This window comes from Frigoribacterium sp. PhB24 (genome assembly GCF_003755185.1).
In the GTDB taxonomy this organism is placed as follows: domain Bacteria; phylum Actinomycetota; class Actinomycetes; order Actinomycetales; family Microbacteriaceae; genus Frigoribacterium.
Genome location: NZ_RKIC01000010.1, coordinates 284,271 through 339,149 on the forward strand (window position 1 = coordinate 284,271; position 54,879 = coordinate 339,149).

A 54,879-nucleotide genomic window follows, 5' to 3' on the forward strand; every position below is an offset into this window, starting at 1 on the left:
GGGGGACCCATCCGCCACGCTGATTCCGTCGTGCATGATCACGACGCGCTCGAACCAGTGCTCCGCGGCGAGGATGTCGTGGGTGGCGACGAGTACCGCTGTTCCTTCCGCTCGGAGCGCATCGATAAATGCCCGAATGGTTCGCACCGCGTGCGGGTCGAGGCCCCGGAAGGGTTCGTCCATAACAAGGAGGCCAGGTGAATGGGCCGCAGCGCCCACAACTTGAAGCTTCTTTTTAGTGCCGTGAGACATGTCAGCGATGAACTTGGACAAATGCGGCTCGAGTCCCAAGGCGTCGATCAAGGCATCGTCAAGCCCGGAGCGGCCGACCCGCCGGAGTCGTCGGAGGTGAGCCAGGTACTCCGCCCCGGTCAGCGAGAGGGGGATCGGGAGTTCGTCTGGGACAAACCCCAGATCCTTCTTCGCTTCGGCCGTCTGATGCGGGTTGCCTTGGATGAAGACCGTTCCCGCATCGAACTGGTGAAGGCCGACGATGCCATGAACGAGAGTTGACTTACCGCTCCCATTCGGGCCGAGGAGGGCCAGGAGATCCCCGGGGTCGACCGTGAGGTCGACCCCGAAGACTCCGGCGCCGCCTGCGTAGCGCTTCGTGCACTGTTGCGCAGAGAGCGCAGGACCGGTGCGAGACATCGTTACCTGATGCAGGCGAACTTGACGTTTGCCGAGGCGGGGTTGTTCCAGTTGACGTTGATGACGCCGCCGAACCCCCGGTACCCCCTTCCGAGGCAGATGCCCGTGAGGTAGGCGATGAAACCGAGACCGAGCACGATGGCGGCCGCGACGGCGACCACGATGACCGGGTTGCGGCTCGTGGCGACCCGATGCACCACGGCGTCGCGTACCTGTGCGGCGGCGACAGTGGCGCGCACCGGTGCCTCGAGAAGAATGTTCGACATGTAGTTCTCCTTGCTCATCTTCGAACCGCCCGTCTGGACGTCAGTGAAGGCTACATAACGCAGAATACTAAACACAACGGCAATGCAGTGATGCTCCACACATCGGGCCAGATGCATGCCCGGTTCTCTAGCGGTCTTGAGGGCCGGATGGGTGCGTCGCGGACCTGACCGACTCGTTCGCGCCCGAGCTCGCCGCGTCGCCCAGCACCTGGCGAGACGTGCGGGTCGAGCGGCCGCGGTGGGGCTCGGCCGAGTTGTTCGACGCCGAGCTGCGGTCGGTGCACCTGGTCGGCGGCAAGATCGACTTCCTCAACCTGCGGGGGGCTCGTCTCACCGACGTCGTGATCGAGGGCTGCACGATCGGCGAGCTCGACCTCGGCGGCGTGCAGGCCCTGCGGGTCGCGCTGGTCGACTGCCGCATCGGCACGCTCGACGTGACCCGCGCCTCCTTGTCGCACACCGACCTCCGCACGAGCGACTTCTCGCGCATCGACGGCTTCGAGGGCCTGCGGGGCGCGACGATCGACGAGCTGCAGCTCGCGACCTTCGCCCCGACGATGGCCGCCCACCTGGGGCTCGTCGTCGGCTGAGCCGTGCCGTGCCGGCGGGTGGGAACCGCAGCACGGGGTGGGCCTTGCGCCACGATGTGGGCACCGCGCCACGAGGCGGGCACAGCACCACGATGTGGGCACAGCGCCACGATGTGGGCACAGCGCCACGATGTGGGCACAGCGCCACGTCATCTCGTGGCGGCGTGCACATCTCGTGGCGTCGTCCGCGTCGCGTCGCGCTACGCCGTCGCCGAACACGACGGCGGCGGCCCGGGCGGCGGTGCTATCGTCGCCGACAGAGCAACGCGCTCCGGGGTCAGTGAAAATCTGAGCCGGCGGTCACAGTCCGCGACCCGTGTCGTCACCGAGAGGTGGGGGCCCGGTTGAACCGGTGGAACTCCGGTACCGACGGTCATAGTCCGGATGAGAGGTGCGCGGGCCCGGTCGTCCGTCCGCGGGCCCCGGGCCGATGCCGACCGTCGCGTCGCGCACCCCCGGAGAGCCCTCGGCACAGCCAGGCAGACCGGAGGACGACATGACCACGCAGGCAGCGAACACGCCCCGTACACGACCCGCGGGGGCGCGACGCCCGCGCGGCACGACGGCCACGGCGGTGCGCTGATGTTCACCGGACTCGTCGAAGAACTCGGACGCGTCGAGCGCGTCGACGACCAGGGCGACAGCGTCCGTCTGACCGTCCGGGGCCCGGCCGTCCTGGCCGACGCCGCGCACGGCGACTCGATCTCGGTCAGCGGCGTCTGCCTGACCGTCGTCGTGCAACAGGGCGACACCTTCACGGCCGACGTGATGCGCCAGACCCTCGCCATGAGCACCGTGGGCTCGTTCGGGGCGGGCACGGCCGTCAACCTCGAGCGCGCCGCGCGGGTCGGCGACCGCCTCGGCGGCCACATCGTGCAGGGCCACGTCGACGGCACGGCCACGGTCGTCGAGATCGAAGAGGGTGACGCCTGGCGTCGGGTCCGGTTCGACCTCGCCGACGACCTCGCGCCCCTGCTCGTCGACAAGGGGTCGGTGACGCTCGACGGCGTGAGCCTCACGGTCAGCGCGATCAGCGACCCCGGCGAGGCACCGGGGTGGTTCGAAGTCAGCCTGATCCCCGAGACGCTCGCCGTGACCACCCTCGGGCGCAAGGCCGTCGGCGACCGGGTCAACGTCGAGACGGACGTGCTCGCCCGTCACGTCCGCCGCATGCTGCGGTTGGACGCGCTCGACGCCGCCGCGACGGGTCGCCCGTGACCGGGGCGGCACCGGCCGAGGAGGCGCGGGTTGACTCGCGCCTCGCTCCGATCGAGCTCGCCCTCGAGCACCTCCGACGGGGTCGGCCGGTCGTGGTGGTCGACGACGAGTCCCGCGAGAACGAGGGCGACGTCGTCCTGTCGGCCGAGCTGGCCTCGTCCGAATGGATCGCCTGGACGGTACGGGTGTCGTCCGGCTTCGTCTGCGCGCCGATGACGAACGAGGTCGCCGACCGACTCGACCTGCCGCCGATGGTCGCCCACAACGAGGACGCCCGCGGCACGGCGTACACGGTGAGCGTCGACGCGGCTGCCGGTGTGACGACGGGCATCAGCGCGTCCGACCGGGCGACGACCCTGCGCACGCTCGCGTCGCCGACCAGCGTGCGCGACGACCTGCACCGCCCCGGGCACGTCCTGCCGCTGCGGGCCCGCGACGGCGGCGTGCGAGAGCGCGACGGCCACACCGAGGCCTCCGTCGACCTCATGAAGGCCGCCGGGCTCCGACCCGTCGCGGTCATCAGCGAGATCGTCGGCGACGACGGCGAGATGATGCGCCTGCGCGAACTGCTCGACTTCGGCGCGCGCGAGGGTGTGCCGGTCGTCACGATCGCCGACCTCGTCGCCTGGTTGGGCGACCGCGACCTCGACGAACCCGACCCCACACCGGTTGCACCGCCCACGGACACCACGACCACCACCACCACCCGCACCCCCGAAGGAGACCCCGCATGAGCGGAGCAGGCGCCCCCACCGAACTCGACGTCGACGGCACCGGAGTCCGCGTGACGATCGTCGCCGGCACCTGGCACGAGACGATCACCGACGGGCTGCTGGCCGGTGCGCTGGCGACCGTCGAGCGTCTCGGCGCCACCGCCACCGTCGTGCGCGTGCCCGGCAGCTTCGAGCTCCCGGTGGTGGCGAAGGCCGCGCTCGAGGCCGGGGCCGACGCCGTCGTCGCGCTCGGCGTCATCATCCGGGGTGGCACGCCGCACTTCGAGTACGTGTCCGATGCCGCGACCTCCGGCCTGTTGCGGGTGACCCTCGACACGGGCAAGCCGGTCGGGTTCGGCGTGCTCACCCTCGACGACGAGCAGCAGGGCCTCGACCGGGCCGGCCTGCCCGGCTCGAAGGAGGACAAGGGTGCCGAGGCGGCACACGCCGCCGTCGCGACGGCCGTGCAGCTGCGCGACATCGCCCGCGCAGGCACCGCCCGGGTCGCCGGCTTCTAGGACCTGCGCGGCGCTGGTCCCTCGACCCGTGCCTCCCCGGGTCCCGGACCGCGCCTCCTGCCGGGCGGCCGGTGTCGCGACGTGCACACCGGGGCAGGGGGCCGAGCGGCTAGGCGAAGACCTCGGACAGGAACGCCTCGAGCTGCTGCCACGAGCGGCGGTCGGCCCGGGCGTCGTACTGCGCACCGTGGTCGGGGGAGTCCGTGCCGGGGACGGCGAAGGCGTGCATGACGCCGCTGTAACTGAGCACCTGCCAGTCGGGGGCCTCGGCGGCGCGCATCTCGTCCTCGAACGCGACGACCGCCTCGTCGGGCACCACCGGGTCGGCCGCACCCGTCATCACCAGCAGAGGGGCGGTCACGGCGCCCTTCTCGGCGGGCATCCCGGTGCCGAGTCCGCCGTGGAACGACACGACGCCGGCGACGTCGACGCCCGCGCGGGCCACCTCGAGGGCGCCCGAGCCGCCGAAGCAGTAGCCCATCACGGCGATCCGCGACGGGTCGACTCCCGGCTCGGCCCGCAGGCGTTCGAGGTTCGCCAGCAGGCGCGAGCGGAACAGGGCGACGTCGCCGTAGTACTTGCCCGCCTCGCCCGCGGCCTCCTGTGGCGACGGGCGGACGCCCTGCCCGTAGACGTCACCGGCGAGCGCCACGTAACCGAGCCGGGCGAGCATCTGGGCGCGCACCTTGACGTGGTCGACGACGCCGAACCAGTCGTGCAGCACGAGCACGCCGGGCACGAGGTCGGACGAGGAGGCGCGGGTCGGTGTCGCGAGGAATCCCTCGAGATCGACGTCGGTCGCCGCGTAGACCACGTCCGACGTCGCGACGCCGCCCGGGTCGGGCACGCTGTTGAGGACGCGCTGCAGGTCGGGGGAGAGTGCGGGAGCGGGTTCGGTCGTGGTCACACGGGGACGCTACTCCCGGCCGGGCGACGGAGCCGCGCAGGCTCAGCCCGGGGCGACGATCCGGGCCACGGCCTGACGCACGACCTCGCACCGACGTTGCTGCGGGCCGGTGTGCAGGTTGGTCGCCTCGGGCGTGACGAACCAGGCGAGGACGACGCCGAAGACCATGGTCAGCAGTTCGTCGGCGTCCCATTCGGACGAGATGTCGCCTGCGGCCTGGGCCGCGTGCACGGAGTCGCGCCTGGCCTCGAGCTGCTTGTGGTCGAGCACGCCGGGGCTCGGCAGGGCCACGCCCTCGATCTGACCCCAGAGCAGCAGCCGGGCGTCGTCTGGATTCGAGGCCAGGTGGTCGTAGAGCGAGCTCGCCCAGGCGGGCAGGTCGTGGGCGTCGAAGGGGACGACGGCGACCCAGCGGCCGATGCTCTCGCCGAGAGCGGCGTCGAACAGGTCGCGTTTGGTCGAGAAGTGGGCGTAGAGCCGCTCTTTGCTCGCCTCGGCGTCCCGGGCGATCGTGTCGACTCGGGCGCCGGCGAGGCCACGGGCCGCGAACTCCGTCCGCGCTGCCTCGAGCAGCCGTTCCCGGGGCGGGGTTGGTCGTCGTGCCATGCCCAGAGCATAGGGGCTCGACCCCACCGGACCGCCCGGTTCGGACCGAGGACTTCGCGTACCGTACCGAACGGTTCGTTTACCGTACCGGCCGGTTCGCGCGACGTCCCGCCGGCACCGTCGGGCGACTCAGAGGGTGCGGGCGTCCACCGACTCGACGCCGGCCGCCGCCGCGACGCCGGCGTTGGTGATGCGTCCGGCGACCGCGTTGACACCGCGGGCCAGCGAGGGGTCGGCGGCGACGGCGTCTCGCCACCCCCGGTCGGCGAGGGCGAGGGCGTAGGGCATGGTCGCGTTGGTCAGGGCCCGGGTGGACGTCTGGGGGACGGCACCCGGCATGTTGGCCACGCAGTAGTAGACGCTGTCATGGACGGCGAAGGTCGGGTCGTCGTGCGTGGTCGCGTGGGAGCCCTCGAAGCAACCGCCCTGGTCGATGGCGATGTCGACGAGCACCGACCCGGGGCGCATCGACGCCACCATGTCGTCGGTGACGAGCTTGGGGGCCTGGGCGCCGGGGATCAGCACCGAGCCGATCACCAGGTCGGCGGCCGCCACCTGCGCGCCGATCTCGTAGGCCGTCGACGCACGGGTCTGCACCCGACCGCCGAACTGCACCTCGAGAGCGCGGAGGCGCGGCAGCGACACGTCGATGACGGTCACGTCGGCGCCGAGGCCGAGGGCGTTCGCCGCGGCGTGTTCGCCGGCGACCCCGCCGCCTATCACGACCACCTTGGCCTTCGGGGTTCCGGGGACACCACCGAGCAGCACACCCGGGCCGCCGATCGGCTTCATGAGGTGGTAGGCGCCGACCATCGTCGAGAGACGGCCCGCGACCTCGCTCATCGGCGAGAGCAGCGGCAGGCTGCGGTCGTCCCGCTGCACCGTCTCGTAGGCGATCGCGGTGGTACCGGAGGACAGGACGGCCTCCGTGCACTCGGGCGACGCCGCGAGGTGCAGGTAGGTGAAGAGCGTCTGGTCCGCCCGCATCAGCGGGTACTCGGCCGCGATCGGTTCCTTGACCTTCATCACCAGGTCGGCCTCGCCCCACACGGTGGCCGCGTCGTCCACCACCGTGGCGCCTGCGGCGACGAACTCGTCGTCCGAGAACCCGGAACCGCGCCCGGCGCCCCTCTGCACGATGACGTCGTGTCCGCGGCGTGAGAACTCGTGGACCCCGGCCGGGGTCGCGGCGACACGGTTCTCGTTGTTCTTGATCTCGGTGGGGATGCCGACGCGCATGGTTCGTCCTCTCGGGAGTGGCCTCGACGACGGGCGGCCGGTGCACGCCTCTGTTCGCCGAACTGACGTCAGTGTGCTGTTTCGTGCCGATGCGTGCCAAGCTTTCCGCACGAGATTCTGTGCGGGCCTGTTCTTGCCGCACGATCGACAGAGAGAGGGCGGCGAGACGTGGCTGCGACGAACGACGTTCGGCTCGACGAGATCGACCGGCAGCTCGTCCGGCTGCTGGTCGCGAACAGCCGCACCCCGAACGCCACGCTGGCCGCGCAGGTGGGGATCGCTCCCTCGACCTGTCTCGCGCGCCTCCGGTCGCTCGTCGAGCGCGGGGTCGTCGCCGGCTTCGGCGCCGACGTCGACCTGGCGGCTCTGGGGCTCGACCTGCAGGCACTCATCAGCGTCACGATCCTCGCGTCGGCCCGGCAGCGCATCGCCGCGTTCTCCGCCGAGATCCGGGCCCTGCCGCAGGTGGTGCAATTGTTCTTCCTGGGTGGGTCGGAGGACTTCATCATCCACCTGGCCGTCCGCGACACGAACGACGTGCGCGAGTTCGTGCTCGACCACTTGTCGGCGCACCCGGCGGTCGCCTCGACCCGCACCAGTCTGGTCTTCGAGCACCACCACCCCGGCCCGACGGTCTGACGGTCCGCCGACGAGGCACCGTCGGGCGGGACGGGCCTAGCGCGTCGCCGCGAGCGTCATGGGCCGGTGCGGGATGCCGTCCTCGAGGAACTCCTCGCCGTCGACCTCGAAGCCGAACCGCGCGTACCAGTCGGTGAGGTGGGCCTGGGCGTCGAGCCTGGTCAGGCGGCCCTCGCACCCGGCGACGGCCGCGCGCATCAAGTCGCCGGCCAACCCGTGTCCTCGCGCGACGGCCGCGGTCGCCACCCGGCCGATGCGACGGTCGTCACCGTCGTGCAGCACCCGGAGCGTCGCCGCGACGCGGCCGTCGTCGTCGGCGAACCAGAGGAGGCGCGTGGTCGGTTCGAGGTCGCGCCCGTCGAGTTCGGGGTAGGGGCAGTCCTGTTCGACGACGAAGACGTCGACCCGCAACCGCAGGATCTCGTACAGGACGACGGGGTCGATCACGGCGACGGACGACCAATGCGGGGTGGTGCTCACGAGGACACGCTACCGACCCCGTGGGCACGGCAGGAGGCGGGGCCCATGCCGGTCACCACGCCTCGCCCAGGGGCATGGACGTGAAGGAGCCGCCGACGGGGGCGTCGGGCGGTTGCACCTGACCCGCGAATCGGTCGGCGAACGCCTCGGCGTCGTCCTCGGGGTGGTAGCCGATGGCCTCACCCGCTGCGAGCGACACCACGCGGCGGGTGTTGCGACTGACGCCCCAGACGACGTGGTGCCCGGTGGGGGCCGTCGTCAGGGTGGCCAAGATCAGCCGGGCCGCGTCGGCCGGCGAGAGCCAGGTGCCGAGGCTGCGGACGTCGTGCGGCTCGACCTCGGCCGTCATGATGCGCGCCGAGACGACGGTCGAGCCGAAGCGGTCGGCGTACAGGCTGCCGACGGCCTCGAGCAGCACCTTGCTGACGCCGTAGAACGAGTCGGGGCGAGGGGCGGGGACGTCGTGGTCGGCGGCACTCGAGCCGGGTTCGAACCCGACGGCGTGCACCGAGCTGGCCGCGAGCAGGCGGCTCACGCCGGCGCGACGGGCGGCCTCGTGCACGACGTACGCGCTCTCGACGTTGAGGTCGCGGATCTCGTGCCACGTGCGCTCGCTGGCGTGGGACGCGAGGTGGACGACCAGGTCGGCCCCGCCGAGCGCCACGGTGAGGGACTCGAGATCGGTCACCCCGACGTGCTCGAACGTCTCGCGTTCTCGGAGGTCGTCCGGTGGCGGGACCACGTCGAGCAGCCGGAGATCGTGGCCGGCCTCGAGCAGAACGGGACGGACCCAGGTCGCGATGCGCCCCGAGCCCCCCGTGATCGCGATGATCGCCATGTGTGTCGCCTCTCGTCGTGGACCGGACAGCCCGTCCTGTCGTCCTGCCCCGATCCTGCCCGCGACCACCGACACCGCGCCCACCGACGCCGCGCCCGGGGCACGCCCCGCGTCCGCCGAACGACCCGCGCGAGGCGTCCCCGCGTCCCCCGGATGCCCCACTCCAGGCTGGCAGGGCTCTGCGGAAGGCCTGGAAGGGCACTCCACGGCCGGGGTCGGTGACGCGTCACCTCCTACCGTGTCGGAAGGCCCGACGACGTGCCCCGACCTCGCCCCCGACCGAAAGGCACACCGTGTCGTCAGCTCTCTCGTCCCTCGGAATCCTCCTGCTGCGCGTCGTCCTCGGGGTCGTCTTCGTCGCCCACGGATGGCAGAAGCTCGCCGTCGACGGCCTCGCCGCGACGCAGGGCGCGTTCGGTGGCATGGGCATCCCGCTCGCCGAGGTCGCCGCCCCGGTCGTGGCCGTCACCGAGCTCGCCGCCGGGGTGGCTCTCGTCGTCGGCTTCGCCACCCGGGTCGCCGCCGCCCTCCTGGCGATCACGGCGGTCGTCGCCCTGGTCGCCGTCCACCTGCCGAACGGCTTCTACTCGACGACGGGCGGCATCGAGTACGTCCTCGTCCTGGCGGTCGCCTCGATAGCGGTCGTGCTGACCGGCCCCGGCCGACTCGCCCTCGACGCGCTCGTCGTCCGCGGCCGTCGTGCCCGTCGCGACGCCCCGGTCCCGCAGCCCGCGACCGTCTGACCGAGGACCCCGCCCGCCCGGTCGACGGGGCCCGGGACGGGTGAACGTGCCGCCCCCACGAGGGTGATTTGCGCCGCTTCGTCCCGTCCCGGTCCTCGATCCGTGGTCGGGTGGATGCCGATGACCCTCGCCAACCACCGCCTCCGTCCCTCGGGTGACCGACCCCGAGCCGGATCGCCCGTCCTCGTCTTCGGGGACGTCCTCGACGACATCATCGTCAGCCCTCGCACCGCCGAGGTCGCCGGGTCCGAGACGGCCGCGACCATCCGGCACCGTGCCGGGGGCTCGGCCGCGAACACGGCGGCGTGGCTCGGGTCGTTGGGTGTCGAGGTGTCGTTCGTCGGGCGCGTGGGCACGGCCGACCTGCAGCGGCACTCCCGACTGCTCGCCGACGCGGGCGTCGTGGCCCGTCTGGCCTACGACGCCCACGACCCGACGGGTACGGTCGTCATCACCGTCGACGGCTCGTCGCGCACCATGTTCACCGATCGGGGGGCAGGTGCCTCGCTGGGGCCCGACGACGTGCCGGACGACCTCGTCGCGGGTGCCGGCCTCGTGCACTTCACCGGCTACACGGTCGCCCAGTCCCGCAGCCCCGTCGCGTTCCGTCGCCTGGTGGGCCGGGCCCGCGAGGCCGGGGCGCTCGTCTCGGTCGCTCCCGGCAGTGGCTCGATCGTCCGGAGGTTCGGGGCGTCGGCGTTCCTCGGGGCGGTCCAGGGGGCCGATCTGTTCTTCCCGTCGGACGAGACCGCACGCGAGCTCACCGGGCTGGACGAGCCGGTCGCGGCGGCGACGGCGCTCGCCGAGCGCTTCGGAGTGGTCGCCCTCGTCACCGACGACGGGGGAGCGATCGTGGCGTCTCGAGACCTGCCGCCGGTCGTCGTCGACAGCGTCACCTCGCGCTGGGTCGATTCGGTCGGTCTGGTCGACGCGTTCTCGGCCGGGTTCATCGCCGTGTGGCCGACGTCGCGCAGCCTGGTGATCGCCGGACGTAGCGGTGCTCGCGCCGCGGCACGGGCCGCCGGCGTGGCCGGGGGGCGGCCGCCCGCCTGACGCCGCCGGGCCCGAGCGACGGCTAGCGAGGACTCTCGGCGCTCACGAGCACGGCCTGCACCCGGGGTGGACGCTCGGGGGTGAGCCTGATCTCGAACCGGACGACGCCCCGTGTGCCGCGTCGTCGCCAGACCAGGTGTGACGGCGCCGTCGACTCGTCGGCCGGCGTCGCGTCACCGGTGTCGTCCCAGCCGCCCACCGAGTCCACGACGGCGGCCCAGGAGGTGCGGCGCCGGTCGAGCGGGAGGTCCAGCTCGACGTTGTCGCTGAACAACCCGTCGGGCACGTCCCCACCGCGGACGACGGCCTCGACCGTGGCACGTGCCGCGGTGGTCTCGGGCCACGGGGCGACGATCACACGGGCGTCGGACCGGTCGGCCATCACGCCGTCGAGGGCGAGCCCGATCGGTTCGGAGACCTTCGAGTAGGTCGCGTTCTCGAACCCGATCGCGCCGAGGCCGGTCGCGGTCTGCCAGCGCATGTGGGCCGAGAACCCGGGGTAGCCTCCGCTGTGCGACACGACGGTGCCGTGGTCGGGGTAGTGCTCGACGAACAGGCCGAACCCGTAGCCGCCGGGGTGCCCGGCGCGGGCGGGGACGAACCGCTGCACCTGCTGCATCTCGCGTCGCGAGGCACGTGACAGGATGCCGTCCAGGTCGCCACGGCCCTCGGGGTCGAACGCCGAGCCGAGCCACCGAGCCCAGCGCGTCAGATCGGTCACGGTGCTGAACAGTCCGCCGATCGGCGAGAACGCGCCCGGTCCCGAGAACGGCAGGGCGTCACCCCCGTCGGAGGCGCGGCGGTGGCCGATCGCGATGCCACCCGCGGCCGGCACGGTCGCCTCGAAGCCCGTGGCCTCGAGTCCGAGGGGCCCGAGGATCGTCGATTCGACGACCTCGCGGTACGGACGCCCGGCGACGGCGGCGATCGCGCGACCCACGAGGGCGAAGCCGAGGTTGGAGTAGGCGAAGGTCGTGCCCGGCACGCTGTCGAAGCTCAACCCGGCCCGCAACAGGGCGTCGAGCTCGTCGTCGGTGAGGGATTCTTGTCGGTCGCCCCACGGATCGTCGGTGGGGAAGCCGGCCGACATGGTCAGGAGCATGCGCAGGGTCGGCGTGGGAGAGTCGGCGGTGGGCAAGGCCACGTCGGCGAACGCCGGCACGAAGTCGCTGATCGGCGCGTCGAGCGACACGAGCCCGGCGTCGCGCTGGGCGAGCAGGGCCGTGGCGGTGAAGCTCTTGGTGCACGAGGCGATGCGGTAGGCCGTGTCGACACCGGGCGCGGTGCCCGGGGCGATCTCGCCGTACGAGCCGTCGTGCGTCATGCCCGTGCGGTCGAAGGTCGCCCAGACCGCGCTCGGCCCCCGCCGCTCGGGTCGGCGGGCGGCGAACACGGCGTCGATGCCCGTGGGCGCGTCGGGGCCGGAGGGGTGGATGGCCGTCGTCACGGGCTGTTCCTCTCGTGGTGCGGGGTCACTCGGTGCGCGTGCTGCGACGCATCGCCTCGTAGGCGTCGAGCGCGGCGCGGCGCGAGGCCTTGAGGTCGACCATGGGCTCGGGGTACGAGTCGTCGTCGACCTCGGGCACCCAACGGCGCACGTAGTCGCGGTGCTTGTCGAACTTGTCGGCCTGCAGCACGGGGTTGAACACCCGGAAGTACGGGGCCGCGTCGGCCCCCGAGCCGGCCGTCCACTGCCAGTTGGCAGGGTTGTTGGCCTCGTCGGCGTCCACGAGGGTGTCCCAGAACCACTGCTCGCCGACCCGCCAGTCGGCCAGCAGGTTCTTCACCAGGAAGCTGGCCGTGACCATGCGCACCCGGTTGTGCATGTACCCGGTCGTCCAGAGTTCCCGCATCCCGGCGTCGACCAGCGGGATGCCGGTCGTGCCGTGCTGCCAGGCCTGGAGTTCTCCCGGCTCGAGCTCGTGCCATGGGAACTCGTCGAACTCGGGTCGGTAGTTCTTGGTGGCGAGGTGCGGGTTCGCGAAGAGGACCGTGTGGTTGAACTCACGCCAGACGAGTTCACGCAGGAAGCCCGAGGCCTGTTCGCGGGCGTCGGGTGCGAGATCGCCGCGCATGCGGTGCCAGACCTGGAACGGACTGACCTCTCCGAAGCGGAGGTGCGGGGAGAGGTGGCTCGTCGCCTCTTGGGCAGGCTCGTCGCGCAGGCCGTAGTCGGCCAGGTGGCCGGTGGCGAAACGTTCGAGGGTGTCGAGCGCAGAGGCCTCGCCGGGGGTCCAGGAGTCCCGCAGCCCGGCCGACCAGTCCGGCGCGGTGGGCAGCAGGGCCCACGAGTCGAGGTCGTCGCTGGCCGGTGCGGCGCGGGGGACGTGGAGTTCGTCCGGGACCGCCTCGGGGTGGCGGGGTTCGGGGCGGTCGAGGCACGCGCGCCAGAACGGCGTGAAGACCTTGAACGGCTGGCCCTGGCCCGTCTGGATCGTCCACGGCTCGAACATCAGGTTGGCCTGGAAGCTGCGGACGTCGAGCCCGCGTTCGCGGAGCGACGACTTGAGGTCGGCGTCGGCGTCACGGGCGGCCAGACCGTATCGGCGGTTCCAGAAGACGGCACCCGCACCGACCTCGTCGACGAGGCGGGGGAGTTCGCGGGCCTGGGGGCCGCGTCGCAGGGTCAGCCGACCACCGACGGCTCGCAACGACTCGCCGAGCGCGGTGAGGCTGTGGTGCAGCCACCACCTCGAGGCACCGCCGAGAGGGCGGATGCCGTCGGTCTCGTCGTCGAGCAGGAACAGGACGACGACCGGTTCACCCCGGTCGACGGCGGCCACGAGCGCGGGGTTGTCGGCGAGGCGCAGGTCGTCGCGCAACCAGACGATCGAGGGCGACGTCATGTGCCCGCTCCGGCCGGCGTGCCCAGGCGCAGCTTCGTGCACAGGTCGGCCAGCGAGGCCAGCTCGTCGTCGTCGAGCGCGCCGCCCACGCGCCGGCGGATCGCCTCGGCGTGACTGACGGCCGTGCGCCGGTAGAGGTCGTAGCCCTCGTCGGTCATGGCCACGATGATGCCTCGCCCGTCGCCGGGGTCGGAGGCCTTCTCGACGATGCCCTTCGAGGCGAGCCGGTCGACGAGACGGCTGATGCTCGGTTGCGTGAGCAACAGGTGCCGGGTCAGATCGCGGATGCGGGCCCGCCGGTCGGGTTGGTTCGACAGGTTGAACAGCACGTCGTACTCGTTGAACGAGATCTCGTTGGTCGGGAAGCACTCGGTCAGTTCGCGCATGACGCTGACCTGGGCCCGGAACAGGGCTTCCCAGGCCCCCACGGCCATCGATGTCTCGCTCATGTCGCACCTCACGTTCGTCGAGGACGAGTCTACGAAAGGCCACCGACGTCGGGCCGACACGGGCGCGCGCCGAGGGGCTCCGGCCGCGTCGCCGGGCACACGACAGAGGGCCGGTCGCCCGATGGCGTCCGGCCCTCTTCCCTTGCACCAGGAGTGTCCTGCAATCACATTCCGCCTCGGCCGCCACAGCAAACGACGTCGGCGAGACACAATCTATAACGGATCGGTAACGGTGGTCCAGGTGCGGGCCTCACGAGTTCCTGGGAACTCGCACAGAGCGAGCCCTGATCCGTCGGAGGCCCGACCCGCCGATCAGAAGACGTCGGGCGACGGCGTCGACGCGTGGCGGATCGAGACGTCCGCATGGCGGTCGAAGCGGTATCCGACGCCGCGTACGGTGCGGACGATGTCCTCGAAGGCTCCGAGCTTGGACCGCAGTCGGCGGACGTGCACGTCGATGGTTCGTTCGTTCGGGACCTCGTCGTCGCCGTCGGCCCAGAGGCCCGAGATGAGCTCGGCTCGCTCGATGGTGCGGCCCTCGCGGAGGACGAGGTACTGCAGCAGCTCGAATTCCTTGTAGGTCAGGGGAGCGACGTCGCCGTCGAGCAGCAGGCGTTTGCGTGAGATGTCGACCACGACGCCGCCGCGGGCGCCGGGTTCGTCGTCCTCGGTGACCTGGCGGCGCTTGGCGAGAGCCGCCGGGTCCTGCAGGGCCAGGCGGACCACCTCGACGTCGCGGCCACCGGCCCCCTCGGGGGCGAGCGCCACGGCGGCGTGCGTCTCGGCGGACGGGGCGATGCGTCCGACCAGCTCCTTGATCTGGGACACCACGTCGCCCAGCGAGGTGCCGTCCGCGGCGGCCTTGAGCTCGTCCAGTCCGACGTACAGGACGAACCCTCGGGCCTCGGTGCCTTCGGGCACGGCGCGGGGTCGCGGTGCCGCGGGGGAGGCGGGGGCCGAGGGGCCCGCCGCCGGGACCGGGGCGGCCGAGCGGGTGGGCGTGATCTCGCGGAGGGGCGTCGGGGCGGCGGAGCGGGCGGGTGAGACGGTGCGGGTGGCGGTGACGGGGCGGTCGAGGATGAGGGACATGACAGGCGGGGTCCTAGCGTGACGGCGGCGGCCCTCCGGGCCGACGGGTCGCCGGGATGCGGAAGGACTGCTCGATGTGTGTCGGTGCTCGATCCCGCCGGCGATGGTGCCGTACGTCACGAGCAGTCGGTGCGATGCACCGTTCGGGATGCGCGTCGAGGGTGGCGACGCGGAGCATCCTGGAGTCGGTGGCTCAGCGACCGGGTGGGGCCGCGAGCTCAGCTGGCGGTGTCAGCAGCTTCGACTCGGCGAGGTGTGTTGCCGGATCAGGCACACATTCGACACATGACAGCGTGCATCGGCATCATCATGCCGGTGCTCCCGAGGGCCTCACGAGAGGTCGGGGCGAGCACACTGTTAGTCATGGGGTCGAGTTTGTTACACCCCGCATCCTGATGTCAAGCGACGTTCGTGATCCGGCACCGTGACCGGTCCTGAGACGCCGGACCGCGCCTCCTGCGGTCGAGGAGGCGCGGTCCGGGTGGTCGGGGGCGACCCGCCTCAGGCGAGCCCGTAGAGGCGGTCGCCGGCGTCGCCGAGCCCGGGGACGATGTAGCCCTGCTCGTCGAGCCTCTCGTCGACGGCGCCGAGCACGACGTGGACGTCGCGGCCCTCCATCGCCTTCTCGACGGCGGCGAGGCCCTCGGGCGCGGCCAGGATGCAGACCGCCGTGACGTCGACGGCGCCGCGGTCGAGCAGGTAGTCGATGGCCGCGATGAGCGAGCCGCCCGTGGCGAGCATCGGATCGAGCACGAAGCACTGGCGGTTCGAGAGGTCGTCGGGCAGGCGCTCGGCGTAGGTCGTCGGCTGCAGGGTCTCTTCGTCGCGCACCATGCCGAGGAAGCCGACCTCGGCGGTCGGGACGAGCTTGGTCATGCCCTCGAGCATGCCGAGGCCGGCACGCAGGATCGGCACCACCAGAGGCCGCGGCTGGCTGATCTCGAGACCGGTGGTCGGGCCGACCGGGGTCTCGATGTCGACGGGGCTGGTGCGGACGTCGCGCGTCGCCTCGTAGGCGAGCAGCGTGACGAGCTCTTCGGTCAGCGCCCGGAAGGTGGGGGAGGGAGTGCTCTTGTCGCGGAGCACGGTCAACTTGTGGGTGATCAGGGGGTGGTCCGCTACGTGCACTCGCATAGGCTCAACGGTAGCGGAGTCGCCCGGTTCCGCGAGCCGTCCCGACCCCGCAGAGGCCCCGTGATCGCCGTCCCCCCCGAGTTCGACGACTGGATGTCGCTCGCCCTCGCCGAGGCGGACGCCTGCCGGGTCTCGGCCGACGTTCCGGTCGGGGCCGTGGTGGTCGACGCCGACGGCGTGGTGATCGCGACGGGCCGCAACGAACGCGAGCTCCGGCAGGACCCGACCGCCCACGCCGAGGTGATCGCCCTGCGGGCCGCCGCCGAGCGCACCGGTGACTGGCACCTCACGGGAACGACCCTCGTGGTCACCCTCGAACCGTGCCCGATGTGCGCCGGGGCCCTGCTCGCCGCGCGGGTCCCGCGGCTCGTCTACGGCGCCTGGGACGACAAGGCAGGAGGCGCGGGCAGCGTCTACGACATCGTCCGCGACCGCAGGCTCCCGCACCGCGCCGAGGTCTACGCCGGCGTGCGCGAGGCGGAGTGCCGCAGCCGGCTCGACGCCTTCTTCGCCGAGCGGCGCTGAGGCGGGCGACCCGAGGTGGCCGGCCCGCGCCTCCTCGGGGTCAGTCGGCGGCGCGGATGACGATCGCGTCGGTCGGCGGGTCGACCTGACCGGGCTTCACCCAGACGTCGGGCTCGACGTAGATGACGCGCGCGATCGGCACCGCCTCGCGGATGCGTGACTCGACCGCGTTGATCGCGCTCGCGACGTCGGCCAGCACCGTGCGGCCGGGCATCGCGACCTTGACGCCGACGAGCAGCTCGTCGGGGCCGAGGTAGAGGGTCTTCATGTGGATGATCGACTCGACCTCGGGTCCGCCGGTGATCGCCTCGCGGATCTTCCGCACGTCGTCGGCCGAGGCTCCCTCGCCGACGAGCAGGCTCTTGGTCTCGATGCCGAGGATCACGGCCACCGCGACGAGCAGCACGCCGATGGCGATCGTGCCGATCGCGTCGTAGACCCCGTCGCCGGTGATCCAGGTGAGCACGACGCCGATCATCGCGAACGACAGGCCGAGCAGGGCCGCGGCGTCCTCGAGCAGCACCACCGGCAGCTCGGGAGCCTTCGCCCGCCGGATGAACGACGCCCAGCTCTGCTGGCCCTTGCTCGGACGGGACTCGCGGATCGCGGTCCGCAGCGAGAAGCCCTCGAGTGCGAGCGAGATCGCGAGCACGAGCACCGGCAGCCAGGGCACCTCGAGCGGGTGAGGCTCGCGCAGCTTCTCGACGCCTTCGTAGAGCGAGAAGACGCCGCCGACGCTGAACAGGATGATCGAGACGACGAAGGCGTAGACGTAGCGCTCGCGCCCGTGACCGAAGGGATGCTCGGCGTCGGCGGCCTTCTTGGCCTTGCGGCCGCCGAGCAACAGCAGCAGCTGGTTGCCCGAGTCGGCCAGCGAGTGGACGCCCTCGGCGAGCATCGACGACGACCCCGAGAAGGCCCAGGCGATGAACTTCGTCACCGCGATGCCCAGGTTCGCGCTGAGTGCGGCGATGATCGCCTTGTTGCCGCCGTGACTGCTCATCGGTTCGATCCCCTCGTGTGGTCCTGGTCGATCCTAGGATGGCGGGATGGTCACCACCCTCCCCACCACAGCGATTCTCGGAGCCGGCTCGATGGGCGGTGCGATCCTGCAGGGCCTGCTGCGCCCAGAAGTGTCCGTCGAGGGCGGCGTGCGGGTGACGAACCGCACCGAGGTCAAGGCCCGCGCGCTGCGGCACGGCGCCGTCACCTCGCTCGCGACCGAGACCGACCCGAGTGCCAACTCCTCGGCCGTCGTCGGTGCGCGGTTGGTGCTGATCGGCGTCAAGCCGCACATGGTGGTCGACCTCCTCCACGAGATCGGCCCCGTGCTGGACGCCGGCGCCGTCGTGGTGAGCCTCGCGGCCGGCGTCACGACCGCCACGATGGAGGCCGCCCTGCCCGACTCCGTCTCGGTGCTGCGGTCGATGCCGAACACTCCGTCGCACGTCGGGCTCGGCGTCACCGGGCTCAGCGCCGGGTCACGGTCGACCGACGCCGACCTCGCGCTCGCCCGCTCGCTCTTCGCCGTCGTCGGCGACGTCGTGGTCGTCCCCGAGTCACAGATCGACGCGCTCAGCACCATCTCGGGTTCGGGCCCCGCGTACGTCTTCTTCCTGATCGAGCAACTGCAGGAGGCGGCGGTCGCGTTGGGCTTCACCCGCGCGCAGGCCGCGACCATGGTCCAGGGCACGTTCCGCGGCGCGAGCGAGCTGCTCGCCGCGAGCGACGTCCTGCCGGCCGACACCGCGCCGGCCGAGCTGCGTCGCCGCGTCACGAGCCCCGGCGGGACGACCGAACGCGCCGTCGCCGAACTCGCGCAGGGCGGCCTCGTCGACCTCTTCGAGCGGGCGACCCAGGCCGCCCTCGCCCGCAACCGCGAGATCGCCGAAGGCCGCTGACCTGCGCTCAGCCCTCGAGGGCTGCGAAGCGCTCGATCGCGCGGCTGTCGCCCGACACGATGATCAGGTCGTGGTTGCTGATGACCGTCTCGGGCGTGGCCTCGACGAACGCGCCTCCGGGGCTCTTGACGCCGACGATCGTGATGCCGTACTTCGTGCGGATGTTCGACGCCGCCAGCGAGGCTCCGCGCACGGGCTTCGGCGGGTACATCTTGACGATGGCGAAGGCGTCGTCGAACTCGATGTAGTCGAGCATGCGGCCCGAGACGAGGTGCGCCACGCGCTCGCCGGCCTCGCGCTCGGGGTAGATCACGTGGTTGGCGCCGATGCGCGCGAGGATCTTGCCGTGCGACTGGCTGATCGCCTTCGCCCAGATCTGGGGCACCTTGAGGTCGACGAGGTTCGCGGTGATCAACACGCTCGCCTCGATCGACGAACCGACGGCGACGACCGCGATCGAGAAGTCCTGCGCGCCGATCTGTTTGAGGGCGTCGATGCTGCGCGCGTCGGCCTGCACCGCGTGCGTCACGCGGTCGGCCCACTTCTGCACGAGGCCGGCGTCGGTGTCGACGGCCAGGACGTCGCGATCCTGTCGCTCGAGTTGCCCGGCGGTCGCGGCACCGAAGCGGCCGAGGCCGATGACGAGCACCGGGGCGTCGTGCTTGATCTTGTCAACCAACGATCGGTCGCTCCTCGGCTCTCGTGAACAACTGGCGTCGCTGGCTGGCGGCCAGGGCGACGGAGAGTGTCACTGTACCAACGCGGCCCATCCACATCGTGACCGCCAGGATGTACTTCGCCGAGTCGGGGAGGCGTTCGGTGAGGCCCGTGCTGAGGCCCGAGGTGGCGAACGCCGAGATGGACTCGAACAGCACGTGGTCGAGGGGCTCCTTCGTGATGTGCATGATCAGGATGCTCGACACGGCGACGATCGTGGCGCCCCAGAGGACGACGCTGACGGCCAGGCGCAGGACGTCGCTGGGGATGCGGCGGCCGAAGGCCTCCATCGACCGCTGACCTCGGGCCTCGGCGAACGCCGCGAGGAACAGCACGGCGAGCGTCGTCACCTTGATGCCGCCGGCCGTCGAGGCGGAGCCGCCGCCGATGAACATGAGCATGTCGGTGACGAGCAGCGACGACCCGTTCAGGTCGGAGATCTGGATCGTCGAGAAGCCGCCGGATCGCGTCATCATGCTGAGGAAGAGCGACTGGAACACCGTCGGGCCGGCCTCGATGCCGCCGAACGTCTTCGGGTTGTCGAACTCGAGGATGATGTAGAGCACCATGCCGAACACGATCAGGATCGCCGTCGTCAGCAGGGTCAGCTTGACGTGCACGGACCATCTACGGGGGTTGCGCGGGTTGCGGGCCAGGGCGTAGATCACCGGGAACCCGATGCTGCCGAGGAACACCCCGACCATGATCAGGCTGAGGAACCAGTAATCGTTCTCGAACGCCGCCAGACCCTCGGCGTTCGGCGTGAACCCCGTGTTGGTGAATGCCATCGCCGAGTAGTAGAAGCTGTCGAGCACGGCGTCGTCGACGGGGATGCCGTCGATCAGCATGCGCGGGATCATCAGCAGCGCGATCGCGAGCTGGATGACGAACGAGCTGAGCGCCACCGTCGTCAGCAGGCCGCCGATCTCGCCGAGCCGCACCGCCTGCCCCTCGGGCACCGGGCCGGCGTGCACGCGCAGCGGGTTCTGGTCGCCCGCCGCCATGAGTCGTGCCCGCAGGCCGAGCTTGCGCGAGACGACGAGGCCCATGATCGAGGCGAGGGTGAGCACACCGATGGCGCCGATCTGCACGCCGACGAAGATCACGACGTGCCCGAACACGGACCAATGGGTGGCCATGTCGACGGTCGCGAGTCCGGTCACGCAGATGACCGAGACGGCGGTGAAGACGGAGTCGGCCAGAGGAGTGATCGTCCGGTCCGCGGACGAGATCGGCAGCGAGAACAGCAGCGTGAAGACGACGATCAGCCCGGTGAAGATCAGGATGGCGAAGCGCGCGGGCGACTTGCGACCGATGTCGTCGATCGCGTCGCTGAGTCTGCGCCAGGGCGAGCGGCCGGGGTCCGAGGGGCGGCGTCGACCGGCGACGGGGGCGCGAGTCACGCCGGTCATGCTATCCCGGCGGACAGCCCGGCCGCGCTCGCCCGGGGTCACTACGCTGGTCGCATGCCGGACATCTTCGCCGTGATCGCCGACGCCACCCGCCGAGACCTCTTGAAGGTGCTGCTCGACGCCTCGTTGTCGACCGACTCCGCCAACGCCGACATCAGCGTGGGCGAGATGGTCACCTCGCTCGGCGTCAGCCAGCCGACGGTGTCGAAGCACCTGCGCGTGCTCCGCGAGGCCGGTCTCGTGAGCGTCCGCGAAGAGGGACAGCACCGTTACTACTCTCTCGAGTCCGGGCCGCTCGAGGTCGTCGAGGACTGGTTGATCCCGTTCGTCAGCGCCGAGACCCTCACGTCCGAGGTGCTGTCCAGCACGCCGTTCGCGGCCTGGGCCGGGGCCGGCGTGCCCGCCCCTATCCGGCGGGCGGCCGAGAACCTGCCCGACGCCGAGGACGTCGGGAGCACGCTGGGCCGCTACGCGGCCGGGGCGCAGTACCGCGCCTCCTCGGCTCTGCACGACGCGCAGAGCGCGCTCGGTGCCCTCGACGAGCGTGTCATCGATCCCGTCCGCAAGCGCCTGGGGCGTACCGGGCAGTAGCGTCCGACCGTCCTTTACACCGAGTCACACGCGCCCCTAGAGTTGCCCCCAGGCACACGGGAAACACTCGTCTGCGCCACAGCCCCGCCCGGGGCCCGAGTCGAGGCAGGGTCATGTCGCCGGATCTGTCGGATGTGCGGTTCCTCACGGTCGCCGAGGTGGCCGACATGATGCGCGTGTCGAAGATGACCGTCTACCGCATGGTCCACTCGGGCGAGCTTCCCGCGATCCGCTTCGGACGGTCGTTCCGGGTGCCCGAATCGGCCGTCGCGGCCGTGTTGCGCATCGGCATCGCCGACGTCGGCTAGGCCACTTCGACTTTCTCGGGCCGTCCTAGTAGACTGACCCGAGGCATTTTTCCGCGGTTCTGTTTCGGACCCGGTCGGTCCAATCCAGAAATCAGTGAGGTCCTCTATGGGTTCTGTCATCAAGAAGCGTCGCAAGCGCATGGCGAAGAAGAAGCACCGCAAGCTGCTTCGCAAGACTCGTCACCAGCGTCGCAACAAGAAGTAGTCGCTCGACACGAAGGCCCCCGCCGACCACCGGTCGCCGGGGGCCTTCGTCGTGCCCGGCTCCCGCCCGGCTCTCGCTACCCTTGACGGCATGGCCGAACCGCGAATCACCCTCTTGACCAAGCCGGGCTGCCACCTGTGCGACGACGCCCGTTCCGCGCTGCACGAGGTGCTGGCCGAACCCGAGTTCGCCGATGCGGGCCTGGCCGTCGGCGAGAAGAACATCCTCGACGACTCCGAGCTCGTCGCCGAGTACGCCGAAGAGATCCCCGTCGTCCTGATCGACGGTCGGGTGCACACGATCTGGCGCATCGAGCCCGAACGGCTGCGCACGGCGCTCCGCGCCGCGGTCCGCTAAGCCGGTCGAGCACGCACGACGACGAGAAGCCCCGACGAGATGACTCTCGTCGGGGCTTCTGCGGTTCGTGCGGCGAACCTACGGCTGGAGGCGCGTGGGACCGCGGAAGAGGAAGGTCACCTCGCGCAGGTTGGCCTGGTGCAGCATCAGCATCAACACGCGGGCGAGGCCCATTCCGAAGCCGCCGTGCGACGGGGCGCCGTAACGGAAGAAGTCGAGGTAGCTCGAGAGTTCTTCGGGCTTCATGCCCTTCTCGCGGATCTGCTGCTCGAGCACCTCGATGCGGTGCTCGCGCTGTGCGCCCGTGGTGATCTCGGTGCCGCGGTAGATCAGGTCGTAGCTCTTGGTGAGCTGCGGGTCGTCGTCATGACGCATGTGATAGAACGGGCGGATCGATGCGTCGTAGTCGGTCAGATACACGAAGTCGTGCCCGAACTCCTCGGCCACGTACTCGGCGATGCGGCGTTCGCCCTCGGGGTCCATGTCGGCGTCGGCGCGGGGCACCTCGTAGCCGCGCTCGGCCACGATGCGCTTGGCCTCGGCCAGAGGGATGCGCGGGAACGGCACGGTGGGCACGACGAGGTCGACGTCGAAGAGCTCCTTGATCTCGGCGCCGTGCTTGTCGGCCACGGCCTGGAACGCGAAGGCCAGCAGCTGCTCCTGCATCTCCATGACGTCCTCGTGGCTCTCGACGTAGCTGATCTCGGCATCGACCCCGGTGAACTCGGTCGCGTGACGGGACGTGAACGACGGGTCGGCGCGGAACACCGGGGCGATCTCGAAGATCTTGCCGAAGCCGGCCGACTGGGCCATCTGCTTGAAGAACTGCGGGGACTGAGCCAGGTAGGCGACGCCGTCGAAGTAGTCGACCTTGAACAGTTCGGCGTTCGACTCGCTCGGGGTGGCCATGAGCTTGGGGGTGTGGATCTCGACGTAGTCGCGCTCGATCCACCAGGTGCGCAGGGCGTGCTCGAACGTCGTCTGCACCCGGAAGATCAGGGCGTTGCGGGGGACCCGCAGGTCGAGGAAGCGCCAGTCGAGGCGCTTGTCGATGCCGCTGTCGGCGGCGATCGGGGTCTCGGGGTCGGCCAGCGAGTCGACGACGAGGGTCTCGACCTTGACCTCGATGCCGCCGAGCTTCACGCGCTCGTCGTGCTTGAGGTCACCCGTGACGGTGACGAAGCTGCCCTGCGAGAGCGACGAGATGGCGTCGGCGACGTCGTCGGTCTCGCCCGCGGCCTCGAGCACGTCGGCCGCGGTGCGGGGGCGGACCAGCTGCAGGGCGCCGGTCTCGTCGCGGAGGACGACGAACTGCACCTTCTTCTGATCACGCACCGTCTCGACCCAGCCGGTCACGGTCACGGGTCCGTCGGGCAGCGCGGACAGGTCTTTGATGGGGGTGCGTTCGATCACGAGGCCCGAGTTTACAGTCACCGCCTCTCGCGGCCCACCGCACCGCCCGTCCATGCCGCGGCGAGCTTGGGGGTTCCCGTGTGGGAGGTGTGCAGGCGGTCCCGACCTAGACTCGTTCGCATGCCCGCGCAGCACATCCACCTCGTCCGGCACGGTGAGGTGCACAATCCCGAGCACGTGCTCTACGGCCGCCTCGACGGGTTCGGCCTGAGTGATCTCGGCCACCGCATGGCGGCCGCTTCGGCCGACGCCTTCCACGAGCAGGGCGTTCCCGTCCGAGCCGTGTTCGCCTCGCCGCTGCAGCGCACCCGTGAGAGCGCGGCGCCGTGGTCGTCGGCTTTCGGGCTCGAGACGCAGATCGACGAGCGGCTGATCGAGCCGACCAACAAGTACCAGGGTCGGCGCAGCGACTTCAGCATCGCCAAGCAGCTCAAGGTGCCGGCCGAATGGCCGTGGATCGTCAACCCGTTGAAGCCCAGTTGGGGCGAGGCCTACGTCAGCATCGCCGCCCGCATGCTGTCGGCGATCGACGAGGCCTGGTCGAGCGTCGACGACGGGGACGTCGTGCTCGTCAGTCACCAGCTGCCCATCTGGATGGTCCACCGCAGCGTCACGGGCGCCCGGCTGTTCCACGATCCCCGCCGTCGACGTTGCACCCTCTCGAGCATCACCACGCTCGAACGCCGCGAAGGGGGCTTCGTCGAGGTGGGCTACCAGGAACCCGCTGCACACTTGAACGAGTCCGCCGTCGACCTGGGAGCAGTGTGAGATTGACCACCCGCCCGACCCGCGCCCGGCTCGTCGCGCGCGGCCTGGCCCTCACGGCCGTCGTGGCCCTCGTCGCCACGGGGTGCTCGGCCACGGCCGACGACCTCGCGACGCAGTACGGCAACGGCACCACCGAGAACTACATCTCGGGCAACGGCACCGTCACCGAGATCGCCCCCGACGACCGCACCGACCCGGTCGCGTTCACCGCCGAGACCGACGCCGGCGAGACCGTCTCGCGGTCCGACCACGACGGCGAGGTCGTCGTCCTCAACTTCTGGTACGCGGCGTGCCCGCCCTGCCGCCTCGAAGCGCCCGAGCTCGAGAAGCTCAACCAGTCGTACGCCGACAAGGGCGTCGAGTTCCTCGGCGTCAACGTGCGCGACCAGGCCGACACCTCCCTGGCCTTCGCCCGCACCTTCGACGTCACCTACCCGTCGGTCGTCGACGCCAACGACGGGGCCGTCCAACTCGCCCTCGCGGGCACGATCGCGCCCAACGCCGTCCCGACCACGATCGTCCTCGACAAGCAGGGCCGCATCGCGGCGCGCATCCTCGGCGGTCTCGACGGGCCGAGCATCCTCGACACACTGATCTCCGACACCCTCGCCGAGACGTCCTAGGTGTATCAGGGCAATCCCTTCTTCGACGCGGTCGTGGGCGGTCAGCTCGCGGTCGGCCTGCCGGTCGCCCTGCTGGCGGGGCTCATCTCGTTCCTGTCACCGTGCGTGCTACCGCTCGTGCCGGGGTACCTCGGTTACGTCGGCGGCCTGACCACCGGGGCGACCGAGGCAGGGGCCAAGCGTCGCGACCGCCGCCGGCTCGTGCTCGGCGTCGTCCTGTTCATCCTCGGCTTCTCGGTCGTCTTCGTCGGCACCTCGCTCGCGTTCGCCTCGGCGGGGTTCTGGCTGATCCAGTGGCGCGAGGTCGTCACACGGGTCATGGGTGTCGTGGTGGTCCTGCTCGGCCTCGTCTTCATCGGACAGTTCACGTTCCTGCAGCGCACGCTGAAGCCCGGATTCCTCCCGAAGACGGGCCTCGCCGGGGCACCGCTGCTCGGTATCGTCTTCGGCATCGGGTGGACGCCGTGCATCGGCCCGACCCTGGCCGCCGTGCAGGTGCTCGCCCTGGGCTCGGGCTCGGCCTGGCAAGGCGTCCTGCTCGGGGCCTTCTACTGCATCGGCCTCGGGGTGCCGTTCCTGCTCGTCGCGCTCGGCTTCGGCTGGGCGTCACGGTCCATCTCGTTCGTCAAGCGGCACATCCGCGTCGTCAACATCGTCGGAGGGTCACTGCTCGTGCTCATCGGTCTGCTCATGGTCACGGGCCTCTGGTCCAGCCTCATGTCGCACGTCGGGGCGGTGATCGCGACCTATGGCACGATCGTCTGACCGCGACGGGGGTGACGCGACCCGCGCCTCCTCGGCCGGCACCGACACCGGGGCGAGCGACACCGGGCTGACCGACACCGGGCTGACCGATGCCGACGCGACCGACGTCGGCGGCGACCCGCTGCGCCCGAGCGACCACATCGACTCGGTTCGCACCGCTGCCGCCGACGGCGCGGGAGTCACGCAGCCCAAGCTCGGCCCCGTCGGCTACCTGCGCTTCTTCTGGCGGCAGCTGACCAGCATGAAGACCGCGCTCTTCCTGCTCATGCTGCTGGCCGTCGCGGCCATCCCCGGTTCGCTCGTGCCGCAGCGCACCTCCGACCCCAACGGCGTCGTCCAGTACCGCACCGACCACCCCGACCTGTTCCCCGTGCTCGACAAGCTCGGCGTCTTCGACACCTACTCGTCGCCCTGGTTCTCGGCTGTGTACCTGCTGCTCTTCATCTCGTTGATCGGCTGCATCATCCCGCGCACGCGGCACCATTTCGAGGCGCTGCGGGCCCGCCCGCCGAAGACCCCCGCGCGGCTGTCGCGCCTGGCCGGCTACCGGTCGATCACGCTCGAGACCGGAGGAGGCGCGGGTGAGGCCTCGACCACGACCGCCCGTGCCGTCGACGCGGCCCGCGCGCAGCTGAAGCGCGCCGGCTACCGCACGCAGGTCTTCGGCGACTCGGTCAGCGCGGAGCGCGGCTACCTGCGCGAGACCGGCAACCTGGTGTTCCACTCGGCGCTCGTCGGAGTGTTGCTGACCGTCGGGGTCGGCGGCGGCTTCGGGTACTCGGGCCAGCGCGTGGTCGTCGAAGGGCAGACCTTCTCGAACGTGCTCGGCTCGTACGACTCCTTCAACCCGGGCCGCTGGTTCGACGAGTCGCAGTTGTCCCCGTTCTCGATCGCACTCGACGAGTTCTCGACCGAGTACGCGCCGGACTCCGCGGGTGCCGCCGGCATGGCCACCGACTTCACGGCCGACGTCACCGCGCAGGCGCGGGGCGGCGAGGCCGAGAAGACGCAGATCAAGGTCAATTCGCCCCTGTCGATCGGTGGATCGAACGTCTACCTGCTGGGCAACGGCTACGCCGTCGACGTGACGGTGCGCGACGGCGAGGGCAACGTTGCCTTCCGCGACACCGTGCCGTTCCTCCCGCAAGACACCAACCTCACCTCGCTCGGCGTCATCAAGGTGCCCGACGCCCTGCCCGAGCAGCTCGGCATGATCGGGTTCTTCTACCCCAGCGCCGTCGACCTCGGCACGGGGGCGCTGTCCTCGAACGACCCCGACACGACGAATCCCGTGCTCAGCCTGAACGTCTACTCGGGCGACCTGGGGCTGGACGACGGCGTGCCCACCTCGGTCTACACGTTGACGACCGACGGGCTGACCCCTCTGGCCGGCACGGACGACGCCGCGAAGGAGAAGGCCATCCAGCTGAAGCCCGGCGAGACCGCGACGATCCCCGAGGGCCTCGGCACGATCACCTTCGACGGCGTCAAGCGTTTCGCCTCGTTCGACATCCACCACGACCCCTCGCAGGTCTGGGTGCTGCTGTTCGCCGGGCTGTCGTTCGCCGGCCTGCTGACGGCGCTGTTCGTGCCCCGCCGTCGCGTCTGGGTCAAGGCCACCGAGACCGACCGAGGCGTGCGGCTCGAGTACGCCGGGCTCGCCCGCGGCGAGGACCCCACACTCGGACGTGCCGTCGGTGACATCGCCAGGACCCACCTCGGCGGTCTCGGCGTCCCACCCGACGTCGCCCGCGAGGTGGCGGACGACCCGGCCCGTCACGACGTCGAGAAACCCGGCCCCGGTGCGGGCGGGCGCGGACGTAAGATCTGAGGGTGACCGCCGACCTCGCCTACTACTCGCTCGTCGCCGTGTACTCGGCGATGGCCATCTACACGATCTCGTTCGTGGCCTTCGCCCTCGACCTGGCGAAGCGGTCCGGTGACGCCCAGCAGGCGGCGGCGCGTGCCGCCAAGGCCGAGGCCGTCTCGACGGCGTCCGTCTCCCGCTCGGCGTCGGGCGGCAGCACCGTCGTCCTCGACCGGCCGTCGGGCGGCTCCGGTGCCTCCGTGGGGTCCGGCGCCGGCACCCGGACCAAGGCATCGAGCTTCGAGCGCGTCGCCGTCGCGATGATGCTCCTCGGCTTCGCCGTGCACGTCGCCTCGGTCGTCCTGCGCGGCCTCGCCGCCGGTCGCGTGCCCTGGGCCAACATGTTCGAGTTCTCCCTGACCGGCACCGCGATCATCGTCGGGGTCTACCTTGCCGTGCAACTGGTGGTCAACCTGCGGTTCCTCGGCGCGTACGTCATGGGCCTCAACCTGGTGCTGCTCGCCATCGGCACCGTCAACTACTACGTCGCGGTCTCGCCGCTGCCCCCGGCGCTCCAGTCGGCGTGGCTCGTCATCCACGTCTTCGTGGCCATCCTCGGTACGGCGTTCTTCGCGATCGCGGCGGGGCTCTCGGCCGCCCAGCTGGTGCAGACGAAGCGTGAGCAGTCCAAGCTCGCGGGGCTGCGCGTCATGGACACCCTGCCCGGGGCAGAGCGCCTCGAAGACCTGGCGTACCGCATCGCCCTCGTCGGGTTCGTGCTCTGGACCTTCACCCTCATCGCCGGCGCCATCTGGGCCGAGCGCGCCTGGGGTCGCTACTGGGGCTGGGACACCAAAGAGGTCTGGACCTTCATCATCTGGGTGCTCTACGCCGGTTACATCCACGCCCGGGCGACCCGCGGCTGGCGTGGTGCCCGCTCGTCGTGGCTGTCGATCATCGGTTTCGCGGCCGTCATGTTCAACTTCTCGGTCGTCAACGTGTTCTTCAAGGGCCTGCACGCCTATTCGGGCCTCTGATCGAGCGGTGCCTCGGCGTCGTGCGGCGAGCCGCGTGAACCGACGTCAGCCCGCGAGCACGGCATAGGAGGCGCGCAGCCGTCCCAGCCAGTCCTCGCGTCGGTCGTCGTCCACCGCGTGACGACGCAGCAGGTCGACGTCGACGTCGACCCGGCGGACGTCGATCGTGCCGTCGAGGGGCAGCAGCGGCTCGCGCGTGACGTCGGCCCCGAGCAGGGCGGCCGTACCGAGGCCGCAGTCGTGCCGGAGGTCGGGCACGGCGGCGGCGAGATGCGCGCCCATGCTGAGTCCGACCGACGTGTCGATGGCGCTCGAGACGACGACCGGCAGCCCCGCCGCGGCGACGATGCGCAGTGCCGCCGTGACGCCGCCGAGCGGCTGGGCCTTGACGACGAGCAGGTCGGCGGCACCGGCCCGGGCGACGGCCAGGGGGTCGGCGGCCTTGCGGACGCTCTCGTCCGCGGCGACGAGGACCCCGAGTCCCGAGACGCGGCGACGCAGCTCGGCGAGCTCGGGCACGGTCGCGCACGGCTGTTCGGCGTACTCCAGGCCGTACGGTGCCAAGCCGACCAGCGCCTCCTCGGCCGACTCGACCGACCAGCCGCCGTTGGCGTCGACGCGGACGCGGCCCTCGGGCCCGACCCAGTCGCGGGCCGCGGCCACGCGGGCGATGTCGTCCGCGAGGGTCTGTCCGCGTTCGGCGACCTTGACCTTGACCGTCCGGCAACCGCGGTAGCCGGCGAGCACGTCGGGCACCCGCTCGGCGGCGACGGCCGGCAGGGTGGCGTTGACCGGCACCCGGCGGGCACCCACGTCGGGCAGGTGGCCCCAGCCGAAGTCGATCGTCGCCGCGAGCCAGGCGGCAGACTCGGCCGGCCCGTACTCGGCGAAGGGGCTGAACTCGGTCCAGCCCGACGGGCCCTCGACCACCAGGGCCTCGCGCTCGTCGAGCCCCCGGAAGCGCGCGCGGAGGGGGAGACGGACGACGTGGGCGCCGTCGACCAGGTCGGCCAGGGGAGGCAGCGGGGGAGGGGTGGACGGCGCACGGTCGACGGTCGGCATCCGCTCAGTGTCGCACCGGCGACCCCGGTAAGGTCGTGCGTCATGGTCGACCGCGAACCCGTACCCGCCCGAGAACCGGAGTGGTCACCCGACGAGCTCCCCGCCCGGGGTCGTGACGGCACCGGCCGCGACGGCACCGGCCGCGCCGCGTCGGAGCCCGACGACCTCCGGGTCTTCGACGGCCCCGCTCACGACGTGGTCGACCGGCCTCCGCGCAGCCGACGGCTGGGCGTCGTCACGTTCGTCCTGGCGATCGTGCTGCTCGCCCTCGACGGACTGGCCCTCGGCCTCCTCGCCGCGGACGCCGTGAGCCCGGCCGCCGTCCTCGCCCTCGTCACCCTGTTGGCCTCGATCGTCGTAGGGGTCGTCGGGCTGATGGCTGCCGTCCTGCGTCGTGGTCGCTGGTGGGGGGTGGCCGCCGTGGTCCTCAGCTCGTTGTCGAACCCGTTCGTGCTCGTCTGGCTGATCGGGCGGTTCGTCTCGACGGTCTGACCCCGGTCGGGGCGAGGTCGGACCCCGTTGGTAAGCTGGGGGCATGGCTTGCGAGGTGTCCGACCTGTTCGATCCGACCGAGTGGCGGGGGGTCGAGGGCTTCGACACCCTGACCGACGTCACCTACCACCACAGCGTCGACGGCCGCGTGGCCCGCGTGGCCTTCGACCGTCCCGAGGTGCGCAATGCGTTCCGGCCGCACACGGTCGACGAGCTCTACCGGGTGCTCGACGACGCTCGCATGAACAGCCGCATCGGGGTCGTCCTGCTCACCGGCAACGGTCCCAGCGCGAAGGACGGCGGCTGGGCGTTCTGCAGTGGGGGCGACCAGCGCATCCGCGGTCGCGACGGTTACAAGGCCGAGGGCGACCAGGCGAACGTGCCCGACCCCGCCTCGGCGGGGCGTCTGCACATCCTCGAGGTGCAGCGGTTGATCCGGTTCATGCCCAAGGTCGTCATCGCCGTGGTGCCCGGCTGGGCGGCGGGCGGCGGACACTCGTTGCACGTGGTCTGCGACCTGACGATCGCCAGTCGCGAGCACGGCCGGTTCAAGCAGACCGACGCCGACGTCGGCTCGTTCGACGCGGGCTACGGCAGCGCCTACTTCGCCAAGCAGATCGGGCAGAAGTTCGCCCGCGAGGTCTTCTTCCTGGCCGAGGAGTACAGCGCCGACCGCGCCCACGAGATGGGCGCCGTCAACAGGGTCGTGCCCCACGCCGACCTCGAACGCGAGGCAATGGGCATGGCCCGCACCATCCTGACGAAGTCGCCGACCGCCATCCGCATGCTCAAGTTCGCGTTCAACGCGACCGACGACGGCATCGTCGGCCAGCAGGTCTTCGCGGGCGAGGCGACCCGTCTCGCCTACGGCACCGACGAGGCCGTCGAAGGGCGTGACTCGTTCCTCGAGAAGCGCGCCCCCGACTGGTCACCCTTCCCCTGGCAGTACTGATGACCCGCGCCCTACGGGCCGTCGATGCGCGCGACCCCGGTGCCGTGCTCGACGGGCTCCGGGTCGCGCTCGAGGGCGGTCCGGCGGTCGCGCCCCGGGCCGACGACCTCGTGCCCACCGATCTGCCGGGCCTCGTGCCGCAGGCCGTCTCACTCGTCGTCGAGACCAGCGGGTCGAGCGGGCGCCCGAAGCGCGTGGCGCTGTCCTCCGACGCCGTGCTCGCCGGTGCCGCCGCGGCCGACGGCGCCCTGGCCGGGCCGGGGCAGTGGGTGCTCGCTCTGCCGGCGCACTACGTCGCAGGCCTGAACGTGCTGGTCCGCTCGCTCGCCGCCGGTACCGAGCCGGCCCTGCTCGCGCCGGGGCACTTCGACGTCCGGGCGTTCGTCGACGCCGCGGCCGGGCTCGAACATCCCACGCGGTACTCGTCGCTCGTCCCCGCGCAGCTCTCGACGGCGCTCGACGCGGCCGAGGCGGACTTCGTCGTCGCGGACGCCCTGCGCCGGTTCGACGCCCTCCTGATCGGCGGCCAGGCGACGCCGGCCGCCCTCGTCGGGCGGGCCCGCCGCCTCGGCGTCACCGTCGTCCGCACCTACGGGTCGAGCGAGACGAGCGGCGGGTGCGTGTACGACGGCGTGCCCGTGGGCCGCACCCGCGTCGAGGTCGTCAACGGCCAGGTCGAGCTGTGCGGGCCGTCGCTCGCCGAGGGGTACCTCGACGATCCCGAGCGAACGGCCACGGCCTTCGTCACGCGCGGTGGCCTGCGCTGGTACCGCACGGGCGACGCCGGCACGGTGTCGCCCGACGGGGTGCTGACCGTCAGCGGGCGGCTCGACGACGTGATCGTCTCGGGCGGTGAGAAGGTGTCGCTCGGCGTGGTCGAGCGGGTCGTGCGTGAGCAGCCGGGGCTCGCCGACGCCGTCGTCGTCCGCGCGGCACACGTCCGGTGGGGCGAGGTGCCCGTCGTGGTCACCGGCGCCGCGCCTCCTGCGCCGACGGCGGCCGACGACCTGTCGGCACTGCGGTCGACGGTGGCGGCCGTGGCCGGTCGCGCCGCGGCTCCCGACCGCGTCGTCCGGGTCGACGCAGTGCCCCTGCTGCCGAGCGGCAAACCCGACCGGGTCGCCCTGACCCGCCTGGTCGCCGGTCTCGCGGCGAGCTGATAGCCGCCTGCGAACTAGACTCGTCGCGTGGCGAAGACGAAGACCTCGACCCCCAAGCGCAGCGGCCGCCCCGGTGGCCGACCCGGTGGCCGGCCCGGAAAGCAGCCCGTCCGTCGAGTGACGGCCGGCGACTGGATCGGCGGCGCCCGCCTCCGTACCCTGCCGCTCGGAATCGCCCCGGTCGCCCTCGGCACCGGCGTCGCCCGGGCGAACGGCGGGTGGGACCTCACCCTGGCGCTTCTCTGCCTCGCCGTCGCGGTGTTCCTGCAGATCGGCGTCAACTATTCGAACGACTACTCCGACGGCATCCGCGGTACCGACGACTTCCGGGTCGGGCCCTCACGCCTGACGGGCTCGGGCAGCGTCCGCCCGAAGACCGTGCTGAAGGTGGCGCTGGCGTTCTTCGCCCTCGCGGCCGTGGCCGGTGTGGTCGTCGTCGTCATCACCCAGATCTGGTGGCTGCTCGCGGTCGGTGCCGCCGCCGTCGTGGCCGCCTGGTTCTACACGGGCGGCAAGCGGCCCTACGGCTACAACGCCCTGGGCGAGCTGTTCGTCTTCGTGTTCTTCGGGCTCGTCGCGACCGTGGGTACGACGTTCGTGCAGCTGCGCGAGTTCCCGTTCGACGCCTGGGTGGCGGGCGTCGCCGCCGGGTTGTTCGCCTGCGCGGTCCTGATGATCAACAACGTCCGCGACATCCCGCAAGACACCGCCGCCGGCAAGCGCACCCTCGCGGTCGTCGTCGGCGACCCGGTGGCGCGGGCTCTCTACGCGCTCTTCCTGCTGCTGCCGTTCTTCATCCTCGTGTACTTCGCGTTCCTGTACCTGCACGCACCGTACGTCTACTTCACGTTGATCGTGGCGGTGCCCGCCGCGGTCATCGGCGTCACGGGCAAGACTCCACGCGAGCTGATCCTGGCCCTGCAGCTGTCGTCGCTCTCGGCCCTGGTCTGGGCCCTCGCACTGTCGGCGGCCCTCTTCTTCTGATCACCCGCCCCGGTCTGCCCGGCGATCACCCGGGCTCGAGCGTCAGGCGGTCAGGCCGAGCCCCCGGCGCCGCGTGCCCGGTCGGCGTCGGTCTCGTCGTCGGCGATCGCCTCGTCCTCGGCGACCGAGTCGTCGTCGAGCTTGGCGGGCCGCGACCGACGGTCGGCGAGGTCGAGGGCGACCCGGCGCCGCAGCGGGGCGAAGAACAGGTACGAGACACAGAAGCCGACGACGGCGGCGATCACCGTGGCCCAGAACGGGTCCAACCGCAGCACGAGCAGGACGCCCAGCACGACGGCGAACAGGCCGAGGCGGACGATCGAGTACTTGAGCCAGGGTTTCACGACGTGGAGTCTACGGTCCGCGAGGTGTGCGGCCGCCGAGCGGTGTGCGACCGCGACCGACGGGGCCCGCCGGGCCGAGGAGGCGCGGTGCGGCGCCACCGGGCACCGGACGTCACGGCTCCGCGACGGACGACCGACCATCAGGCGTTGCACCGGATCGAGAACTAGGCTCGGGGCATGGTCAGGCTCTTCATCGTGGGCATCGTCGCCGCGGCGGCGTTCGTCATCTTCGCGCTCATCGATTGCCTGTTCGCCGACGCCTCGCGGTTCCGGGCCCTGAACAAGCCGCTGTGGGCCGTCATCATCGTCCTCCTCCCCGTGATCGGGGCCGTGTTGTGGTTCATGCTCGGGCGGGCCCGCAAGAGCGGTCGCCCGGCTGCGACGCGCACCATCGCCCCCGACGACGATCCCGAGTTCTCGGGGTCGTCCTGGCGCACGACGAGCGACCTCGATCAAGAGACCACCGACGAGCGCATCCGTCGACTCGAGCAAGAGCTGCTCGACCTCGACAACGACGACAAGACCGGCACGCAGTAAGTGACCAGTCGCGCGACCGAGTACGCCCTGTCGCTGCTCGCGTCCCTCGCCGACGCGGGTGTCCGCGACGTCGTCCTCAGCCCCGGCTCCCGTAGCCAGGCGCTGGCCCTCGCCGCGGCCGAGTTCGAGGCAGCCGGTCGGCTGTCGGTCCACGTCCGCATCGACGAGCGTTCCGGCGGGTTCCTCGCCCTGGGTCTGGCCGCCGAGACGGGGGTCCCGAGCGTCGTGATCACCACGTCGGGCACCGCCGTGGCGAACCTCCACCCGGCCGTGCTCGAGGCACACCACTCGGGGGTGCCGCTCATCGTGCTGAGCGCCGACCGTCCACTCGAGATGCGCGGGATCGGGTCGAACCAGACCACGGTGCAACCGGGGCTCTTCGCGAGCGCCGTCGGGTGGGTGCGCGACGTCGAGGCGCCGCGTTCAGGCCCGGTCGACCACGATGCCGTCCGCGCCCTCGCCCGCGACGCGGTCGCCGAGGCCCTCGGCGGTGACTCCCACGGTCCTCTCACGCGCTCGCGTGGGCCGGTCCAGCTCAACATCGCCTTCCGCGAGCCCCTGTCGTCGGGCGAGCAGTCGCTGCCCGCCGCCCGCCCCGAGCCGGTCGAGATCCCATCTGGTGAGTCGCCGACCGCCCTCGAGGTCGACGTCGACCCGGCCACCCTCGTCGTCGCCGGACACGCGGCCGGTCCACGGGCCGAGGCCGTGGCCCGCGCCCTCGGGGCCCCGCTCGTGGCCGAGGTGTCGAGCGGTGCCCGTTTCGGGCCCCACCTCGTGCCCTCGTACCGTGCCCTGCTCGACGACGCCGACTTCGGCGGTCGGGTGCGTCGGGTGGTGGTCTTCGGGCATCCGACGCTCAGCCGTCAGATCCCGGCGCTGCTCGTCCGCGACGGGGTCGAGGTCGTCGTCGTCCGCGCCGCGGGTGCGGAGGCCTACGACCCGGGCCGCTCGGCGCGCGTGGTCGAGGCCGTCGAGGTGGCCCGCGCCTCCACGGGGTCCGGTTCGACCGACGACGCCGCTCATCGTGCGTGGGTGGGTCGGTGGGTGCACACCGGCCGCCGGCTGCTCGAAGCCGAGGCCGAGGCCGAGGCGGGCGCTGCACGGCCGGGCGCCGGCGGCACCACGGGTGGCGACGACGAGACGCGCGACGGTGCGACCGACCTGACCGCGGCGGCCGTGCAGGCCGAGTTCCTGCGTCGTGAGGTGCAGCTGTTGCGGCGGCCGGTCACGCGCCGGGCCCTCGCCGAGGCCCTCTGGCGGGTGAGCTGGCCGCACGACCGTCTCGTCCTCGGCGCGTCGAGACTCATCCGCGAGCTCGACCAGCTCGTGTCGGGCAAGAAGATCCCCGTGCACGCCAACCGGGGTCTGGCCGGGATCGACGGCACGATCGCGACCGCGACCGGCATCGCGCTGGCCAGCCAGCGGGACGACCCCGCAGCGGGCACGACCCGTGTGCTCGTCGGCGACCTGACGATGCTGCACGACGTCGGTTCGATGCTCCTGGGTCTCGGCGAGACCCGGCCGCGGCTGCAGGTGGTCGTGGGCAACGACGGCGGCGGGACCATCTTCGACGGGCTCGAGGTCGCGGCGACGGCATCCCCCGAGGCGATGACGCGCGTCCAGTTCACCCCGCACGAGGTCGACCTCTCGGCCCTCGCCCGGGCCTACGGCTGGCAGCACGTCGAGGCGGCCACACGCTCGGAGCTCGACCAGGCCCTCGTGGCCCGGTACGACGGCCCGGTGCTGATCGAGGTGCCTCTCACTCGCTGACCGTCCGCCCCACGGGGGTACGGAGCACAGCGCCCGGCCGTAGGGTCGGGGCATGGCCAAGACGTGGACTACCCCGCCCTCCCAGACCCTCCGCGCCGGTGAGGGCTTCGTGCTCACCGGCGTCGACACCTCCTCGACCCCGGGGTTCCCGGGCGACAAAGCCTACGCGCAGCAGGCGCTCGAATCGGGTCGCGAGACCCTGGGCGAACTGCAGGAGAAGCTGTTCGCGCAGAGTCGCAGCGGGGGCAGCACCGGCAACGTCCTGCTCGTCCTGCAGGCGATGGACACCGCCGGCAAGGGCGGCATCGTCCGGCACGTCGTGGGTGCCGTCGACCCGCAGGGCGTCGCGCATCACGCGTTCAAGGCGCCGACCCCCGACGAGCTGGCGCACGACTTCCTCTGGCGGGTGCGGCGCGAGCTGCCCGGCCCCGGCATGATCGGGGTCTTCGACCGGTCGCACTACGAGGACGTGCTGATCGGCAAGGTGCGTCGCCTCGCGCCGCCCGAGGAGATCGAACAGCGGTACGCCGACATCGTCGCGTTCGAGGACGAGCTCGTCGCGAACGGCACCACCCTCGTCAAGGTGATGCTGCACATCTCGTCCGACGAGCAGAAGGAGCGTCTCGCCGACCGGCTCGACCGTCCCGACAAGCACTGGAAGTACAACCCCGGCGATCTCGAGGAACGTCTCGTCTGGGACGACTACCAGGACGCCTACGAGACGGCGATCCGTCGCACCTCGACCGAGACGGCCCCGTGGTTCGTCGTCCCGGCCGACCGCAAGTGGTACGCCCGGGTAGCCGTCCAGAAGCTGCTGATCGACGCCCTCTCGTCGCGGGGGCTCGACTGGCCCGCCGCGCAGTACGACGTCGAGCTCGAGAAGACCAAGCTCGCCACGTCGTAGGGGTGGCACGGCCTCGTCGACCGTGGCGGCGCGCCCCGGGGGACAATTTCGGGCATCCGGAGGCGAGATCTCGTGACTCCCGGGTACGGCGAGGGCATCCGAACTCTTCGGTTCGGGGCACAGGCAGTTGTCCCTGACGACGTCAGCCCATGACAATGACTCATGCTCTCGACACGCCGCCGCTCTGTTGTATCCGCCCTCGCGGCGGTGATGGCCCTGACCCTGGTCGGTCTGGTCGTGGGCACCCCTTCCGATGCCCGGGCCGACGCGCCAGCAGCCTCGACGATCTCGGGTCGTGTCCTGGGCCAGACCGCCGACGGCGGCGTCATCCCCGTGACCTCCGGCACCCTTCACCTGCTGGTGCCGACGTCGGGACATGCTCTGGCCGCCGCCGTCGAGTTCCGGCCGGATGGTACTTACACCTTCTCGGGACTCGGTCCCGGCAGGTACAACGTCTACTTCGCCCTTCGATATCCCTCGATCTACGTGCGAAACGTGAGGGTCGAGGTCACCGTGCCGACGCCCGACTCCGACACGGTCGCGCCGGATCTGGTGCTGGCCCTCGCCGGCACGTTCTCGGGCACGGTCAGCGCGCTCGTCGACGGGGTCGTCACCCCGGTGGGCTCCGCTCACATCGAAGTCCTGGTGAAGGACGCCGCGACCGGGACGTTCCGTCACCATGAAGACGCATACGCGACCTGGCCCGGAGCATGGTCCATCGGGTATCTGCCCAGCGGAACGTACCGTCTGAAGTTCGAGGACGACAGCTCGTCGCCACGGACCCGCGACATCGTCTACTGGCCGTCCGCCCTGCGATCCAGCGGGGCTCTCGACCTGGTCGTCACGCCCGGCAAGTCCTTCACCGGCCTCGACGTCGTCCTGCCGGACCGGTCACTGGCATCACACCGCATCGCCGGCGCGGACCGTTTCGGCACGAGTGCAGCATCCCTCTCGTCGCGATGGGGGTTCCCGGACTCCGCCGGGGTCGCGCCGGAGGTGCCGGTGCTCTACATCGCCAGTGGCAGGGACTTCCCGGACGCCCTCAGCGCAGGCCCTGCGGCCGCTCGACAGGACGGTGCTCTGCTGCTGGTCGACCGCGACGGCATCCCCGAGGTCGTTCGGGACGAGATCACGAGGCTGTCACCCGACCGCATCGTCGTGGTGGGGGGCGAGGCAGCCGTCTCGGCTTCCGTCTTCGAGGCGCTGGAGTCGATGCAGCCGTCCATCGAGCGGATCGCGGGTGCCGATCGCTACGAGACGTCTCGGCTCGTGGCCCGTGAAGCTTTCCCCGACGGCGCCGATCGCGCCTACTTCGCGACCGGGGCGAGTTTCCCCGACGCGTTGTCCGCGGGCCCGGCAGCAGCACGACACGGGGGCCCGGTCGTGCTGGTGCGAGGGCTGGCCGGAGACGTCGACACGGCGACGGCCGAGCTCGTGGTCGCGCTGGGCGCGCCCCCGGCCATCATCGTGGGTGGTCTGCAGGTCGTCGACCGCGGCGTCGAGAACTCGCTGATCGCGATCTCACGGGCCGGTGGACGGATCTCGGGACCGGACCGGTTCGCCACGTCCGTCGCGCTGAACGCCGAACTCCCGGCATCGGAGACGGCCTTCGTCGCGAGCGGGCGCGGGTTCGCGGACGCCCTCGTGGCCGGGGCCGCGGCGGCCCGGGTCGGGGCGCCGCTCTATCTCAGCGAACGGTCCTGCGTGCCAGAGGGCGTCCGCCGCGCCGTCCTCGACGGCGAGGCCCTCGACCTCGTGCTCGTGGGTGGCGACGCCTCGCTCGGCACCGGTGTGGAGGGCTTCTCGACCCCTTGCGGGTGACGACCCGGCAGCGTCCCCGCCCGTCGTCCGGTGCCACGAGCGAGCCGACCTCCGGCCGCCGCTGCCGAAGCAGCCCCTAGGAGGCGCGGGCCCGCAACGCCTCGCCGGTCCCCTTGGGCAGCCGCAGCCCCTCGACCAGGCTGAGCAGGGCCAGCACGGCCAGCACCATCAGCGCGGCCTGGTACCCGGACGCCGCGGGTGCCGGGCCGTCGCTCGAGGCCACGAGGTCGGCCACGCGGACGGCCAGCGCCGTCACGGCGACGCCGAGTCCGACGGCGAGCTGGCTCGTGATGGACGCGATGGCGTTGGCAGGTCCGATCATCTCGGCCGGCACGTCGGCGAACTGCAGCGTGTTGTAGGCCGTGAAGCCGACGGAACGGAAGACACCGCTGAGCAGCAGCACACCCGCCACGACGACCGGAGAGGTGTCGGGGCCGACGAGCGAGGCCGCGACGAAGGTCGCCGCGAGGGCCACCGTCGCGACGACGATGATCGGGACGACGCGGAACCGCTTCAGGAGGGGCGTCGTGAACGGTTTGACGGCCAGGTTGCCGACGAACACCCACATGAGCATCAGACCCGCCTGGACGGGAGACCAGCCGAAGCCGTCCTGCAGCAGCAGCGGGACCACGAAGGGGATGCCGTTCACGACGGCGCGGTAGAGCGAGCCGCTGAGGTTCGTCACGCGGAACGACCCGATGCGGAACGCCGCGAGGTCGAGCAGGGGGTGCGCCGCCCGGCGGAACCACCGCACCGCGACGAGCCCCAGCACGACCGCGGCGACGAGCAGCAGGACGCCGGCCACGAGCGTCGCGGGTTCGCCGAGTAGCTCGAACGCTAGGACCAGTGCCACGATCGAGCCGGCGACGAGCCCCAGGCCGATCAGGTCGAGCGGGCGGCGGTCGCCGATCTCGGGGGAGGGGACGACCCGCCAGGCGACGACGAGCAGCGCGAGGCCGACCGGGACGTTGACCAGGAACACCCACTGCCAGCCGAGGTGCTCGGTGAGCAGTCCGCCGAGCAACGGCGCGACGACGGGGGCCACGAGCGCTGGCCACGTGAGGTAGGCGATGGCCCGGATCAGCTCGGACCTCTCGGTGCTGCGCAGGACGATCAGCCGGCCGATGGGCACCATCATGCTGCCCGCGAAGCCCTGCACGACCCGGGAGGTCGTCAGGGCGACCAGGTCGGTGCTCGCGGCACAGGCCACCGAGGCGAGGACGAACAGCACCACCGCCGCGAGGAACACCCGCCGCGCACCCCACCGCTCGGCGAGCCAGGCCCCCAACGGGATGAAGGCCGCGACGGCCACCAGGTAGCCGGTCACGGCCAGCCCGAGCTGTGCAGGCTGGACCTCGAAGTCGCCCGCGATCGTGGCGGTGGCCGTCGAGAGGATGGTCGCGTCGAGGTTCTCCATGAAGAACGCCGCCGCCACGACGAGGGCCACCGGACGCGACCACGTCGTCGCGGGGGCGGTCATCGGCTGAAGGCGTCGACCACGGGGCGGAACTTCATCGCCGTCTCGGCCACCTCCCGCTCGGGGACGGACTCGGCGACGACGCCGGCCCCCGCGAACGCGCGCACGGAACCGTCCCGGTCCACCTGGGCGCAGCGCAGGGCGATCGCCCACTCGCCGTCGCCGTCGGCACCGACCCAGCCCACGGGACCCGCGTAGCGACCGCGGTCGAACGGTTCGAGCTCTCGGATCAGGGCCAGCGCCTCCTGCGTCGGGGTGCCGGCCACGGCCGCGGTCGGATGCAGCGACGCGATCAGGTCGAGCGAACTCGAGCCGTCCGTGAGCCGACCCCGCACGTCGCTCGCCAGGTGCCAGAGGTTCGGGAGGCGCAGGGTGAAGGGCTGTTCGCCGGTCACGACGTCGCGGGCATGGGGCCCGAGGGAGATCAGCAGGCTGCGCAGCGCGAAGGCGTGTTCGTCGAGGTCCTTCGGCGAGGTCGCCAGGGCGAGGGCTGCCTGCTCGTCGGTCGTCGCGTCGACGCCGCGGGCCGCGCTGCCGGCCAGCACCCGGGCCGACACCTCGCCGCGTTCGGACTTGACGAGCGTCTCGGGGCTGGCCCCGATCAACCCGTCGACGGCGAAGGCGTAGCAGTCGGGGTAGGCGGTCAACAGGGTGGCGGCGACGAGCCGCAGGTCGGCCTCGGCCGGCAACCTGCCCACGAGGTCGCGCGCCAGGACGACCTTGCTCACGCGTCCGTCCTCGATGGCCTGCACGGCCCCGGCCACGGCCCGCGCGTAGCCGTCGGCGCCGAGGGCGCCGTCCACCAGCGAGAGGCGGACGGAGGCGCCGACCGGCTTCCCCGCGGGCAGTTCGGCCCCGTCGACCCGCGTGATCCAGGCGACACCGTCGCGCCGCCCGATGACGATGCTCGGGACGATCAGCACGCTCTTCTCGGCGGACTCGTCGTCGAACGCGAACGAGCCGAACGCGACCAGGCCGGTGCCGGGTACGCCGACCTCGTCGTGCACCGTGGCAGCTGCCGCGACGGCCCGCCAGGCGTCGGCCGCCTCCGTCATGCGGCCGGGTCCGGAGAACTCGAGACGGAGGGCCTCGCCGACACCCGCCATGCCCGCCCCGCCGCGGACGAAGACCACCGGACGGGCCCGGTCGACGACGTCCAGCAGGGGGCTGACGTGGTCGATGCGAGTGGTGCGGACGGCGAGGGACGGAGCGCTGAACGCGGGGGAGTTCACCAGTCGACCCTACTCGGGACACCTCCAGTGCTTGACGGTAGGATCCACCATCGTGACCAAGGCCGACATGAACAAGCAACCCGACGAGGTCGCCTCGATGTTCGACGGCGTCGCGCGCCACTACGATCGCACGAACGACGTGCTCTCGGCGGGTAACGCCGTCCTGTGGCGCATCGCCACCGTCAAGGCGATCGGGGCCGGTCCGGCGGACAAGGTCCTCGACATCGCGGCCGGCACGGGAACGAGCTCGGCGGCCATCGCCCAGCGAGGTGCCGAGGTCGTGGCGCTCGACTTCTCGAAGGGCATGGTCGAGGTCGGGCGCGAACGTCACCCAGAGCTCGAGTTCGTCGAGGGCAACGCCGAATCGCTGCCCTTCGACGACGACACGTTCGACGCCGTCACCATCTCGTTCGGCCTGCGCAACGTCAACCGGCCGAAGGTCGCGCTCGCCGAGATGAACCGCGTGCTCAAGCCCGGCGGTCGGCTCGTCGTCTGCGAGTTCTCGACGCCGCCGTTCGGCCTGCTGCGAGCTGCCTACCGGGCCTACCTGACGTACGGCATGCCCCTCATCGCGAAGCTCACCAGCAGCAACGGTCCGGCTTATTCGTACCTCGCCGAATCCATCGAGCAGTGGCCCGAGCAGCAGGTCCTCAGTCAATGGATCCGCGGCGCCGGCTTCACCCGGGTCGCCCACCGCAACCTCAGCCTGGGCATCGTCGCCCTGCACCGCGGTCGCAAGCCGGCCCAGGGTGCCGCGCGCGCCTCCTCGCGGTCGAAGCGGGCGACCTCGTGAACACCGGGGCGCCTCCCGCCCAGCGCAACTCCCTGGGGCGGTCCCTCGGTCTGGGCGAGAAGCTGTTCGCCTCGCCGACCGAGCGTCGGTTCGTGGCCGCTGTCGACGACGGGCTCGAGCTCGTCGAAGAAGGGCTGCTGCGCGAGATCGCCTTCGCGGACGACATCGCCGACGCCACGACGCGCTACCTGCTCGCGGCCGGCGGCAAGCGCGTCCGACCGACCTTGACGCTGCTCATCGCCCAGTTGGGTGACGGAGCGACGCCCGGCATCGTGGCATCGGCGCAGGCCACCGAGATCACCCACCTCGCGTCGCTCTACCACGACGACGTCATGGACGAGGCGCAGATGCGCCGTGGTGTCCCGAGCGCCCAGACCGTGTGGGGCAACAACGTCGCGATCCTCGCGGGCGACCTGCTGTTCGCCCGCGCCAGCACCATCGTCTCGGGGCTCGGCCAAGAAGCCATCCTGTTGCAGGCCGAGACCTTCGAACGCCTCTGCCTCGGGCAGCTGCACGAGACCGTCGGCCCGCGCGAGGGCGACGACCCGATCGCGCACTACATCGACGTGCTCGCCGACAAGACGGGGTCCCTCATCTCGACGGCGGCCCGGGCCGGCGTCATGTTCAGCGGAGCCCCGCGCGAGTACCTCGCGCCCGTCGCCGAGTTCGGCGAGAAGATCGGCATCGCCTTCCAGCTGATCGACGACGTCATCGACCTCTCCGACCAGCCTGCCGAGACCGGCAAGAAGGCCGGCACCGACCTGCGGGCCGGCGTCGTCACGCTCCCGGTGCTGTACCTGCGCGAGCGGGCCCGGACCGATCTCGAGGCATCGTCCCTGTTGTCCGAGATCGACCGCATCGTGGACGCCACCCGGGCCGCCGCGCAGCGGGTCGACGTCGAACCGCCCGCCGAGGGCGCCTCGTCGGCACCGCTCGCCGACGCGACGGCCCATCTCGACGACGAGTTCGCCGACCTGGTCCGGCGGGTCCGCGAGCACGAGGTCACCGAACGCACCCGGGTAGAGGCCCATCGCTGGGCTCGAGAGGCCCTCGGTGCCTTGTCGCCGCTGCCCGACGGGCCGGTGAAGAAGGCGCTCACGCGCTTCGCCGACCGCGTGGTCGAGCGGTCCGCCTGACCGGCGCCGCGCCTCCTCGTCCGTCTCGACCTCGAGCACCAACGTCCAACCGGCCGGCCCCGCCGTGCCACCCCAGATCTAGGAGAATCCGTGACCACCTTGCGACTGGCCATCGTCGGCGCCGGACCGGCCGGCATCTATGCCGCCGACATCCTCGCGAAGGCCGAGAAGGCCTTCGACGTCTCGATCGACCTCTTCGAGCAACTGCCGGCCCCCTACGGTCTCGTGCGGTACGGCGTGGCCCCCGACCACCCGCGCATCAAGGGCATCGTCAACGCGCTGCGCGACGTGCTCGACAGCGGCGACATCCGGGTCTTCGGCAACGTCCGCTACGGCGTCGACATCGGCCTCGACGACCTGCGCAAGCACTACAACGCGGTGATCTTCTCGACCGGCGCCATCAAGGACGCCGACCTCGACATCCCCGGCATCGACCTCGAGGGCAGCTACGGCGCCGCCGACTTCGTCAGTTGGTTCGACGGTCACCCGGACTTCCCCCGCACCTGGCCGCTCGACGCGTCGTCGGTCGCCGTCGTCGGTGTCGGCAACGTGGCGCTCGACGTCTCGCGCATCCTGGCGAAGCACGCCGACGACCTGCTGCCCACCGAGATCCCCGACAACGTCTACGAAGGTCTCAAGCGGTCGTCCGTCACCGACGTGCACGTCTTCGGACGCCGCGGTCCGGCGCAGGTCAAGTTCACGCCCCTCGAGCTGCGAGAACTCGGCGAGGTGCGCGACGTCGACATGATCGTCTACGACGAGGACTTCGACCACGACGAGGCGTCCAAGACGGCCATCGCGACCAACAAGCAGGTCTTCGTCATCGACAAGGTGCTGAACCAGTGGCGTCAACGCGAGGTCGGCACGGCCTCGCGCCGCCTGCACCTGCACTTCTACGCCAGACCCGTCGAGGTCGTCGGCGACGCCGACGGTCGTGTCGCGGCCTTCCGGTACGAGCGGACCCGTCCCGACGGGCAGGGTGGCGTCGAGGGCACGGGCGAACTGCGTGACGTCCCCATCCAGGCGATCTACCGGGCGGTCGGCTACTTCGGTTCGCCGCTCGACGGCATCCCCTTCGACGAGCGTCGCGGCGTCATCCCGAACCACGAGGGCCAGGTGATGGACGACGACAACCAGATCGTCCCCGGCGTCTACGCCACCGGGTGGATCAAGCGCGGGCCGGTGGGCCTCATCGGGCACACCAAGAGCGATGCGATGGAGACCGTCAAGCACCTCATCAACGACCAGGCCAGCTGGTGGCAGCCCGAGGACCCGTCCGACGAGGCCGTCCCCGCCCTGCTCGAGCAGCGCGGCGTCGAGTACACCGACCTCGACGGCTGGCACCGCCTCGACGAGCACGAGGTCGCCCTCGGTGGCTCGCACGAGCACGAGCGCGCCCGGGTCAAGGTCGTCGAGCGTGACGAGATGGTGCGCGTCTCGCGTGCCGTCGAAGCGGAGTCGACGCCGGCCTGACCTCCCCGGTCACCGGAAGCGCGCCTCCTCGGCTCCCGCCCACGTCGGAGCCGAGGAGGCGCGCTGTCGTCACCGACCGCGGTGGTCGTCGGTAAGGTGGTCGTCATGGCAGACAGTTCCTTCGACGTGGTCAGCAAGGTCGACAAGATGGAGGCGGACAACGCCCTCCATCAGGCGCAGAAAGAGATCGAGCAGCGCTACGACTTCAAGGGCGTCGGCGCGTCGGTCGACTGGAGCGGCGAGAAGCTGTTGCTCAAGGCCGGCACCGAAGAACGTGTCAAAGCGGTGCTCGACGTCCTCGAGTCGAAGTTCATCAAGCGCAGCATCAGCCTCAAACACCTCGACGTGGGCGAACCGTTCGCCAGCGGCAAGGAGTACCGCATCGAGGCGTCGCTGAAGCAGGGCATCGAGCAGGACGCGGCGAAGAAGATCGGCAAGATCATCCGCGACGAGGCCCCCAAGAGCGTCAAGAGCCAGATCCAGGGCGACGAGCTCCGCGTGCAGTCCAAGAGCCGTGACGACCTGCAGGCGACCATGGCGCTGTTGAAGAAGGCCGACCTCGACGTCGACCTGCAGTTCGTCAACTTCCGCTAGTCCCTCGCGGCTCACGGCTCAGAGGTAGTGCCCATGGTCGAACCCGCGTGGGTCGCGCCGACGATCGCCGTGATCGGCATCGTGCTCGACATAGCGATCCGGGTGTTCGCGATCGTCTACGTCCCGATCAACCGTCGGCCGCAGACGGCCACCGCCTGGTTGCTCGCGATCTTCTTGATCCCGTACGTCGGGTTCGTCCTCTTCCTGCTGATCGGCAGCACCAAGCTGCCCGCCCGGCGTCGTGAGAAGCAGAGCGAGATCAACAAGTACATCATCGAGACGACCGAGGGCATCGAGCGCGTCAAGCGTGACCACCCGTGGCCGGCCTGGCTCGACTCGGTGGTCGAACTCAATCGCACCCTCGGTGCCATGCCCCTCGTCGGCGGCAACACCGGCGAGATGCACACCGACTACGACGAATCGATGGCGGCCATGGTCGAGGCCGTCGACGGGGCCCATCGGTACGTCCACGCCGAGTTCTACATCACGAGCCTCGACCGGACGACCGAGCCGTTCTTCCTGGCGCTCGAGAACGCCCGTCGTCGGGGTGTGACGGTCCGTGTGCTGATGGACCACATCGCCAGTCGGGGGTACCCGGGCTATCGCAAGGCACGGCGCCGGTTGGACGCGATGGGTGTGCAGTGGCAGCTCATGCTGCCCGTGCTGCCGTTGCGGGGCAAGTACCAGCGGCCCGACCTGCGCAATCACCGCAAGCTGCTCGTGGTCGACGGTCGCGTGGCCTTCACGGGCTCGCAGAACATGGTCGACAAGACCTACCAGAAGCGCAAGAACAGGCGACGTGGCCTCGAGTGGAAGGACTTCATGGTCCGTTTCGAGGGCCCGATCGTCGCCGGCATCAACGCCCTGTTCGTCACCGACTGGTACAGCGAGACCGACGAGTTGTTGCTGCGCGAGACCGACCCCGTGCATACGGCCGACCGGCTCGAGACGATCGACTGCCAGGTGGTGCCGAGCGGGCCGGGCTTCGACGGCGAGAACAACCTGCGGCTGTTCAACTCGCTGCTCTACAGCGCACAAGAGCGCATCATCATCACGAGCCCTTACTTCGTGCCCGACGAGTCGATGCTCTACGCCGTCACGACGGCGGCCCAGCGGGGGCTCGAGGTGCAGCTCTTCGTCAGCGAGATCGGTGACCAGCCGGTGGTCTACCACGCGCAACGGTCCTACTACGAGGCCCTGCTGAGGTCAGGGGTCCGCATCTTCCTCTACCGCTCGCCCACGGTGCTGCACGCCAAGCACTTCTCGATCGACGACGAGGTCGCCGTCATCGGTTCGAGCAACATGGACATGCGATCCTTCAGCCTCAACCTCGAGATATCGATCATGGTCCGTGGTCGCGAGTTCGTCGACCGGCTGCGCGACGTCGAGCAGACCTACCGCGACTCGAGCCGCGAGCTGTTCCTGGACGACTGGCTCGCCCGACCCTTCCGCTCGAAGGTGCTCGACAACGTCGCCCGCCTGACCTCCGCCGTGCAGTAGCGCCCGTCCCGCCCCCGTGTGCAAATCGCGACAAATTCGTCGTGACACGCCGACAGGTTGTGGTTCGACGCGGCAGGCGGCTGGGTTTTGTCGGGTTCGGCCCGCCTGTCGTGGCGTGTGTGGTCGGGTTCGGCTCGGCCCGATCTGCCACGTCACCGATCGGACGGCGGGCGACGGACGTCGGACCGCGGACGGCAGGCGGCACGGCATGCCGCGTGGTGCGGGGAGAGAGATCCCCGTCTAGCGACCGAGCGTCGTTCGGACGGCTTTGAGCACCGAGGGCCAGTCGAAGAGGACCTGCGCGTACGTCACCTCGAGCACCACGAAGCCGAGACCCGTGATGCGGATGGTCCGTTCGCGATCACGGTCGTATGCGGCCGGCGAGGAGTGGTGCTCCTTGCTCACGCATTCGAGAACGAACCAGCCGTCGACGAGCAGGTCGACGCGTGTGTGGTCGTCGACCCATACCTGTGGCTCGGCTCGGATGCCGTCACGAGCCAGAAGGAGGCGCGCGATCGACTCGGTCCCGGACTCCGCTCTCGCGTCGATCGATGTCACGAGTCCGCGGGCCGAGCGTCTCGTCGCCAGCAGATGGCATACCTGGTCGAGGTCGGGTCGCTGCATCGGTGAGAGTCGGAGAGCCGAGTCGACTATGGCGGCCGCATGCTCTGCCGGTTCGTGGAGCAGGACCTGGGCCGCTGCTCTACTGGGGGACGCCAGCAAGCGTTCCGTCCGCCGGTCGAACCGCGACAGGTCACGGAGGACGAGCACGTCGTCCCGGTCGCGATCGAGTCGGGCGCCGGCGTCGTCCGGGTCCCTGAGGTCGCGAGCATTGTGGTCGACGGAGACGACCAGCCGTGGTCTCGGTGGGACCCACGCGCCTCGGTGCGCGAGCGACGAGGCTCCTGCCAACGCGCCTCCTACCCGTGCCGCCCGGATGACGTCGGCCGGCAGATCGAGGAGCCCGTACAGCCCATGCCGGATGCGGACGATCTCGCCCGCGCGCCATGAGGTCTCCACCTGGCGTCGCGTCAGGCCGGTCGCGAGCAGCTCACGCCGATGGGCGACCGAGCCGAGGCGCCGAACGGTGGCCGGGACGATGCGAGTCATCTCCGCAGTGTGGTGATGACGGCGCGACCGGGGGGTTGACGGACGACTGGGTGTGGAAGCCCATGACGTCGAGCTCGGTGTGGGGGAGGCGAAGGTCGGCGTCCGCCGGGTCGCGGGACGGACACGGGCCGAACCCGACCTCCTGAGCCGCCCATGGGGTGCCGAACCCGACCGCCGGGTCGCGGAACCGCTCGTCGAACCATCGAACATCGGCGTGTCGGACGCGGGTTGTCGCGATTTGCACGGTGGGGCGGGGTGGGACGGGGTGTGGTCGTGAGGGGGCTCGCGAGGCTGTATATTTGACTGGTGCCTCCGGTCGGTGATCACACGGGCTGGGCGTGCATGGCAAGTTACCCAAGCGGCCAAAGGGATCTGACTGTAAATCAGCCGGCGTAGCCTTCGGGGGTTCGAATCCCTCACTTGCCACGGTTGCCCCTCAAGAACGGACTCGCTCGTCGAGTCCGTTCTTGCGTTACCGGGCACCTCACCCCCAGGAGGACCCGTGCCCGCCATCCCCACCCCCGCCGAGTTGCTCGAGATCGCGGCGGGTGTCGCGCGTGAGGCCGCCGAGCTGGCGGCTCGTCGTCGGGCCGAGGGGGTCGAGGTCGCCGACACGAAGAGCAGTGCCGTGGACGTCGTGACGCACACCGACCGGGAGGTCGAGACGTTCGTGCGTCGACGTCTGGCCGAGCTGCGTCCCGGTGACGGCTTCTTCGGCGAAGAGGGTGACCCCGACGACTCGACGACGGGTCTCACCTGGGTCGTCGACCCCATCGACGGCACCGTCAACTTCGTCTACGGCATCCCGCAGTGGGCCGTCAGCATCGCCGTCGTCGAGGGTGGCCCCGACCCGCTCACCTGGCGGGCCCTCGCCGCGGTCGTCGCGAACCCGACGTCGGGTGAGACGTTCACCGCGTCGGTGGATCGCGGTGCGTGGCTGAACGGACGTCGCCTCTCGGTGAACGCGCCGGCCTCCCTCGAACTGTCCCTGCTCGCGACCGGGTTCTCGTACGGCGCGGCCCGTCGCGTCGAGCACGCGGAGGCGCTGGTCCGGGTGGTCGGGCGCGTCCGCGACCTGAGGCGCATGGGGGCCGCCTCGCTCGACCTCTGCGCCGTCGCCTCAGGGCGCGTCGACGCCTACGTCGAGCGTGGGCTCAAGCCCTGGGACCACGCGGCCGGCGCCCTCGTGGCCGCCGAGGCCGGCGCCGTCGTCCGGGGGGAGCTCGGCGAGGCCCCGAGCGAGTCGCTGACCTTCGTCGTGGCCCCGACCATCGCCGACGACCTCGCCGCCCTGGTGCTCGAGGCCGGGATCTGACGGCGCACCTCGCCCCGGGCGCCGCGTCGCGGGCACGTCGCCCGTGTCGTCGTGCCGTGTCGTCGTGCCGTGTGTCGAGCGGGCGTGTCCGCCGTGACACCCGAACGCGGGTAGCCATTCGTTCATCGACCGGCTACCCTTGTGAGGTCGTTACTGATCCGTGATCACCGAGTGACGCGCTCCTCGCCGGCTCCTCCCGAAGGCCTGTGCCGAGACCGTGTCACGATCACCAGTGGCGGCCGTGAAGACGACGGTGCACCCACCGTCTGATCCCGAGCACCCCGAGGACCCATCACACGTGACGAAGTACCAGCAGATCGCCGAGCCAGACGGCGACGGAACCCCGTCGCGTCACGCCACCGACGAACTCACGGGCACCGGATCGCAGAGCGCCGCTCCTATCGTTCCCGTCGTGGCCGACGCACCCGTTTACCTCACACGCCGTGAAGCCCGCGAGGCCGAGCGTCGCGCGGCCGCCGAGTCCGCTCTCTCGACGCCTCCCGCCGTGTCGGCATCGCCGGCCGCATCGGTCGCTCCGGCCGTCGCCGAGCCCGTGCTCGTGACCGAGGCCGCGACCCTGGCGAGCGAGCCCGTCTCGCCGAGGCGTGCTGCTCGACTCACCGCCGCGTCCGGTGTTCGTCCCGGCGAGGCGCGTCGCGTCAAGACGGCCCGAACGCAGCGTCCCGCGCCGCGTCGCGAGACCTCGGCCGGCGCCCCTCGCACCGCCGGAGCGACGTTCCGTCGCACCACCAAGCGCGTCACCGTCGTCGGGGCCATGCTCTTCGCCGGGTCGATGCTCGTGGCCACGTCGGTGCCCGCCAACGCCTTCTTCGTCGACACCCCCACGCAGACGGCCGCGAAGAAGGCCTCCGACTCGCAGAGCTACACGGCCGCCGCGCCCACGACGGACGGTACGGCCGGCATCGCACGCGACGGCTACTCGGTCACCGAGATGAGGGCCGTCTCCGAGTACGCCTCGACGAGCGCCAGCACGTTCTCGAACGACGTCGACGGCACGGTCCAGTGGCCGTTCCAGACCGGTGTCCCGATCAGCAGCGGCTTCGGCGCTCGCCAGGTCGCCAACTGTGGCTTCTGCTCGACGTTCCACCAGGGTCTCGACTTCGTCCCCGGTGCGGGGTCGCCGATCCAGTCCATCGCCGACGGAGTCGTCAGCAAGGTCGACGGTCCGTCCGGCGCGTTGGGCAACAACGTATGGATCGACCACGTCGTCAACGGCCAGAAGGTCACCAGCGTCTACGCGCACATGCAGACCGGCTCGGTCGAGGTCCGTGAGGGCGAGACCGTCACGGTCGGCACCATCATCGGCAAGGTCGGCAGCACGGGCAACAGCACCGGTGCCCACCTGCACTTCGAGATCGTGATCGGCGGCGTTCCCGTCGACCCCTACCCCTGGCTCGAGGCGAACACGAACTGAGCGGCTGCCTGCGTACGCGGTCCGCACGAGAAGAGCCCCACCTGCTGACAGGTGGGGCTCTTCTGCCGTCCGGCCCGCCTACGCCGTGGCCGCGAGCCAGACCGTCGCGTTGGGGGGCAGTGCCGGTCCGTCGACGACCATCGTGGCCAGCAGCACCTCGGCCACGGGCAGTTCGACGGGGACCTCACCCATGTTGGTCACGACCGTGACGCCCTGGTTGCGGAACGCCACGACGTCGGGCCCGAAGCCGTCGAGCCAGGTCAGCGTGCCCGCGCCGAGCTCGTGGTCGGCACGGAGCCTCAGCGCGCGCGTGTAGAGCTCGAGCGTCGACCCCGCCACGCCCCGCTGTTCGTCGCGGGCATACGTCGACCAGTCGGCGGGCTGAGGCAACCAGGAGGCGCCGGTCGCGTTGAACCCGAAGGCCGGCTCGGTCGCGGACCAGGGCAACGGCACGCGGCAGCCGTCCCGGCCGTACCGCTCCCCGCCGGTGCGGAACCACGTGGGGTCCTGGCGGGACTCGTCGGGCAGGTCGATGGCTTCGGGCAGCCCCAGTTCTTCGCCTTGGTAGATGTAGGCGCTGCCGGGCAAGGCGAGCATGAGCGTGGACGCGGCACGGGCACGCGCCAGGCCGAGCTCGGGGACGGGAAGCCCCTCGCTCGCCGGGCCGATGCCGTGCCCCTGCGGGTTCTCGGCCGTGAGGGCGAGGCGGCTGGCGTGCCGGACGACGTCGTGATTGCTCAGCACCCAGGTGCTCGGCGCCCCGACGCTCGAGAAGGTCTCGATCGAGGCGTCCACGACCTGCCGGACGGCCGGCGCCGACCAGCCGGTCTCGAGGTAGGCGAAGTTGAAGGCCTGGTGCATCTCGTCGGGGCGCACCCAGTCGGCGAGACGCGAGAGCGGTTCGACCCAGGCCTCGGCGACGAGCACCCGGTCGCCCGGGTACCCGGCGAGAACGGCGTTCCATTCGCGGTAGATCTCGTGCACGCCCTCTTGGCCCCAGTAGGGCGGGGGAGCGGACTCGCCCTGACCGCCACCCATGCTGCCGGAATCGGCGGGGGGTGTGTAGTCGGGAAGGCCCTCGGCCTTGATCATGCCGTGGGCGACGTCGACCCGGAACCCGTCGACGCCACGGTCGAGCCAGAAGCGCAGCACGTCGACGAACTCGTCGCGCACGCGGCGGTTCGTCCAGTCGAGGTCGGGCTGGGACGAGTCGAACAGGTGCAGGTACCACTGACCCGGTCGACCGTCGGCCTCGGTGACGCGCGACCAGGCCGGGCCGCCGAAGATCGACTGCCAGTTGTTCGGCGGAAGGTCCCCGTCCGGGCCGCGGCCGTCACGGAAGAGGTACCGACCGCGAGCGGGTGACCCCGGGGCGGAGGCGAGGGCCTCGCGGAACCACGCGTGGTCGCTCGAGGTGTGGTTCGGCACGACGTCGACGATGACGCGGAGGCCCAGCTCGGTGGCCCGGGCGCGCAGGGCGTCGAAGTCGGCCAGGGTGCCGAACAGCGGATCGACGTCGCGGTAGTCGGCGACGTCGTAGCCCGCGTCGCGCTGCGGCGAGGTGTAGAAGGGCGACAGCCAGACGGCGTCGACGCCGAGCTCGCCGAGGGCGTCGAGACGCGAGGTGATGCCGGGCAGGTCGCCGACGCCGTCGCCGTCGTGATCGGCGAACGAGCGCGGGTAGACCTGGTAGATGACGGCGGTGCGCCACCAGTCGCCGCCTCGTCCGACGGTCGTCGCGGTGCCCTCGAGGGGGGCGGTCGGGGTCAGCGTGTCGGTCTCGGCCGGATCTCGTGTGGACATGGGGCCACGATACGGCAGGCCCCCGACGCGGCATCGGCTACGGTTCTGGTCAGAGCACCCTGGGCGCGAGCTCCTGGGGGTACGAGCACCCGCGACACGATTGGCACGACCCTGAACCCTGCGACCGACCTCGTGACGGCCGACCTGCCCGCCGGCACCCGGCCGTTCCCCCTCGCGCTCGGGACCAACGTCTTCGGCTGGACGGTCGGAGCGCCCACCGCCCTCGAGGTGCTCGACCTCTTCGCCGACGACGGCGGTCGCGTCGTCGACACGGCCGACGTCTACTCGGCGTGGCTGCCGGGCAACTCTGGTGGCGAGTCCGAGGCGATCATCGGTCGCTGGCTCGCCCGGCCGGGCAATCGCGACCGCGTCGTCCTGAGCACCAAATGCGGTCAGCATCCCGATGCGCCGGGCCTGTCCCGCGCCAGCATCCGCACCGCGGTCGAGGCGTCACTGCGGCGGCTGCGCACCGATCACGTGGACTTCTACTTCACGCACTTCGACGACGACGAGACGCCGCTCGACGAGACCGTGGGCGCGCTCAGCGAGCTCGTCGACGAAGGCAAGATCCTCTGCGCCGGGGCGTCCAACTACACGGGGGCTCGCCTCCGCCAGGCCCTCGCCATCGCCGACCGCGACGGCCTGCACCCGTTCCGGGTGGTCCAGGTCGCGTACAACCTGGTGCGTCGGGGCGAGTACGAGGGCGACGTCGCGGCGATCGTCGACCACTACGGCCTCGCGGTGCTGCCGCACTCGTCCCTGGCGAGCGGTTTCCTCACGGGCAAGTACCGTCATGAGGCGGGTCGGGGCGATTCCCCCCGGGGCAGTCGGGCGCTCAGTTACGTCACCCCCCAGAACCAGGGCACCCTCGAGGTCGTCGTCGAGATCGCCGAGCGGCTCGACGTCGAGCCGGGCGCCGTCGCCGTCGCCTGGCTGGCCTCGCGCGACAACGTCATCGGGGCGCTGGGCAGCGCCCGCACCCCGCGACAGCTCGAGGGTCTCCTCGACGCCGCCCGGGTCGAGTTGACCGACGGCGACCTGGCGTCGCTCGAGGCCGTCTCGCGCCCGCTCGACTGACGGGCGACGAGCTCAGCGACCGGCGTCGTCCGGCTGTTCCGTGCGCCGCGGTCCGGGCCCCAGCGGAACGATCGTCTTCGTGCTCGGGTCCCAGCGCCGCAGCCGAGACAGCACGACCGGACGGCTCGCCGGGGCATCGGCCTCGGCGAGGGCGACGAGGGCCCGCGCCACCTGGTCGGGCGTGAGGCGTGACGCGAGCGTCACGTGGGGGGTCCACCGACCGGGGGTGGTGTGCGGGACGTCTCCCGCGCCTCCCAGGCTCTCGTGCACACGGGCGTGCAGGGCCAGCAGCTCGCTCGTCACGACCACGGGTCGCACCAGCACGAGCCCGCGCGGCGGGGCACCGAAGAGCGACAGCCCGCCGAGCTCGGCCGGCAGGGGCAGGGCCGCCGACAGGGGCAGGAGGCGCGGGTCGGCGTCCGGGTCGAGGCCCGGTCGTGCCACCAGGGTGACGTGAGGCGCGTTCGACGTCCCGGCGTGGTCGCCCTGCGACGGGAGACCCGCCGCGGACAGGACGCGCCATTCGTCACGGACGGCCGCGTCCGAGGCCGGGTCGAGCAGGAGTTCGAGGCTGTGCACCCGTCGATCCTGCCCTGGGCGGGGCCCGACGGGCCGGGTCGTCGCGTGGCGTCAGCACCCCGTTCGCTCTGCTACCCTTGTCTGGTGCCAATCGGCAGCGGCCCCGGTCGCTCGTCTGGTGGTCACGCCCCGATAGCTCAGTGGTAGAGCACTTCCATGGTAAGGAAGGGGTCGTCAGTTCAATCCTGACTCGGGGCTCTGGCTGTCTCGGTCCCGTCCCGGTGTGATGCCGGCAGGGCCCGCAGCTTGCGGCGGGGTAGCTCAGTTGGTTAGAGCACACGGCTCATAATCGTGGTGTCGCGGGTTCAAGTCCCGCCCTCGCTACCGCAGGCCCGAATCTCTCACGAGTTCGGGCCTTCGTCGGCGGTCGCCGCAGACCGTGGGGTGCTCGTCGTCCGGCGGTGGGTCGGGTGCCGGTACGCCGCCTCCAGGTGCCGGGCCTACGATGAGGCATGGCCGTGAGCATCCGCAGCATCGGCACCGCGGTGCCCCCGACCATCATCCGACAAGACGACGTCCGTGAGATCTTCGCGACGCAGCCCGGCCTCGGTCGCCTCGGGCAGCGCATCGTCGGCGCCGCGTTCGGGGCTTCGGCCATCGAGACCCGGCACACCGTCGTCGACGAGCTCGACCGCCGGCCGCGCGAGGGCGATCCGACGTTCTACGACGCCGGGTCGAACGAGATCCTGCGACCCGGCACGGGCGCCCGCAACCAGGTGTACGTCGACCGGTCGCCCGAGCTCTTCCTGGCCGCCGCCCGTGCCGCCCTCGAGGGTGCGCCCGACCTGGGCCCCGACGACGTCACGCACGTCATCAGCGTGTCGTGCACCGGGTTCTTCGCGCCCGGGCCCGACTACCTGCTCGTGCGGGGTCTCGGGTTGTCGCCGTCGACCCGGCGTCACCACCTCGGCTTCATGGGCT

57 protein-coding genes, 3 tRNA genes, 1 pseudogene and 1 riboswitch (2 of these 62 running past the window's edge) are annotated in these 54,879 nt (G+C 71.1%); of the genes and pseudogenes, 38 read left to right on the top strand and 23 right to left on the bottom strand.

Annotation, left to right across the window (positions count from 1 at the left end; translation table 11 throughout):
• On the bottom strand, positions 1–651 hold the 5' portion of the coding sequence (locus EDF50_RS06110; protein WP_123518682.1) for an ABC transporter ATP-binding protein. The gene continues 123 nt to the left of window position 1, outside the view; 651 of the gene's 774 nt are visible here — the first part of the coding sequence; its start codon is at positions 649–651; its stop codon lies off the left edge, out of view.
• A gap of 2 nt (positions 652–653) precedes the next feature.
• Positions 654–935 (bottom strand): hypothetical protein, encoded by a 282-nt coding sequence (locus EDF50_RS06115; protein WP_123518683.1) that lies wholly within the window; start codon positions 933–935, stop codon positions 654–656.
• A gap of 200 nt (positions 936–1,135) precedes the next feature.
• Here EDF50_RS06115 and EDF50_RS06120 point away from each other — a divergent pair, with 200 nt between their 5' ends.
• The 4 genes and pseudogenes from EDF50_RS06120 (at position 1,136) to ribH (ending at position 3,956) form a co-directional block, all read left to right on the top strand.
• Entirely contained in the window at positions 1,136–1,507 is a 372-nt protein-coding gene (locus tag EDF50_RS06120) for a pentapeptide repeat-containing protein (protein WP_123518684.1), read from the top strand.
• 263 nt (positions 1,508–1,770) lie between these two features.
• Positions 1,771–1,907: riboswitch (FMN riboswitch) on the top strand.
• Positions 1,908–2,089: 182 nt separating this feature from the next.
• The gene (locus EDF50_RS06125; RefSeq protein ID WP_123518685.1) at positions 2,090–2,725 is read left to right on the top strand and encodes a riboflavin synthase; all 636 of its coding nucleotides are present in this window, start codon (positions 2,090–2,092) and stop codon (positions 2,723–2,725) included.
• Positions 2,726–2,775: 50 nt separating this feature from the next.
• A pseudogene (gene ribB / locus EDF50_RS06130) lies at positions 2,776–3,396 on the top strand (3,4-dihydroxy-2-butanone-4-phosphate synthase); the annotation flags it as partial.
• Positions 3,397–3,455: 59 nt separating this feature from the next.
• The gene (ribH, locus tag EDF50_RS06135; protein WP_123518686.1) at positions 3,456–3,956 is read left to right on the top strand and encodes a 6,7-dimethyl-8-ribityllumazine synthase; all 501 of its coding nucleotides are present in this window, start codon (positions 3,456–3,458) and stop codon (positions 3,954–3,956) included.
• A gap of 109 nt (positions 3,957–4,065) precedes the next feature.
• On the opposite strand, the gene EDF50_RS06140 is transcribed toward ribH, so the two are convergent.
• The 3 genes from EDF50_RS06140 to ald all read right to left on the bottom strand — a co-directional run bounded on the left by EDF50_RS06140 (position 4,066) and on the right by ald (position 6,708).
• The gene (locus EDF50_RS06140; protein WP_123518687.1) at positions 4,066–4,863 is read right to left on the bottom strand and encodes a dienelactone hydrolase family protein; all 798 of its coding nucleotides are present in this window, start codon (positions 4,861–4,863) and stop codon (positions 4,066–4,068) included.
• A gap of 42 nt (positions 4,864–4,905) precedes the next feature.
• The gene (locus tag EDF50_RS06145; protein ID WP_123518688.1) at positions 4,906–5,469 is read right to left on the bottom strand and encodes a TetR family transcriptional regulator; all 564 of its coding nucleotides are present in this window, start codon (positions 5,467–5,469) and stop codon (positions 4,906–4,908) included.
• 129 nt (positions 5,470–5,598) lie between these two features.
• Positions 5,599–6,708 (bottom strand): alanine dehydrogenase, encoded by a 1,110-nt coding sequence (ald, locus tag EDF50_RS06150; protein ID WP_123518689.1) that lies wholly within the window; start codon positions 6,706–6,708, stop codon positions 5,599–5,601.
• Between the two features lie 168 nt (positions 6,709–6,876).
• Here ald and EDF50_RS06155 point away from each other — a divergent pair, with 168 nt between their 5' ends.
• The gene (locus EDF50_RS06155; RefSeq protein WP_123518690.1) at positions 6,877–7,347 is read left to right on the top strand and encodes an Lrp/AsnC family transcriptional regulator; all 471 of its coding nucleotides are present in this window, start codon (positions 6,877–6,879) and stop codon (positions 7,345–7,347) included.
• 36 nt (positions 7,348–7,383) lie between these two features.
• Here EDF50_RS06155 and EDF50_RS06160 read toward each other — a convergent pair whose 3' ends face one another.
• The gene (locus EDF50_RS06160; RefSeq protein WP_123518691.1) at positions 7,384–7,827 is read right to left on the bottom strand and encodes a GNAT family N-acetyltransferase; all 444 of its coding nucleotides are present in this window, start codon (positions 7,825–7,827) and stop codon (positions 7,384–7,386) included.
• A 52-nt stretch (positions 7,828–7,879) separates the two neighbouring features.
• Positions 7,880–8,665: an NAD(P)-dependent oxidoreductase gene (locus tag EDF50_RS06165; RefSeq protein WP_123518692.1), complete on the bottom strand. Its 786-nt coding sequence runs from the start codon at positions 8,663–8,665 to the stop codon at positions 7,880–7,882.
• Between the two features lie 293 nt (positions 8,666–8,958).
• Here EDF50_RS06165 and EDF50_RS06170 point away from each other — a divergent pair, with 293 nt between their 5' ends.
• Complete coding sequence (locus EDF50_RS06170) at positions 8,959–9,408, top strand: DoxX family protein (RefSeq protein WP_123518693.1); 450 nt, start codon at positions 8,959–8,961, stop codon at positions 9,406–9,408.
• 120 nt (positions 9,409–9,528) lie between these two features.
• A complete protein-coding gene (locus EDF50_RS06175; RefSeq protein ID WP_158612648.1) occupies positions 9,529–10,461 on the top strand; it encodes a carbohydrate kinase family protein in 933 nt (310 codons plus the stop codon).
• Between the two features lie 22 nt (positions 10,462–10,483).
• Here EDF50_RS06175 and EDF50_RS06180 read toward each other — a convergent pair whose 3' ends face one another.
• The 5 genes from EDF50_RS06180 to upp form a co-directional block, all read right to left on the bottom strand.
• Entirely contained in the window at positions 10,484–11,908 is a 1,425-nt protein-coding gene (locus EDF50_RS06180; protein WP_123518695.1) for a serine hydrolase, read from the bottom strand.
• A 25-nt stretch (positions 11,909–11,933) separates the two neighbouring features.
• A complete protein-coding gene (locus EDF50_RS06185; RefSeq protein WP_123518696.1) occupies positions 11,934–13,307 on the bottom strand; it encodes a deoxyribodipyrimidine photo-lyase in 1,374 nt (457 codons plus the stop codon).
• Positions 13,304–13,756 carry a MarR family winged helix-turn-helix transcriptional regulator gene (locus EDF50_RS06190; protein WP_123518697.1) on the bottom strand — a complete coding sequence of 151 codons (453 nt, stop codon included), beginning with the start codon at positions 13,754–13,756 and terminating at the stop codon, positions 13,304–13,306. Before EDF50_RS06190 ends, EDF50_RS06185 begins: the two co-directional genes overlap by 4 nt.
• Positions 13,757–14,068: 312 nt before the next feature.
• A complete protein-coding gene (locus EDF50_RS06195) occupies positions 14,069–14,845 on the bottom strand; it encodes a winged helix-turn-helix domain-containing protein (RefSeq protein WP_123518698.1) in 777 nt (258 codons plus the stop codon).
• Positions 14,846–15,346: 501 nt separating this feature from the next.
• Entirely contained in the window at positions 15,347–15,979 is a 633-nt protein-coding gene (gene upp / locus EDF50_RS06200) for a uracil phosphoribosyltransferase (RefSeq protein WP_123518699.1), read from the bottom strand.
• Between the two features lie 93 nt (positions 15,980–16,072).
• Here upp and EDF50_RS06205 point away from each other — a divergent pair, with 93 nt between their 5' ends.
• Positions 16,073–16,504: a nucleoside deaminase gene (locus EDF50_RS06205; RefSeq protein ID WP_123518978.1), complete on the top strand. Its 432-nt coding sequence runs from the start codon at positions 16,073–16,075 to the stop codon at positions 16,502–16,504.
• Between the two features lie 40 nt (positions 16,505–16,544).
• Here the strand turns inward: EDF50_RS06205 and EDF50_RS06210 are convergent, their stop codons facing one another.
• A complete protein-coding gene (locus EDF50_RS06210) occupies positions 16,545–17,507 on the bottom strand; it encodes a cation diffusion facilitator family transporter (protein WP_123518700.1) in 963 nt (320 codons plus the stop codon).
• A 46-nt stretch (positions 17,508–17,553) separates the two neighbouring features.
• Here EDF50_RS06210 and proC point away from each other — a divergent pair, with 46 nt between their 5' ends.
• On the top strand, positions 17,554–18,405 hold the full coding sequence (gene proC / locus EDF50_RS06215; protein WP_123518701.1) for a pyrroline-5-carboxylate reductase: 852 nt from the start codon (positions 17,554–17,556) through the stop codon (positions 18,403–18,405).
• A gap of 7 nt (positions 18,406–18,412) precedes the next feature.
• Here the strand turns inward: proC and EDF50_RS06220 are convergent, their stop codons facing one another.
• Positions 18,413–19,084 (bottom strand): TrkA family potassium uptake protein, encoded by a 672-nt coding sequence (locus EDF50_RS06220; RefSeq protein ID WP_056257882.1) that lies wholly within the window; start codon positions 19,082–19,084, stop codon positions 18,413–18,415.
• Positions 19,077–20,534, bottom strand: a complete 1,458-nt coding sequence (locus tag EDF50_RS06225; RefSeq protein ID WP_123518702.1) for a TrkH family potassium uptake protein — start codon at positions 20,532–20,534, stop codon at positions 19,077–19,079. The genes EDF50_RS06220 and EDF50_RS06225 overlap by 8 nt, the downstream gene beginning before the upstream one ends.
• A 54-nt stretch (positions 20,535–20,588) precedes the next feature.
• Here EDF50_RS06225 and EDF50_RS06230 point away from each other — a divergent pair, with 54 nt between their 5' ends.
• From EDF50_RS06230 to EDF50_RS06245, 4 genes are all read left to right on the top strand, one after another.
• Complete coding sequence (locus tag EDF50_RS06230; RefSeq protein WP_123518703.1) at positions 20,589–21,125, top strand: helix-turn-helix transcriptional regulator; 537 nt, start codon at positions 20,589–20,591, stop codon at positions 21,123–21,125.
• A gap of 113 nt (positions 21,126–21,238) precedes the next feature.
• Complete coding sequence (locus EDF50_RS06235; protein ID WP_123518704.1) at positions 21,239–21,433, top strand: helix-turn-helix domain-containing protein; 195 nt, start codon at positions 21,239–21,241, stop codon at positions 21,431–21,433.
• Between the two features lie 106 nt (positions 21,434–21,539).
• Entirely contained in the window at positions 21,540–21,638 is a 99-nt protein-coding gene (locus tag EDF50_RS06240) for a 30S ribosomal protein bS22 (protein ID WP_003792170.1), read from the top strand.
• Positions 21,639–21,728: 90 nt separating this feature from the next.
• Complete coding sequence (locus EDF50_RS06245) at positions 21,729–21,995, top strand: glutaredoxin family protein (protein WP_123518705.1); 267 nt, start codon at positions 21,729–21,731, stop codon at positions 21,993–21,995.
• Between the two features lie 78 nt (positions 21,996–22,073).
• On the opposite strand, the gene aspS is transcribed toward EDF50_RS06245, so the two are convergent.
• The gene (gene aspS / locus EDF50_RS06250; RefSeq protein ID WP_123518706.1) at positions 22,074–23,408 is read right to left on the bottom strand and encodes an aspartate--tRNA(Asn) ligase; all 1,335 of its coding nucleotides are present in this window, start codon (positions 23,406–23,408) and stop codon (positions 22,074–22,076) included.
• Between the two features lie 120 nt (positions 23,409–23,528).
• Here aspS and EDF50_RS06255 point away from each other — a divergent pair, with 120 nt between their 5' ends.
• The 5 genes from EDF50_RS06255 to ccsB are packed head-to-tail and all read left to right on the top strand — an operon-like array spanning position 23,529 to position 28,408.
• Positions 23,529–24,176, top strand: a complete 648-nt coding sequence (locus EDF50_RS06255; RefSeq protein WP_123518707.1) for a histidine phosphatase family protein — start codon at positions 23,529–23,531, stop codon at positions 24,174–24,176.
• Complete coding sequence (locus tag EDF50_RS06260) at positions 24,173–24,799, top strand: TlpA family protein disulfide reductase (protein ID WP_370453974.1); 627 nt, start codon at positions 24,173–24,175, stop codon at positions 24,797–24,799. The genes EDF50_RS06255 and EDF50_RS06260 overlap by 4 nt, the downstream gene beginning before the upstream one ends.
• Positions 24,800–25,564: a cytochrome c biogenesis CcdA family protein gene (locus EDF50_RS06265; protein ID WP_123518709.1), complete on the top strand. Its 765-nt coding sequence runs from the start codon at positions 24,800–24,802 to the stop codon at positions 25,562–25,564.
• Positions 25,548–27,395, top strand: coding sequence for a cytochrome c biogenesis protein ResB (locus EDF50_RS06270; protein WP_123518710.1), 1,848 nt, complete (start codon positions 25,548–25,550; stop codon positions 27,393–27,395). The genes EDF50_RS06265 and EDF50_RS06270 overlap by 17 nt, the downstream gene beginning before the upstream one ends.
• A gap of 2 nt (positions 27,396–27,397) precedes the next feature.
• Complete coding sequence (gene ccsB / locus EDF50_RS06275; RefSeq protein ID WP_370453975.1) at positions 27,398–28,408, top strand: c-type cytochrome biogenesis protein CcsB; 1,011 nt, start codon at positions 27,398–27,400, stop codon at positions 28,406–28,408.
• 45 nt (positions 28,409–28,453) lie between these two features.
• Here ccsB and EDF50_RS06280 read toward each other — a convergent pair whose 3' ends face one another.
• Complete coding sequence (locus EDF50_RS06280) at positions 28,454–29,470, bottom strand: o-succinylbenzoate synthase (RefSeq protein ID WP_123518711.1); 1,017 nt, start codon at positions 29,468–29,470, stop codon at positions 28,454–28,456.
• 42 nt (positions 29,471–29,512) lie between these two features.
• On the opposite strand from EDF50_RS06280, the gene EDF50_RS06285 reads away from it, so the two are divergent.
• From EDF50_RS06285 to EDF50_RS06300, 4 genes are read left to right on the top strand one after another with little or no spacing between them, the layout of a single operon-like run.
• Complete coding sequence (locus tag EDF50_RS06285) at positions 29,513–29,962, top strand: hypothetical protein (RefSeq protein ID WP_123518712.1); 450 nt, start codon at positions 29,513–29,515, stop codon at positions 29,960–29,962.
• A 43-nt stretch (positions 29,963–30,005) separates the two neighbouring features.
• A complete protein-coding gene (locus EDF50_RS06290) occupies positions 30,006–30,914 on the top strand; it encodes a 1,4-dihydroxy-2-naphthoyl-CoA synthase (RefSeq protein ID WP_123518713.1) in 909 nt (302 codons plus the stop codon).
• On the top strand, positions 30,914–32,074 hold the full coding sequence (locus EDF50_RS06295; RefSeq protein ID WP_123518714.1) for an AMP-binding protein: 1,161 nt from the start codon (positions 30,914–30,916) through the stop codon (positions 32,072–32,074). The genes EDF50_RS06290 and EDF50_RS06295 overlap by 1 nt, the downstream gene beginning before the upstream one ends.
• A 27-nt stretch (positions 32,075–32,101) precedes the next feature.
• On the top strand, positions 32,102–33,058 hold the full coding sequence (locus EDF50_RS06300) for a 1,4-dihydroxy-2-naphthoate polyprenyltransferase (RefSeq protein WP_123518715.1): 957 nt from the start codon (positions 32,102–32,104) through the stop codon (positions 33,056–33,058).
• A gap of 50 nt (positions 33,059–33,108) precedes the next feature.
• On the opposite strand, the gene EDF50_RS06305 is transcribed toward EDF50_RS06300, so the two are convergent.
• Positions 33,109–33,402, bottom strand: coding sequence for a DUF4229 domain-containing protein (locus EDF50_RS06305; protein ID WP_123518980.1), 294 nt, complete (start codon positions 33,400–33,402; stop codon positions 33,109–33,111).
• Between the two features lie 177 nt (positions 33,403–33,579).
• Between EDF50_RS06305 and EDF50_RS06310 the strand changes: the two genes are divergently transcribed.
• From EDF50_RS06310 to EDF50_RS06325, 4 genes are all read left to right on the top strand, one after another.
• Entirely contained in the window at positions 33,580–33,939 is a 360-nt protein-coding gene (locus EDF50_RS06310; protein WP_123518716.1) for a PLD nuclease N-terminal domain-containing protein, read from the top strand.
• Positions 33,940–35,709: a 2-succinyl-5-enolpyruvyl-6-hydroxy-3-cyclohexene-1-carboxylic-acid synthase gene (gene menD, locus EDF50_RS06315; protein ID WP_123518717.1), complete on the top strand. Its 1,770-nt coding sequence runs from the start codon at positions 33,940–33,942 to the stop codon at positions 35,707–35,709.
• Positions 35,710–35,761: 52 nt separating this feature from the next.
• Positions 35,762–36,613 carry a PPK2 family polyphosphate kinase gene (locus tag EDF50_RS06320; protein WP_123518718.1) on the top strand — a complete coding sequence of 284 codons (852 nt, stop codon included), beginning with the start codon at positions 35,762–35,764 and terminating at the stop codon, positions 36,611–36,613.
• A 162-nt stretch (positions 36,614–36,775) separates the two neighbouring features.
• The gene (locus EDF50_RS06325; protein ID WP_123518719.1) at positions 36,776–38,434 is read left to right on the top strand and encodes a cell wall-binding repeat-containing protein; all 1,659 of its coding nucleotides are present in this window, start codon (positions 36,776–36,778) and stop codon (positions 38,432–38,434) included.
• 76 nt (positions 38,435–38,510) lie between these two features.
• Here EDF50_RS06325 and EDF50_RS06330 read toward each other — a convergent pair whose 3' ends face one another.
• Entirely contained in the window at positions 38,511–39,914 is a 1,404-nt protein-coding gene (locus EDF50_RS06330) for an MFS transporter (RefSeq protein ID WP_123518720.1), read from the bottom strand.
• Positions 39,911–41,143, bottom strand: a complete 1,233-nt coding sequence (locus EDF50_RS06335; RefSeq protein WP_199738657.1) for an isochorismate synthase MenF — start codon at positions 41,141–41,143, stop codon at positions 39,911–39,913. Before EDF50_RS06335 ends, EDF50_RS06330 begins: the two co-directional genes overlap by 4 nt.
• 52 nt (positions 41,144–41,195) lie before the next feature.
• On the opposite strand from EDF50_RS06335, the gene ubiE reads away from it, so the two are divergent.
• From ubiE to cls, 5 genes are all read left to right on the top strand, one after another.
• A complete protein-coding gene (gene ubiE, locus EDF50_RS06340) occupies positions 41,196–41,936 on the top strand; it encodes a bifunctional demethylmenaquinone methyltransferase/2-methoxy-6-polyprenyl-1,4-benzoquinol methylase UbiE (RefSeq protein ID WP_233570378.1) in 741 nt (246 codons plus the stop codon).
• Positions 41,933–43,072 (top strand): polyprenyl synthetase family protein, encoded by a 1,140-nt coding sequence (locus tag EDF50_RS06345; RefSeq protein WP_199738677.1) that lies wholly within the window; start codon positions 41,933–41,935, stop codon positions 43,070–43,072. The genes ubiE and EDF50_RS06345 overlap by 4 nt, the downstream gene beginning before the upstream one ends.
• Before the next feature lie 90 nt (positions 43,073–43,162).
• Positions 43,163–44,545 carry an FAD-dependent oxidoreductase gene (locus EDF50_RS06350; protein ID WP_123518722.1) on the top strand — a complete coding sequence of 461 codons (1,383 nt, stop codon included), beginning with the start codon at positions 43,163–43,165 and terminating at the stop codon, positions 44,543–44,545.
• 105 nt (positions 44,546–44,650) lie between these two features.
• Positions 44,651–45,139 carry a YajQ family cyclic di-GMP-binding protein gene (locus EDF50_RS06355; RefSeq protein WP_055971279.1) on the top strand — a complete coding sequence of 163 codons (489 nt, stop codon included), beginning with the start codon at positions 44,651–44,653 and terminating at the stop codon, positions 45,137–45,139.
• Positions 45,140–45,172: 33 nt separating this feature from the next.
• Complete coding sequence (gene cls, locus EDF50_RS06360) at positions 45,173–46,639, top strand: cardiolipin synthase (protein ID WP_123518723.1); 1,467 nt, start codon at positions 45,173–45,175, stop codon at positions 46,637–46,639.
• A 240-nt stretch (positions 46,640–46,879) separates the two neighbouring features.
• Here cls and EDF50_RS06365 read toward each other — a convergent pair whose 3' ends face one another.
• Positions 46,880–47,749: an endonuclease domain-containing protein gene (locus tag EDF50_RS06365; protein ID WP_123518724.1), complete on the bottom strand. Its 870-nt coding sequence runs from the start codon at positions 47,747–47,749 to the stop codon at positions 46,880–46,882.
• Between the two features lie 344 nt (positions 47,750–48,093).
• On the opposite strand from EDF50_RS06365, the gene EDF50_RS06375 reads away from it, so the two are divergent.
• From EDF50_RS06375 to EDF50_RS06385, 3 genes are all read left to right on the top strand, one after another.
• A tRNA-Tyr gene (locus tag EDF50_RS06375) sits at positions 48,094–48,175 on the top strand.
• A gap of 85 nt (positions 48,176–48,260) precedes the next feature.
• Complete coding sequence (locus tag EDF50_RS06380; RefSeq protein ID WP_123518983.1) at positions 48,261–49,064, top strand: inositol monophosphatase family protein; 804 nt, start codon at positions 48,261–48,263, stop codon at positions 49,062–49,064.
• Positions 49,065–49,362: 298 nt separating this feature from the next.
• On the top strand, positions 49,363–50,499 hold the full coding sequence (locus tag EDF50_RS06385; RefSeq protein ID WP_123518726.1) for a M23 family metallopeptidase: 1,137 nt from the start codon (positions 49,363–49,365) through the stop codon (positions 50,497–50,499).
• Positions 50,500–50,577: 78 nt separating this feature from the next.
• On the opposite strand, the gene EDF50_RS06390 is transcribed toward EDF50_RS06385, so the two are convergent.
• On the bottom strand, positions 50,578–52,302 hold the full coding sequence (locus tag EDF50_RS06390; protein ID WP_123518727.1) for a glycoside hydrolase family 13 protein: 1,725 nt from the start codon (positions 52,300–52,302) through the stop codon (positions 50,578–50,580).
• A gap of 132 nt (positions 52,303–52,434) precedes the next feature.
• Here EDF50_RS06390 and EDF50_RS06395 point away from each other — a divergent pair, with 132 nt between their 5' ends.
• Positions 52,435–53,379 carry an aldo/keto reductase gene (locus EDF50_RS06395; RefSeq protein WP_123518728.1) on the top strand — a complete coding sequence of 315 codons (945 nt, stop codon included), beginning with the start codon at positions 52,435–52,437 and terminating at the stop codon, positions 53,377–53,379.
• Positions 53,380–53,391: 12 nt separating this feature from the next.
• Here the strand turns inward: EDF50_RS06395 and EDF50_RS06400 are convergent, their stop codons facing one another.
• On the bottom strand, positions 53,392–53,958 hold the full coding sequence (locus EDF50_RS06400; protein ID WP_123518729.1) for a 2'-5' RNA ligase family protein: 567 nt from the start codon (positions 53,956–53,958) through the stop codon (positions 53,392–53,394).
• A 126-nt stretch (positions 53,959–54,084) separates the two neighbouring features.
• Here EDF50_RS06400 and EDF50_RS06405 point away from each other — a divergent pair.
• The 3 genes from EDF50_RS06405 to EDF50_RS06415 all read left to right on the top strand — a co-directional run.
• A tRNA-Thr gene (locus tag EDF50_RS06405) sits at positions 54,085–54,156 on the top strand.
• A 52-nt stretch (positions 54,157–54,208) separates the two neighbouring features.
• Positions 54,209–54,282: transfer RNA gene (locus EDF50_RS06410), tRNA-Met, on the top strand.
• A 128-nt stretch (positions 54,283–54,410) separates the two neighbouring features.
• Positions 54,411–54,879: the 5' end (the start) of a type III polyketide synthase gene (locus tag EDF50_RS06415; protein WP_123518730.1), read on the top strand. 650 nt of this gene lie beyond the right edge of the window; the window shows 469 of its 1,119 coding nt (coding positions 1–469); the start codon lies at positions 54,411–54,413; the stop codon falls past the right edge of the window.

Excerpts from the sequence above, each read along its gene's own strand:
- EDF50_RS06115 (WP_123518683.1), bottom strand. The coding sequence starts at position 935 with ATGAGCAAGGAGAACTACATGTCGAACATTCTTCTCGAGGCACCGGTG.
- EDF50_RS06125 (WP_123518685.1), top strand. The coding sequence starts at position 2,090 with ATGTTCACCGGACTCGTCGAAGAACTCGGACGCGTCGAGCGCGTCGAC.
- ribH (WP_123518686.1), top strand. The coding sequence starts at position 3,456 with ATGAGCGGAGCAGGCGCCCCCACCGAACTCGACGTCGACGGCACCGGA.
- EDF50_RS06145 (WP_123518688.1), bottom strand. The coding sequence starts at position 5,469 with ATGGCACGACGACCAACCCCGCCCCGGGAACGGCTGCTCGAGGCAGCG.
- ald (WP_123518689.1), bottom strand. The coding sequence starts at position 6,708 with ATGCGCGTCGGCATCCCCACCGAGATCAAGAACAACGAGAACCGTGTC.
- EDF50_RS06165 (WP_123518692.1), bottom strand. The coding sequence starts at position 8,665 with ATGGCGATCATCGCGATCACGGGGGGCTCGGGGCGCATCGCGACCTGG.
- EDF50_RS06175 (WP_158612648.1), top strand. The coding sequence starts at position 9,529 with ATGACCCTCGCCAACCACCGCCTCCGTCCCTCGGGTGACCGACCCCGA.
- EDF50_RS06185 (WP_123518696.1), bottom strand. The coding sequence starts at position 13,307 with ATGACGTCGCCCTCGATCGTCTGGTTGCGCGACGACCTGCGCCTCGCC.
- EDF50_RS06190 (WP_123518697.1), bottom strand. The coding sequence starts at position 13,756 with ATGAGCGAGACATCGATGGCCGTGGGGGCCTGGGAAGCCCTGTTCCGG.
- EDF50_RS06195 (WP_123518698.1), bottom strand. The coding sequence starts at position 14,845 with ATGTCCCTCATCCTCGACCGCCCCGTCACCGCCACCCGCACCGTCTCA.
- upp (WP_123518699.1), bottom strand. The coding sequence starts at position 15,979 with ATGCGAGTGCACGTAGCGGACCACCCCCTGATCACCCACAAGTTGACC.
- EDF50_RS06205 (WP_123518978.1), top strand. The coding sequence starts at position 16,073 with ATGTCGCTCGCCCTCGCCGAGGCGGACGCCTGCCGGGTCTCGGCCGAC.
- EDF50_RS06210 (WP_123518700.1), bottom strand. The coding sequence starts at position 17,507 with ATGAGCAGTCACGGCGGCAACAAGGCGATCATCGCCGCACTCAGCGCG.
- proC (WP_123518701.1), top strand. The coding sequence starts at position 17,554 with ATGGTCACCACCCTCCCCACCACAGCGATTCTCGGAGCCGGCTCGATG.
- EDF50_RS06225 (WP_123518702.1), bottom strand. The coding sequence starts at position 20,534 with ATGACCGGCGTGACTCGCGCCCCCGTCGCCGGTCGACGCCGCCCCTCG.
- EDF50_RS06230 (WP_123518703.1), top strand. The coding sequence starts at position 20,589 with ATGCCGGACATCTTCGCCGTGATCGCCGACGCCACCCGCCGAGACCTC.
- EDF50_RS06235 (WP_123518704.1), top strand. The coding sequence starts at position 21,239 with ATGTCGCCGGATCTGTCGGATGTGCGGTTCCTCACGGTCGCCGAGGTG.
- EDF50_RS06240 (WP_003792170.1), top strand. The coding sequence starts at position 21,540 with ATGGGTTCTGTCATCAAGAAGCGTCGCAAGCGCATGGCGAAGAAGAAG.
- EDF50_RS06245 (WP_123518705.1), top strand. The coding sequence starts at position 21,729 with ATGGCCGAACCGCGAATCACCCTCTTGACCAAGCCGGGCTGCCACCTG.
- EDF50_RS06255 (WP_123518707.1), top strand. The coding sequence starts at position 23,529 with ATGCCCGCGCAGCACATCCACCTCGTCCGGCACGGTGAGGTGCACAAT.
- EDF50_RS06270 (WP_123518710.1), top strand. The coding sequence starts at position 25,548 with ATGGCACGATCGTCTGACCGCGACGGGGGTGACGCGACCCGCGCCTCC.
- EDF50_RS06280 (WP_123518711.1), bottom strand. The coding sequence starts at position 29,470 with ATGCCGACCGTCGACCGTGCGCCGTCCACCCCTCCCCCGCTGCCTCCC.
- EDF50_RS06285 (WP_123518712.1), top strand. The coding sequence starts at position 29,513 with ATGGTCGACCGCGAACCCGTACCCGCCCGAGAACCGGAGTGGTCACCC.
- EDF50_RS06290 (WP_123518713.1), top strand. The coding sequence starts at position 30,006 with ATGGCTTGCGAGGTGTCCGACCTGTTCGATCCGACCGAGTGGCGGGGG.
- EDF50_RS06295 (WP_123518714.1), top strand. The coding sequence starts at position 30,914 with ATGACCCGCGCCCTACGGGCCGTCGATGCGCGCGACCCCGGTGCCGTG.
- EDF50_RS06310 (WP_123518716.1), top strand. The coding sequence starts at position 33,580 with ATGGTCAGGCTCTTCATCGTGGGCATCGTCGCCGCGGCGGCGTTCGTC.
- EDF50_RS06320 (WP_123518718.1), top strand. The coding sequence starts at position 35,762 with ATGGCCAAGACGTGGACTACCCCGCCCTCCCAGACCCTCCGCGCCGGT.
- EDF50_RS06325 (WP_123518719.1), top strand. The coding sequence starts at position 36,776 with ATGCTCTCGACACGCCGCCGCTCTGTTGTATCCGCCCTCGCGGCGGTG.
- EDF50_RS06330 (WP_123518720.1), bottom strand. The coding sequence starts at position 39,914 with ATGACCGCCCCCGCGACGACGTGGTCGCGTCCGGTGGCCCTCGTCGTG.
- EDF50_RS06355 (WP_055971279.1), top strand. The coding sequence starts at position 44,651 with ATGGCAGACAGTTCCTTCGACGTGGTCAGCAAGGTCGACAAGATGGAG.
- cls (WP_123518723.1), top strand. The coding sequence starts at position 45,173 with ATGGTCGAACCCGCGTGGGTCGCGCCGACGATCGCCGTGATCGGCATC.
- EDF50_RS06365 (WP_123518724.1), bottom strand. The coding sequence starts at position 47,749 with ATGACTCGCATCGTCCCGGCCACCGTTCGGCGCCTCGGCTCGGTCGCC.
- EDF50_RS06390 (WP_123518727.1), bottom strand. The coding sequence starts at position 52,302 with ATGTCCACACGAGATCCGGCCGAGACCGACACGCTGACCCCGACCGCC.